The 57671-nt window shown below is 65.2% G+C and carries 50 protein-coding genes and 1 pseudogene (1 of these 51 running past the window's edge); 29 read left to right on the top strand and 22 right to left on the bottom strand.

The features are described from left to right. The 3 genes in view from A3K89_RS15570 to A3K89_RS15560 are tightly spaced (each overlapping or abutting the next) and all read right to left on the bottom strand, a layout consistent with a single transcriptional unit that may run on beyond the window. Positions 1-451: the 5' portion of a response regulator gene (locus A3K89_RS15570; RefSeq protein WP_068427587.1), read on the bottom strand. 200 nt of this gene lie to the left of the window's left edge; 451 of the gene's 651 nt are visible here — the first part of the coding sequence; the start codon lies at positions 449-451; its stop codon lies beyond the left edge, outside the window. After that, positions 448-1599, bottom strand: a complete 1152-nt coding sequence (gene macS / locus A3K89_RS15565) for a MacS family sensor histidine kinase (protein ID WP_068427585.1) — start codon at positions 1597-1599, stop codon at positions 448-450. Before macS ends, A3K89_RS15570 begins: the two co-directional genes overlap by 4 nt. Then, positions 1592-2779: an AI-2E family transporter gene (locus A3K89_RS15560; RefSeq protein WP_068427584.1), complete on the bottom strand. Its 1188-nt coding sequence runs from the start codon at positions 2777-2779 to the stop codon at positions 1592-1594. Before A3K89_RS15560 ends, macS begins: the two co-directional genes overlap by 8 nt. Positions 2780-2969: 190 nt before the next feature. On the opposite strand from A3K89_RS15560, the gene A3K89_RS15555 reads away from it, so the two are divergent. The 5 genes from A3K89_RS15555 to A3K89_RS15535 all read left to right on the top strand — a co-directional run bounded on the left by A3K89_RS15555 (position 2970) and on the right by A3K89_RS15535 (position 8391). Further along, positions 2970-4424 carry an adenylate/guanylate cyclase domain-containing protein gene (locus A3K89_RS15555; RefSeq protein WP_068427628.1) on the top strand — a complete coding sequence of 485 codons (1455 nt, stop codon included), beginning with the start codon at positions 2970-2972 and terminating at the stop codon, positions 4422-4424. Positions 4425-4448: 24 nt separating this feature from the next. Further along, entirely contained in the window at positions 4449-5603 is a 1155-nt protein-coding gene (locus tag A3K89_RS15550) for a TIGR00374 family protein (protein ID WP_068427582.1), read from the top strand. 323 nt (positions 5604-5926) lie between these two features. After that, entirely contained in the window at positions 5927-6478 is a 552-nt protein-coding gene (locus A3K89_RS15545) for a YceI family protein (protein ID WP_068427580.1), read from the top strand. Positions 6479-6518: 40 nt separating this feature from the next. After that, positions 6519-6896, top strand: coding sequence for a DUF3054 domain-containing protein (locus A3K89_RS15540; protein WP_068427626.1), 378 nt, complete (start codon positions 6519-6521; stop codon positions 6894-6896). A 46-nt stretch (positions 6897-6942) separates the two neighbouring features. Continuing rightward, complete coding sequence (locus A3K89_RS15535; RefSeq protein ID WP_068427578.1) at positions 6943-8391, top strand: peptide MFS transporter; 1449 nt, start codon at positions 6943-6945, stop codon at positions 8389-8391. A 15-nt stretch (positions 8392-8406) separates the two neighbouring features. On the opposite strand, the gene A3K89_RS15530 is transcribed toward A3K89_RS15535, so the two are convergent. The 3 genes from A3K89_RS15530 to A3K89_RS15520 all read right to left on the bottom strand — a co-directional run bounded on the left by A3K89_RS15530 (position 8407) and on the right by A3K89_RS15520 (position 12911). Then, positions 8407-9222, bottom strand: coding sequence for a sulfite exporter TauE/SafE family protein (locus A3K89_RS15530; RefSeq protein ID WP_068427575.1), 816 nt, complete (start codon positions 9220-9222; stop codon positions 8407-8409). Positions 9223-9258: 36 nt separating this feature from the next. Continuing rightward, positions 9259-10908, bottom strand: coding sequence for an NTF2-like N-terminal transpeptidase domain-containing protein (locus tag A3K89_RS15525; protein WP_174551436.1), 1650 nt, complete (start codon positions 10906-10908; stop codon positions 9259-9261). Positions 10909-11087: 179 nt separating this feature from the next. After that, entirely contained in the window at positions 11088-12911 is a 1824-nt protein-coding gene (locus A3K89_RS15520; RefSeq protein ID WP_068427573.1) for a penicillin-binding transpeptidase domain-containing protein, read from the bottom strand. Between the two features lie 75 nt (positions 12912-12986). Between A3K89_RS15520 and A3K89_RS15515 the strand changes: the two genes are divergently transcribed. The 3 genes from A3K89_RS15515 to A3K89_RS15505 all read left to right on the top strand — a co-directional run bounded on the left by A3K89_RS15515 (position 12987) and on the right by A3K89_RS15505 (position 16079). After that, a complete protein-coding gene (locus A3K89_RS15515; RefSeq protein ID WP_068427571.1) occupies positions 12987-13535 on the top strand; it encodes a hypothetical protein in 549 nt (182 codons plus the stop codon). A gap of 173 nt (positions 13536-13708) precedes the next feature. After that, positions 13709-15268 (top strand): ATP-binding cassette domain-containing protein, encoded by a 1560-nt coding sequence (locus A3K89_RS15510; protein ID WP_068427569.1) that lies wholly within the window; start codon positions 13709-13711, stop codon positions 15266-15268. Positions 15269-15275: 7 nt separating this feature from the next. Continuing rightward, entirely contained in the window at positions 15276-16079 is an 804-nt protein-coding gene (locus A3K89_RS15505) for an alpha/beta fold hydrolase (RefSeq protein WP_068427566.1), read from the top strand. Between the two features lie 181 nt (positions 16080-16260). On the opposite strand, the gene A3K89_RS15500 is transcribed toward A3K89_RS15505, so the two are convergent. Then, on the bottom strand, positions 16261-17574 hold the full coding sequence (locus tag A3K89_RS15500) for an MFS transporter (protein ID WP_068427564.1): 1314 nt from the start codon (positions 17572-17574) through the stop codon (positions 16261-16263). Positions 17575-17675: 101 nt separating this feature from the next. On the opposite strand from A3K89_RS15500, the gene A3K89_RS15495 reads away from it, so the two are divergent. Further along, complete coding sequence (locus A3K89_RS15495; protein ID WP_068427562.1) at positions 17676-18827, top strand: LLM class flavin-dependent oxidoreductase; 1152 nt, start codon at positions 17676-17678, stop codon at positions 18825-18827. A 54-nt stretch (positions 18828-18881) separates the two neighbouring features. On the opposite strand, the gene A3K89_RS15490 is transcribed toward A3K89_RS15495, so the two are convergent. Next, positions 18882-20549, bottom strand: a complete 1668-nt coding sequence (locus tag A3K89_RS15490; protein WP_068427620.1) for an AMP-binding protein — start codon at positions 20547-20549, stop codon at positions 18882-18884. Between the two features lie 139 nt (positions 20550-20688). Between A3K89_RS15490 and A3K89_RS15485 the strand changes: the two genes are divergently transcribed. Both A3K89_RS15485 and A3K89_RS15480 read left to right on the top strand, forming a co-directional pair. After that, positions 20689-21342 carry a hemerythrin domain-containing protein gene (locus A3K89_RS15485; protein WP_068427559.1) on the top strand — a complete coding sequence of 218 codons (654 nt, stop codon included), beginning with the start codon at positions 20689-20691 and terminating at the stop codon, positions 21340-21342. 207 nt (positions 21343-21549) lie between these two features. After that, on the top strand, positions 21550-22752 hold the full coding sequence (locus tag A3K89_RS15480; RefSeq protein WP_157105358.1) for a hypothetical protein: 1203 nt from the start codon (positions 21550-21552) through the stop codon (positions 22750-22752). Here the strand turns inward: A3K89_RS15480 and A3K89_RS15475 are convergent. From A3K89_RS15475 to A3K89_RS15455, 5 genes are read right to left on the bottom strand one after another with little or no spacing between them, the layout of a single operon-like run. Continuing rightward, positions 22688-23788, bottom strand: coding sequence for an ABC transporter ATP-binding protein (locus A3K89_RS15475; RefSeq protein ID WP_068427553.1), 1101 nt, complete (start codon positions 23786-23788; stop codon positions 22688-22690). The genes A3K89_RS15480 and A3K89_RS15475 overlap by 65 nt on opposite strands. 29 nt (positions 23789-23817) lie before the next feature. Beyond that, on the bottom strand, positions 23818-24690 hold the full coding sequence (locus tag A3K89_RS15470) for a carbohydrate ABC transporter permease (RefSeq protein WP_068427551.1): 873 nt from the start codon (positions 24688-24690) through the stop codon (positions 23818-23820). Next, positions 24690-25640: a carbohydrate ABC transporter permease gene (locus A3K89_RS15465; protein WP_068427549.1), complete on the bottom strand. Its 951-nt coding sequence runs from the start codon at positions 25638-25640 to the stop codon at positions 24690-24692. Before A3K89_RS15465 ends, A3K89_RS15470 begins: the two co-directional genes overlap by 1 nt. Next, on the bottom strand, positions 25637-26995 hold the full coding sequence (locus A3K89_RS15460) for an ABC transporter substrate-binding protein (RefSeq protein ID WP_068427545.1): 1359 nt from the start codon (positions 26993-26995) through the stop codon (positions 25637-25639). The genes A3K89_RS15465 and A3K89_RS15460 overlap by 4 nt, the downstream gene beginning before the upstream one ends. After that, on the bottom strand, positions 26992-28023 hold the full coding sequence (locus A3K89_RS15455; protein WP_371828809.1) for a sugar-binding transcriptional regulator: 1032 nt from the start codon (positions 28021-28023) through the stop codon (positions 26992-26994). The genes A3K89_RS15460 and A3K89_RS15455 overlap by 4 nt, the downstream gene beginning before the upstream one ends. Before the next feature lie 125 nt (positions 28024-28148). Between A3K89_RS15455 and A3K89_RS15450 the strand changes: the two genes are divergently transcribed. After that, on the top strand, positions 28149-29171 hold the full coding sequence (locus A3K89_RS15450; protein WP_068427542.1) for an NAD(P)-dependent alcohol dehydrogenase: 1023 nt from the start codon (positions 28149-28151) through the stop codon (positions 29169-29171). Continuing rightward, positions 29168-30640 carry a mannitol dehydrogenase family protein gene (locus tag A3K89_RS15445; RefSeq protein WP_068427540.1) on the top strand — a complete coding sequence of 491 codons (1473 nt, stop codon included), beginning with the start codon at positions 29168-29170 and terminating at the stop codon, positions 30638-30640. Before A3K89_RS15450 ends, A3K89_RS15445 begins: the two co-directional genes overlap by 4 nt. A 65-nt stretch (positions 30641-30705) precedes the next feature. Here the strand turns inward: A3K89_RS15445 and A3K89_RS15440 are convergent, their stop codons facing one another. The 4 genes from A3K89_RS15440 to A3K89_RS15425 all read right to left on the bottom strand — a co-directional run bounded on the left by A3K89_RS15440 (position 30706) and on the right by A3K89_RS15425 (position 35652). After that, positions 30706-31854 carry an L-talarate/galactarate dehydratase gene (locus A3K89_RS15440; protein ID WP_174551437.1) on the bottom strand — a complete coding sequence of 383 codons (1149 nt, stop codon included), beginning with the start codon at positions 31852-31854 and terminating at the stop codon, positions 30706-30708. A 150-nt stretch (positions 31855-32004) separates the two neighbouring features. Further along, complete coding sequence (locus A3K89_RS15435) at positions 32005-32967, bottom strand: 2-hydroxyacid dehydrogenase (protein WP_068427535.1); 963 nt, start codon at positions 32965-32967, stop codon at positions 32005-32007. A 10-nt stretch (positions 32968-32977) separates the two neighbouring features. Further along, positions 32978-34324, bottom strand: coding sequence for an enolase C-terminal domain-like protein (locus tag A3K89_RS15430; protein WP_068427534.1), 1347 nt, complete (start codon positions 34322-34324; stop codon positions 32978-32980). Beyond that, positions 34321-35652, bottom strand: a complete 1332-nt coding sequence (locus tag A3K89_RS15425; RefSeq protein WP_068427617.1) for an MFS transporter — start codon at positions 35650-35652, stop codon at positions 34321-34323. Before A3K89_RS15425 ends, A3K89_RS15430 begins: the two co-directional genes overlap by 4 nt. 374 nt (positions 35653-36026) lie before the next feature. On the opposite strand from A3K89_RS15425, the gene A3K89_RS15420 reads away from it, so the two are divergent. From A3K89_RS15420 to A3K89_RS15405, 4 genes are all read left to right on the top strand, one after another. Then, the gene (locus A3K89_RS15420) at positions 36027-37625 is read left to right on the top strand and encodes an aldehyde dehydrogenase (NADP(+)) (protein WP_068427533.1); all 1599 of its coding nucleotides are present in this window, start codon (positions 36027-36029) and stop codon (positions 37623-37625) included. A gap of 57 nt (positions 37626-37682) precedes the next feature. Further along, positions 37683-38609 carry a 5-dehydro-4-deoxyglucarate dehydratase gene (locus A3K89_RS15415; RefSeq protein WP_068427531.1) on the top strand — a complete coding sequence of 309 codons (927 nt, stop codon included), beginning with the start codon at positions 37683-37685 and terminating at the stop codon, positions 38607-38609. Then, positions 38606-39877: a glucarate dehydratase family protein gene (locus tag A3K89_RS15410; RefSeq protein ID WP_157105357.1), complete on the top strand. Its 1272-nt coding sequence runs from the start codon at positions 38606-38608 to the stop codon at positions 39875-39877. The genes A3K89_RS15415 and A3K89_RS15410 overlap by 4 nt, the downstream gene beginning before the upstream one ends. A gap of 83 nt (positions 39878-39960) precedes the next feature. Beyond that, the gene (locus A3K89_RS15405; RefSeq protein ID WP_068427612.1) at positions 39961-40854 is read left to right on the top strand and encodes a LysR substrate-binding domain-containing protein; all 894 of its coding nucleotides are present in this window, start codon (positions 39961-39963) and stop codon (positions 40852-40854) included. A 219-nt stretch (positions 40855-41073) separates the two neighbouring features. On the opposite strand, the gene A3K89_RS15400 is transcribed toward A3K89_RS15405, so the two are convergent. Beyond that, complete coding sequence (locus tag A3K89_RS15400) at positions 41074-42768, bottom strand: DUF222 domain-containing protein (RefSeq protein WP_084423827.1); 1695 nt, start codon at positions 42766-42768, stop codon at positions 41074-41076. A gap of 118 nt (positions 42769-42886) precedes the next feature. Here A3K89_RS15400 and A3K89_RS25805 point away from each other — a divergent pair, with 118 nt between their 5' ends. After that, complete coding sequence (locus tag A3K89_RS25805) at positions 42887-43024, top strand: hypothetical protein (RefSeq protein WP_157105356.1); 138 nt, start codon at positions 42887-42889, stop codon at positions 43022-43024. A 105-nt stretch (positions 43025-43129) separates the two neighbouring features. On the opposite strand, the gene A3K89_RS15395 is transcribed toward A3K89_RS25805, so the two are convergent. Together A3K89_RS15395 and A3K89_RS15390 are read right to left on the bottom strand one after the other, a co-directional pair. Beyond that, entirely contained in the window at positions 43130-43525 is a 396-nt protein-coding gene (locus A3K89_RS15395) for a universal stress protein (RefSeq protein WP_068427528.1), read from the bottom strand. Next, positions 43522-44517: a 2-hydroxyacid dehydrogenase gene (locus A3K89_RS15390; RefSeq protein WP_174551435.1), complete on the bottom strand. Its 996-nt coding sequence runs from the start codon at positions 44515-44517 to the stop codon at positions 43522-43524. The genes A3K89_RS15395 and A3K89_RS15390 overlap by 4 nt, the downstream gene beginning before the upstream one ends. Before the next feature lie 331 nt (positions 44518-44848). On the opposite strand from A3K89_RS15390, the gene A3K89_RS15385 reads away from it, so the two are divergent. Genes A3K89_RS15385 through A3K89_RS15360 form a run of 6 tightly spaced genes read left to right on the top strand, consistent with a single transcriptional unit; the run spans position 44849 to position 51095 of the window. Continuing rightward, the gene (locus A3K89_RS15385) at positions 44849-46429 is read left to right on the top strand and encodes an ABC transporter substrate-binding protein (protein WP_068427526.1); all 1581 of its coding nucleotides are present in this window, start codon (positions 44849-44851) and stop codon (positions 46427-46429) included. A gap of 8 nt (positions 46430-46437) precedes the next feature. Beyond that, a complete protein-coding gene (locus tag A3K89_RS15380; RefSeq protein ID WP_068427525.1) occupies positions 46438-47367 on the top strand; it encodes an ABC transporter permease in 930 nt (309 codons plus the stop codon). Between the two features lie 9 nt (positions 47368-47376). Further along, complete coding sequence (locus tag A3K89_RS15375; RefSeq protein ID WP_068427520.1) at positions 47377-48360, top strand: ABC transporter permease; 984 nt, start codon at positions 47377-47379, stop codon at positions 48358-48360. Further along, positions 48357-49382: an ABC transporter ATP-binding protein gene (locus tag A3K89_RS15370; RefSeq protein WP_068427518.1), complete on the top strand. Its 1026-nt coding sequence runs from the start codon at positions 48357-48359 to the stop codon at positions 49380-49382. Before A3K89_RS15375 ends, A3K89_RS15370 begins: the two co-directional genes overlap by 4 nt. Beyond that, positions 49375-50367 carry an ABC transporter ATP-binding protein gene (locus A3K89_RS15365; RefSeq protein ID WP_068427517.1) on the top strand — a complete coding sequence of 331 codons (993 nt, stop codon included), beginning with the start codon at positions 49375-49377 and terminating at the stop codon, positions 50365-50367. Before A3K89_RS15370 ends, A3K89_RS15365 begins: the two co-directional genes overlap by 8 nt. After that, a complete protein-coding gene (locus A3K89_RS15360) occupies positions 50364-51095 on the top strand; it encodes a sulfite exporter TauE/SafE family protein (RefSeq protein ID WP_084423826.1) in 732 nt (243 codons plus the stop codon). The genes A3K89_RS15365 and A3K89_RS15360 overlap by 4 nt, the downstream gene beginning before the upstream one ends. A gap of 65 nt (positions 51096-51160) precedes the next feature. Here the strand turns inward: A3K89_RS15360 and xylB are convergent, their stop codons facing one another. Continuing rightward, the gene (gene xylB, locus A3K89_RS15355) at positions 51161-52540 is read right to left on the bottom strand and encodes a xylulokinase (protein WP_068427515.1); all 1380 of its coding nucleotides are present in this window, start codon (positions 52538-52540) and stop codon (positions 51161-51163) included. An 89-nt stretch (positions 52541-52629) separates the two neighbouring features. Here xylB and A3K89_RS15350 point away from each other — a divergent pair, with 89 nt between their 5' ends. From A3K89_RS15350 to A3K89_RS15340, 3 genes are all read left to right on the top strand, one after another. Further along, positions 52630-53283: a TetR family transcriptional regulator gene (locus tag A3K89_RS15350; RefSeq protein WP_068427513.1), complete on the top strand. Its 654-nt coding sequence runs from the start codon at positions 52630-52632 to the stop codon at positions 53281-53283. A 202-nt stretch (positions 53284-53485) separates the two neighbouring features. Next, positions 53486-54643 carry an acyl-CoA dehydrogenase gene (locus A3K89_RS15345; protein ID WP_068427511.1) on the top strand — a complete coding sequence of 386 codons (1158 nt, stop codon included), beginning with the start codon at positions 53486-53488 and terminating at the stop codon, positions 54641-54643. A 2-nt stretch (positions 54644-54645) separates the two neighbouring features. Continuing rightward, a complete protein-coding gene (locus A3K89_RS15340; protein WP_068427605.1) occupies positions 54646-55491 on the top strand; it encodes a 3-hydroxybutyryl-CoA dehydrogenase in 846 nt (281 codons plus the stop codon). A gap of 74 nt (positions 55492-55565) precedes the next feature. Here the strand turns inward: A3K89_RS15340 and hppD are convergent, their stop codons facing one another. Next, on the bottom strand, positions 55566-56762 hold the full coding sequence (hppD, locus tag A3K89_RS15335; RefSeq protein WP_068427509.1) for a 4-hydroxyphenylpyruvate dioxygenase: 1197 nt from the start codon (positions 56760-56762) through the stop codon (positions 55566-55568). A 109-nt stretch (positions 56763-56871) separates the two neighbouring features. On the opposite strand from hppD, the gene A3K89_RS15330 reads away from it, so the two are divergent. Next, on the top strand, positions 56872-57390 hold the full coding sequence (locus A3K89_RS15330) for an Lrp/AsnC family transcriptional regulator (protein WP_068427508.1): 519 nt from the start codon (positions 56872-56874) through the stop codon (positions 57388-57390). A 44-nt stretch (positions 57391-57434) separates the two neighbouring features. After that, positions 57435-57671 (top strand): annotated as a pseudogene (locus tag A3K89_RS25800) (hypothetical protein); the annotation flags it as partial.

Here is a 57671-nt window from a genome sequence, read left to right as displayed (position 1 = left end):
CCTGCGACGCGGGCGCAGTGGACATGCGCCGATACTCACCGAGCACCAGCCCGGCCAGACCCGGGGTGAACACGGCCTGACCTGCGGCGGTCGCGCGCACCGCATCGAACAGCTCGTCGGCCGACGCGCTCTTGACGAGGTAGCCGGTGGCACCTGCCTTGATCGCATCGAGCACGTCGTCGCGCTCGGCCGACGCCGACAGCACCAGAATGCTGCTGCCTGGCGATCCGGCCAGCACCTGCCTCGTCGCGTCGGCGCCGTTGCCGTCGGGCAGATGCATGTCCATCAGCACGACGTCCGGTTGCGTCGCGGTGGCCCGTCGCCCTGCTGCACCGACGCCGTCCGCCGTGGCTACGACGTCGAATCCCGCAGCCTCGAGGTCGCGCGCGACCCCGTCACGCCACATGGGATGGTCGTCGACGACCATGATCGTGATCTGTTCACCGGTCATCTCGTCCCCTTCGGTACACGTATTTCCCATTCGGTTCCCGACTCGTCGGTGTCCAGTTCCGCTGTGCCACCCAGGGTTCGGATGCGTCCGACAATGGACTTCGACACCCCCATGCGCCCTTCTGCTTCCGCTTCGGCGAGTCGGCCGGCCGGGATTCCGCGTCCGTCGTCGCGAATGCTGACGACGACCGTGTCACCCAGATCCTCGACCAGCACGAAGGCTCGGGCACCCTCCCCCGCGTGAAGAGCGACGTTGGACAGCGCCGTCGCGACAGCGCTGGAAAGCTCCTCGGCAACATGCCGATTCAGCACAACGGGATCGGCAGGGGCGGACAAGGAGACCGTGGTACCCGCCTGTTTCCGCAGCAGAGCGCCCAGATCGACGTCGACGCCTGCCTGGCTCGGCACCGCCTGCTCGGAGATCAGCATCCGCAGCGCGACCTCCTGCTCACCCGCGAGTTCGGCGAGTTCGCCTGCATCGCCGCCTATCTCACGACCTCGCCGTCGCACGAGCGCCAGCACCTGCAGCACACCGTCGTGCACCTGGCGTGCGAGACGTTCCCGCTCCTCGGTGATCGCGGCGAGTCGCGCCGCACGCTCGAGCTCCGCGTGCGCCCTCGTCGCGGTATTGCTCGCCAATCCGAGCGCCAGTCCCACCGACACCAGTACCGGCGCCGTCGCGTCGGTCCACAGGTCCAGATTCACTTGATCCCGTACCACCGCACTGACCGCGGCCAGCAGAACACCGGATGCGATGCCTCCTCTGGGCCCGAAGAGAATCGCCGCCGAGATCACCGCGTTGGTGGCCCACAGCGTCGTCGGAAGCGTTTGGTGCGTGCTGTACCAATCATGTGGCGCGACAAGCCGAGTCGACGCCATCAGGCCGATGACGATGAACTGGTCCGCCAGCACGACCCTCCACCGCGCCACCGTCGATCGGGTCGTTCCTGCAGGCTCCACTCCCGCCGCACGGGACAGAAGCATCGCCGACACACCTGTCCACACGGCCATCGTGGCCACGAAGAACCAGCTCAACCGTTGGTTCGAGTAATAGGGCGCCGACGCGAACTGATAACTGACGGCGTACACGAGCGTGATCAGGCGGAACGCTTGCGACGCCCGCCAGAGAGGCCCGAGGGCGTCAGTCATCGTCGGGCTTGTTCAGGGACCCGCGATCGAGCGTGTCGTTGCCCGGATGCGGCGAATCCGGCGCTGCAGGAAACCTCGTCGTCGACGACGGGTCGTTCTCCTCGAGTTCCTCGAACACCTCGTCGGGGTCGTCGGCGAGCAGCGACCTGATCGCGGTGTTCAGGACGGCGACCACCGGGACCGCCAGGAGACCACCGACGATGCCCGCCAACAGAATTCCGACGGTGATGGCGAGCACCACGGCGAGCGGGTGGATCCGAACGGCGCGCCCGAGTAGAAGTGGTTGCAGCACATGCCCTTCCAACTGCATGACCGCCACGACGATGCCGAGTGTGATGAGAGCGGTGAGAAAGCCCTTCGTCACGAGCGCGATGAACACTGCGACGAATCCGGTCAAGAACGCACCGACGATCGGGACGAACGCACCGATGAACACGAGCGACGCCAACGGAAGCGCCAACGGCACACCGAGAACCGCGAGCCCTGCGCCGATACCAATGGCGTCGGCAGCCGCGACGGCCACCGTCGCGCGGACGTAACCGACGAGCGATCCGAACCCCTGGCTACCTGCCAACCGAATACGACGACGCGACGACGTCGGTGCCAGCCGCGTCACGAATTCCCAGATCTGATCGCCGCCGTACAGGAAGAAGATGAGCGTGAACAGCGTCAGCAACGCGCCGGTGAGGATCTCTCCGATCACCGTCGCCGTCGTCAGCGCTCCGCTGGTGACAGCAGCCTGATTGTCCTGGATGACCTTGACGACGCTGTCGCTCGCTTGCCGGATCTGATCCTGGCTGATGTGGAGCGGGCCGTCGGCCAGCCACTTCTGGATGTCGTTGATGGACGTCGTGAACTGATCGCCCAGCGCGGGCAGGCCCTCGACGAACTGCTCGACGACGAACGTCATGATGCCGGCGACGACGCCGATGCTCGCGATGATGACGATGACGACGGCAGCCGCTCGCGGAACTCCGCGGCGCTGCATCCAGTCGACGATCGGCAACAACATGGCCGACGCGAGCAGCGCCAGGGCGACCGGAATGATCACCGTGTCCAGGCGTCCGACCACGTAGCAGAACGTGATGAACCCAGCGAACAGGACGAGCAGCCGCCAGGTCCATGCGGCGCCGACGCGAACGAGCGGGTGGACAGCGTCGGCTGGATCGAAACGCTCCACAGTGGCAGGAGTCGAGCCTGCGGAACGACCAGATGTGTCAGGAGTGGAGCCTGCGGAACGACCGAGTGTGTCCGAAAACACCTTGGATGCTTCTGCCCGCGGCTCGTCTTGGGTCACCCGGTAAATTTAACCCGTGCTGGCATCTTTCCGAGCGGTCTCGCTCACGCTGAAGAGTCGCTGGCCGCTGTACATGTTGTCGATGCTGTTGGCGAACTTGTTCGGCGCAGTGTTGGTGTTCGCGTTCGTTCGATACGGGTTGCCGATCACGGAGTCCCAGTCGATCGTCGCGGACCGGGTTCGCAACGTCTACGTGTTCGGCGCGTACCTTGCTTTCGCCGGCACGATCAGTCTGTATTACGCCGCGCGGATGCTGCGCACGGTCGTCCGCTGGCAGCTACGGGGTGGGCCGCCGACACGTGCCGAACAGATGACGACTCTGCACGCTCCCCTGCGTCAGGCCATCGTGCACCTGATTCTGTGGGTCATCGGCGGCATCCTGTTCGTGCTGTTGACGGTGTCGGAGATGCCGTCGCTGTCGGTCGCGGTGATCGTCACCGTCGCGCTGGCTGCCACGGTGACGTTCGGTTTCACGTACATGCTCGGTGAGCGCATCCTGCGGCCGGTCGCGGCGATGGCACTCAGCGAGGGCCGTTTCGACCGGACCATGGCTCCCGGCGTCGGCACCCGCATGGCGATGACGTGGGGTCTGGGCACGTTGATGCCCGTCATCGGCATCATCCTGCTGTGCGCCACACAGCTGACGACGGATCTCGTGTTCTCCACCGACGCCCTCGCCATCGCGATCATCCTGCTCAGCGTCCTCGCGATCGGACAGGCGTTCATTCTGTCGATGCTGACGGCCAGCCAGATCTCCGATCCGATCCGGCAGCTGCGTCGAGCGATCGAGCGCGTCCAACGCGGTGACAACGACGTCGAGGTCGACGTGTTCGACGGCAGCGAGATCGGCCGGCTGCAGGTCGGCTTCAACCGAATGATGGAGGAAGCCGCGGAACGACGCGTCCTCCGCGAACTGTTCGGCCAGCACGTCGGCGAGGACGTGGCCCGACGCGCGTTGCAATTCGGTACCGAATTGGGCGGCGAGACGCGCTTCGTCGCGGTGCTGTTCGTCGACATGGTCGGGTCCACCGCGACCGCGTCGGAACGACCGCCGGGCGAGGTCGTCGTACTTCTCAACGAGTTCTTCCGTGTCGTCGTCGACGTGATCGACAAGCATCACGGCTTCGTCAACAAATTCATGGGCGACGCCGCACTCGCCATCTTCGGTGCGCCACTCGACCGTCCCGACGCGCCGACCGCCGCTCTCGCCGCAGCCCGTGACCTGCGGTTCGCGCTCAACGACATCGTCGGACTCGACATCGGCATCGGCGTCTCGGCCGGTCTCGCGGTCGCCGGCAACATCGGCGCCAAGGAGCGGTTCGAGTACACGGTCATCGGCGATCCGGTCAACGAAGCGTCCCGTCTGACCGAACTGTCCAAGCTGCGTCCGGGTCGCGTGCTGGCGTCGACGTCGGCGCTGTACTTCGCCAGCGACGAGGAACAAGAACACTGGGAGCTCGGAGATCAAGTTCAACTACGTGGCCGAGGCCGTCCCACTCACCTCGCGTGGCCAGTCGAGCATCCCTGATGACGTCGACCTAGTGGTTACGCTGTGAGGGTGCTCGAACCGACACCAGAGCCCGCGGCGGTGGGTCCGCGACGCCGGAACCGGTTTCGCGTGCTCAAGTGGGTGGCAGCGGTTGCCCTCGTCGGATTGCTGATCGGCGAGGGCATCTATCTCTGGCCACGTCTGCACGAATCGTGGAAGGCACTCACCGAAATACATTGGGGGTGGCTGGCGGCGTGCATCTTCATGCAGGCACTGTCGCTGAGCGCGTTCGGCCGGGTGCAGAAGCAGTTGCTGCAGGCCGGGGGTGTGCGCGTTCGGCAGGCCAAGTCGCTGTCCGTCATCTACGGCAGCACCGCGATGGCGTTAACGCTTCCCGCCGGCCAGGTCTTCTCGACGGCGTTCACCTATCGCGAGACCCGACGCTGGGGCGCGAGTCCGGTCGTGGCGTCGTGGCAGCTGGCGATCTCCGGCGTGATCGCGGCGGCAGGTCTGGCCGTACTCGGTGTCGGTGGCGCGTTGCTCGTCGGCGGTTCGGTCAACACGTTCACGCTCGTGCTGCCGATTGCGGGCGTCGTCGCGATCGTCGTCGGCGTTCGGTACGTCTCGGCGCATCCACAGTCGATCCGAAGTGCTGCGGGCTGGGTTCTCCACAAGGTCAACGACTTTCGCAACCAGCCGCGCGACGCGGGCCAGGAGCGCATCGACGAGATCATCGAGCAGGTCAAGTCGGTCCAGCTCGGCAAACGTGACGGCGCCCTGTCACTGACGTGGTCCGCGGTCCACCGCATCGCCGACGTCGCCTGCCTCGGTTTCGCGTGCTATGCCGTCGGCGCCGATCCTCGTCTGTCCGGCCTGCTGATCGCGTTCGCGGCGGGTAAAGCCGTCGGTTCGGTTCCGCTGGCTCCCGGCGGACTCGTCGTCGTCGACGCCACCCTCATCGCGTTCCTCACCAGCGCCGCCAGCATCAGCGCGTCGCAGTCCGTTGCGGCTGCCTTCGTCTACCGCGGTGTCAGCTTCATCCTCGTCGCCCTCGTCGGCTGGGTCGTGTTCCTCGTGTTGTTCCGCAAACACCAGCACGAAGACCTGCACTACGACCTCGAGATGGAACAGCGCGAGACCAAGCAGCTGCAGAAAGACGCCCGCACCGCCCGCGAGGCGCAGCCCGAACGCCGCGGGCCCGATCCCGAGCCGGCCTGAGCTGCGTCTCTGCCCCCGCCCGTGGACCGAATGTCACCTTCGGTCACTCGGCGCGCAGCGAGGGCGTCCTTCGCTCACCTTGCGCGCAGCGAGGGCGTCCTTCGGTCACTCTGAGTGACCCGATAGCCACATTCGGTCCGCCCGCGCATTCGCCCGCCCGGAGCGAGGGCGCCCCTTGCTCACTCTGAGTGACCCGATAGCCACATTCGGTCGAACCAGGGGCGCCCCCGACCGGCCACGAAAAATTTCCCCCGGAATAGATGCGGACCCCGGTCCGTTTGTGTACTATACAAACTTGAAACTTCAACCTTGAGGAGCTAGTCATGACCGCATCCATCGCACTGCCCGAGTTGGCCCCCGGCACCTGGACCATCGATCCCGCACACTCGACCATCGGCTTCACCGTTCGCCACCTGATGGTCAGCAAGGTTCGCGGCCGTTTCCAGAACTTCAGCGGCGCCGTCACGGTCGCGGAGGACGGCACCCCGTCCGTCAACGCGGAGATCGACGTCGCGTCCATCACCACCGACAACGAGCAGCGTGACGGCCACCTCAAGACCGCCGACTTCTTCGAGGTGGAGAAGTTCCCGACCGCCACGTTCACCTCCACGTCCGTCAAGGCCGACGGAGGCGACTTCGTCGTGACCGGTGACTTCACGCTGCACGGCGTCACCAAGTCCGTCGATCTGAAGCTCGAGTTCAACGGCGTCAACCCGGGCATGGGCGCAGGACCGGTCGCAGGCTTCGAGGCCACCACCATCCTCAACCGCAAGGACTTCGGCATCAGCATCGACATGCCGCTCGAGGGTGGCGGCGCTGTCGTCGGCGACAAGATCACGCTGAACCTCGACATCGAAGCTGGTCTGGCTTCCTGATTCGAGCGGAAGGCGACGGCGGCACCCTAGGGTGTATCGGGTGAACAAGCGCAGCCCGATAATTGCCGCCGTCGTCGACCTCGTTCTGGTCCTTGTCTTCTGCGCGATCGGTCGCCGCAGTCACGACGAGGCGAACGTCATGGCCGGGCTGTTTCACACAGCCTGGCCTTTCGTCGTCGGGGCGGTCATCGGCTGGATCGCGACGGTCACGCTCTACCGCGACAAGTTCGACGCCTTTCTCATCCTCCCGACGGGCATTCTCGTGTGGGTGTCGACGGTTCTCTTCGGCATGATCTTGCGCGTCGTCAGCGGTCAGGGCACGGCATTCAGCTTCATCGTCGTCGCGTCGACAGTTCTGGCCGTGTTCCTGCTGGGTTGGCGCGCCCTCGCCAAATTGGTACCCGTCTCGAAAAACTGATCTGCAGATACTCCCGAACACCGGCCGATCGTGAAACAGTTCACCTATGGCCGAACTACAGGACAAGCAGAGCACCGGGTTCTTCGGACAGCCATTCGCGCTGGCGAATCTCTTCGGTGTCGAGATGTGGGAGCGTTTCTCGTTCTACGGGATGCAAGGCATCCTCATCTACTACTTGTACTACTCGGTGTCCGAGGGTGGCCTCGGAATTCCCGAATCGTCGGCGACGTCGATCGTCGGCGCATACGGCGGAACCGTGTATCTGTCCACTATTCTCGGCGCATGGATAGCCGACCGACTTCTCGGTTCGGAACGCACTCTGTTCTACAGCGCGATCATGATCATGTTCGGACACATCGCGTTGGCTGTTCTGCCCGGATTCCTCGGCGTCGGAGTCGGTTTGATTCTCGTTGCGTTCGGCAGCGGCGGGCTCAAAGCGAATGCGACGTCGTTGGTCGGCGATCTGTACGACGAGCACGACACCCGTCGCGACGCAGGCTTCTCCCTCTTCTACATGGGCATCAACATCGGCGCGTTCATCGGGCCGTTGCTGACCGGCCTCGCTTGGGACAAGCTCGGGTTCCACGCCGGATTCGGTTTGGCCGCAATCGGTATGGCGCTCGGCCTCATTCAATACACGATCGGGCGCAAACACCTGCTCGGAATCGGTGCCACGCCGCCCCATCCGCTCCCTGCGAGCGACCGTATGAAGTGGGGCGCGATCGGCGTCGCCGCGATCGTCGTCGTCGCCTTGCTGTCCGTCTTCGGCGCCATCACAGCGTCGAATTTGTCCGACGTCGTCGTCGGCGTCACCATCGTCGCTGCGGTCGCCTACTTCGCAATCATTCTGTCCAGCAAGCACATCACGCAGATCGAGCGTCGACGCGTCATCTCGTTCATCCCGATGTTCATCGCGAGTGCCGCGTTCTGGTCACTGTTCCAGCAGCAGTTCACGACCGTTCCGCTCATCGCGGACACCGAACTCGACCGCAATCTGTTCGGCTGGGACTTCCCGCCGTCGTGGGTCCAGTCCATCAACCCCGTGTTCATCATCATCTTCGCCGGTGTGTTCGCGGCGATGTGGACGAAGCTCGGCGATCGCCAACCGTCGACGCCCCTGAAATTCGCTGCAGGAGTGGGCATCATGGGCCTGGCGTTCCTCGCCTTCGTGCCGTCGCTGGCCGGTGACAACATGCCGCTCCTGGCTCTCGTGGGAATCCTCCTGCTGTTCACGTTCGCCGAATTGTTCCTGTCCCCGGTCGGCTTGTCGTTGTCGACCAAGCTCGCGCCGAACAACTTCCACACCCAGATGGTGGCGTTGTTCTTCCTGTCCGTGGCATTGGGTTCCGCGATGGCGGGCACTCTGGCCGGCTACTACGACCAGGCCGACCCGAATCCGTTCTTCTACACCGTCGGTGGCGCGTCGATCGCCGTCGGGGTCGTCATCGCGGCGATGTCGCCGTGGATCAAGAAGATGATGAGCGGGGTGCAGTAGCCGAAACCGGCACGGCTACTTCAGAAACAACCAGGCCGCGAGCCCCAGACCACACAGTCCGACGCCGATGCGCAGGACCGTCGGTGGAATCACCTTCACCACCGGCGGTCCCGAGTAGCCCCCGACGAACGCGCCGATGCCCAGCGCCAATGCGGCGAGCCAGTTCACTTCACCGGAGAACGCGAAGATCACGGCAGCAACGAGGTTGGCCACGCCCAGGAAGAAGCTCTTCAGAATGCTGGCGCGCCACATGGAGTTCGACGTGCACACCAGCGCGAGCGCCAGGAATATGACTCCCGCCCCCGCCCCGAAATACCCGCCGTAGATCGCGACGAAGAACAGACCGACGGGATAGAACTTCTGGGCCGTCCCGCCGGCTCCACTCCCGTCCCCCTGGGTCGGCCCGCCGGCTCCACTCCCGTGCCCCTGGGCCGTCCCGCCGGCTCCCCTCCCGCCCGCCAGCAGCCGCAGCCGGGGTTGCACCAGCAACGCCACCGCGGCGAAGGCGACGAGAAAAGGGACGACGATCTCGAAGGATCCCGCGGGCGCCCACAACAGCACCAACGCACCCACCAACCCGCCGATCGCCGAGTAGGCAGCGAAGCGCACCAGCTGCTTGCCGTCCTTCGCCAGTTCCGACGACGCGTTCGCCGTCGCACCGATTCCGGCGGCCACCAACCCGACCGTGTTGGTCACGTTCGCCGCCACCGGCGGAAGCCCGGCAGCAAGAAGCGCGGGGTACGACACCAGCGACGCGAGCCCGGTCACGAATCCGACGAGGCCCGCGAAGAAACCGGCGACGACGAGCAAGCCGAAATCGAGCAGAGTCACGAACAGTAAAGCTACCGTGGCTAAAGACTTGGCCGGCTACTCGGCTTTGCCGGAGTCCATCTCCCGGAGCAGCATGGTGCTCATCTTCACGGCTTGGTCTGTGCCGTCGGCATTCTCGATGTAGACGGCGAACGCCAGGTCGCCGCGGTTCGCGATGAACCACCGATCGTCACCGCTGTTCCCCGAGAAGCCGGTGAGACCCCCGTAGGAATCGAGACCGGCGTCGTGTGCGGAGTTCCGCATCATGTCCCGCAGCGTGGCCAGCGCTTCCGGGGCGATGGACGCCGTCTCCTTGTCGGCCACCGCGGTCTGGCCCGCGACGATCGACGGTAGAGGCGCCGCGCCACGTGCGATCGCAGCGCCGATCTGTGCCAGACCGAACGGCGTGATCGACACTTCCGACGTCTCGTTGCCGACGGTCCGGATGCGGTCGATGGAGTTGTTGCCCGACGGCACCTGGCCGGTGTAGGCGTCGAGACCCGGCATCGAGTAGTTGACGCCGAGACCGAGTTGCGTCGCGTTGGAGTCGTCACCCCTGGTGACGGCGTCGACGAGATGCGACGCCGACCCGAGCGGATACATCCCCGAGAACGCGATCTGCCCCTGCTCGTTGGCGTAACTGTTCTGCGCTGTCGCGACGATGGCGCCTGTCGACGGCTGGATAGCAACGATCGACGCTGCGGTCCCGACGCTGACGACGGCTTCTTCGGCTGCCAGCTGGATGCGGGGATCGAGCGTCGCGTGCAGGTCCGGTCCGGGGGGACCCTGGAATCCGGCCTGCCGCGTGACGACGCCGTCCGGACCGGTGACGTCGACGGCCCATCCGGAGGTGGCGTCTCGATTGTCCTGCCACGCCTTGCGCAACGAATCGAGCAGCGGCGACGTGATTCGGCGATCCCCGGCGATGAGCTTCGGCGTCGGAACGACGACGACACCGTCGATGGCTCGCAGGTCGTCCTCGAGAACACCGAAGTCGTCGTCGCGCAGGTTGACCGCGAGGATCGGGCTTCCCGGCGTCGCAGCGAGGTCGCGTTGCAGGCTTTCGGCGGTGATCAGGGGTGCCACGACGTCGATGACGTCGGCCAGTCGCGTCGTGGATGCCACGGGGTCTGCCATGCGCGACGGGTCGAGCATGATCGCGTTGATCGTCCGCTCGTTCATCAACACGTTCTGCGCGGCGTCGAAGACAAGCGGCGGCGCTGCGTCGGTGCGGACGTAGCGGACGGATCCACCCGCGGGCATGTCGGGCGCGAGCATGTCCTGCTCCCACGTGATTCGCCAGCCGACGCTCAACTTCTTGGCGGTGCCGCGTGTCGAGTACGACCAGTCCTTGCCGTCCCCGAAGTTCCAGTCCGACGCCATCGTGAAGAAGCCGGACGAGTCGTCGAGTCCAATGAACTGCGTCAGCTCGAAGTCGCCTGTCGGCGGTCCGCCTGCGGACAAACCGTCGAACATCTGCGTAATGCTCGCGGCGGCGGCGTTGGGATAGGACGTGAGATTCGCTGCGGCCGAGACGTCACGCGCATTGAGTGCGTCGACGAAATCACCGACCGCCGCCTCGCCGGCGTTCTCGGGCCGATCCAACATCCATACCGCCGCGGTCGAGGACAAGACGAGCGTTGCCCCCACTGCTACTACGTAACGTCCCCGTTTCGCGCTCACGCGCGCCGCCCTCCCTGAACCCATGCTTCATTCTAGTCACTTCAGTCACACGCGTAACAAGCACGGGATTCACACGCTCTGGTCACGAATTCGCTACACGCCTCCCCACGTGCACTTCCCGCCTGCATTCATCGTGGTCAATCGTGACGCCCAACACAAGGCCGAAAACCGTCACAATAAGCAAACGACGGGCAAATGAGCGCCTAGCGCAGGAACCGTCCTGCGGCCTCCAGGGCGGGGGCCGAACTCTGTCCGCCGGCGACGAACACGGCGAACGCCAGATCACCCTGGATCCCGACGAACCAGCCATGTGCGCCTTCGTTGTTCGGCCCGAACTCGGCGGTTCCGGTCTTACCGAGCAGGCCAGGGATGTCCTGCAGTTGCGTCGCGGTTCCGGCGGTGACGGTCTCGCGCATCATCGCCCTGATCTGCTCCGCGACCACCGGGTCGACCGCGACGGGCGTCGTGTCCGCCGTGCCCGGTTGACCGCTCACGAGAGTGGGCGCCTTCAACGCCCCTCCCGCGATCGACGAGGCCACCAGCGCCATCCCGAACGGCGACGCCGTTACCTGTCCTTGACCGATGGCCGACTCGACGCGTGCCGCAGGGGTGTCCGCGACCGGGACGGTGCCGGTGACGGTGGTCAGGCCTGGCGTTACGTAATCGACACCGAGTCCGTATTGCTGCGCGGTCTTCTGCAGACCGTCGGCGGGCAGTAGGACGCCGAGGCGCCCCATCGTCGTGTTGCACGAGCGGGCGAATGCGGTGTGCAGCGGAACGTCCCCGAGGTCGAAGTTGTCGTCGTTCGGAATCTGACGGCCTTCGATGTTCTCGGTGCCGGGGCACGGAAGGATCGTGTCCGGCGTTGCGGTGCCCGCCTCGAGCGCAGCCGACGTCGTCACCGTCTTGAACGTCGATCCGGGCGGATACAGCCCGGTCAACGCGATCGCACCCTCTGCGTCGGCGGCCGCGTTCTGCGCGACGGCGAGCACGTTTCCGGTCGACGGCTGCAGCGCGACGATCGCCGCTTGCTGCGGCAGCGACGTCAGCGCATTCTCGGCCTTCAGCTGCAGACCCGCGTCGAGAGTCGTCGCGATGTCGGGAGCAGGCGTCGCGTCGACACCCGCCAACTGCTGGACTGCCCCGTCGGCGGAAATGGACTGTACGGACCAGCCCTTGTTCTCGTCGAGCTGCTGTTGCCACAGCTCCGAGACACCGGTCAACGCGGGCGACGCCAACGCGCGGTCGGTCGTCAGCAGACGAGTCTGCGGCGCGAGTGTGACGCCAGGAAGCGCCGCGAGCGGGGCTGCGATCGGATCGAGGTCGGACTGACGCAGCGAGACCACGGTGAGCGCGTTGCCCTGTGCTGCGGCTCGATCGGCAGCGATCGATTCGGCCGAGATGGTCGGAACGATCGGCGTGAGGTACGACGCGACCGCGGCGGGGTCGGCGGACGCGTCGATGTTCACGAGCGTGACGACCTGCTGGGACATCAATTCGACGCCTGTTCGGTCGAACACCTTGGGCGTGACGAGCGCATCGGTCGACGTGTAGCGCACCGTGCTGTCGGCCGTCAGGCCCGGTGCGAGGACGGCAGGATCCCACTGGATCTTCCACCCCTGATCGGTCTCGGTCGCGGTCGCCTGCGTGTCGTACTGCCACTGTTTGGGCTCGCCGTCGGGCTCTTCGGTGCCGTCGTTCGTCGTCGAGAAACGCCATGTCGCGTCGAGCGTGACCGCGCCACCGTCTTCCGACGCCGATTCGACGGTGAAGTCCGGCGTCGCCGTGACGGACCCGCCGGCGCCGAGCCCGTCGTACAGGCCCGTCAGCGCAGCCGACGCGGCCACCGGATCGGTCGTCAGCTGCGCGGCGGCCTCGGCGGACCCGCTGTTGATCGCATCGACGAATTGTTGGGCGGTGGTCTGCGGTTCGGGTGGGCCGTCGTCACCGCATCCCGCGAGGACCAAGGCCGTGACAGCGACGAGGGCGGAAACCGTCTTCTTCGAAGTGCGCACGCACTTGATCATGCCCCACCCGTGGCGGATATCGCTGCAACGGAGTAATCATGTAAGTGTGTAATCAAACGCAACCAAGGAGTTGTCATGAGACACCATGGAAGAAAGTTCGGACGACCCGGTGGGTGGCAGCAAGCCGACGCACCGGACACCGGTGACGCCGCAGAATGGTTCAGCGGACGGCTTCCGGAAAGTTGGTTCGCCGGCGACGCGACGATCGAGGTGGACCGGGAGGAGATCGTCGTGATCGGCGAACTTCCCACGCCCGACGACGCATCGGCCGCGTCGACCGAGGGTCGCATCGCGCGGTTCCGCGAGACCACGCGTCAGGACCGGATGCAGATCGCCGACGAGGCGGAGGCACGCTACGGACGCAAGGTGGCGTGGGGCGTGGCCGTCGACGGGGAGGCGGTGCTCTTCACCCACCTCGCCGTTCCGGTGATGACCCGCCTGCGACAGCCGGAGCGCAAGGTATTGGACACGCTCGTCGATGCAGGCGTCGCGCGATCTCGTGCCGATGCGCTGTCCTGGGCCGTCAAACTCGTCGGTGAACACACCGAGGAATGGCTCGGAGAGCTGAGGGAGGCGATGAGCAAGGTCGACGATCTGCGCAAGAAGGGCCCTTCGGGCACGTGAGCGGAAATGCGTGCCAGAGCACGCATTTCCACGCACGACCACAAATGGGGTTGCGTGTGCGACGCACCCGGGTTTAATCTGGCTGTCGCCTTGTCGTCGACGATTTGGAGAGGCCGTTGCTCTTCTAGAGGTTCGTTCGCCTGCTTGTACGCACGCATACCTCTGGAGCAATCATGTCTACCTCTTCATCCCTGCGCATTTCCGATCTCGGGTTCACCTGGCCGGACGGCAGCCGCGTGTTCGACGGCCTCGACGCCGTGTTCCCCACCGGCAGAACAGGTCTCGTCGGGTCCAACGGTGCGGGCAAGTCGACGCTGATGAAACTCGTTGCGGGAGAATTGCACCCCCAACGCGGCTCGATCACCGTTCCCGGCGAGCTCGGCTACCTCCCGCAGGACATCACCCTGCGCGCAGGCAGGCGCGTCGACGACATTCTTCGTATGCGTGAACTTCGACAGGCGCTGCACCGCATCGAGATCGGAGAATTCACCGACGACGACTTCGCTATCGTCGGCTCCCGGTGGGATGCGGAGGAGCGTGCCGTCGCGCTGCTCGACAAGTTGGGATTGGGCCACATCGTCGCACGACCGGAGGATCTCGATCGCGTCGTCGGAACGCTGTCCGGCGGTGAATCGATGCTGCTCGCGCTCACTGCGGAACTACTCGCGGAGCCGGATGTGCTGCTCCTCGACGAGCCGACCAACAACCTCGACCGAGACGCCCGCGCACACCTCTACCAGGCCGTCCAGTCGTTCCAGGGCGTGCTGATCGTGACGAGTCACGACCTCGATCTGCTCGCGATCATGGACACCACTGCCGAGGTTCGAGCCGAGCGAGACGGGGTCAGCCGCCTGCGCGTGTTCGGCGGTAACTACGAGCACTACCGTGACGTCGTCGTCGCGGAACAGGAGGCTGCGCGCGCCGCGGTGCACGACGCCAAGAACGATGTGCGCAAGCAGGAACGCGAATTGATCGAGGCCAGAACCAAACTCGATCGACGCGCCCGGTACGGCAAGAAGATGAACGAGCAGAAGCGTGAACCCAAGATCGTCATGGGCAATCGCAAACGGGCAGCACAGGTCTCGGCGGGCAAGCTACGGGGCAACCACCTCGACAAGGTGAGCGACGCACAAGCGGTTCTCGCCACGGCCGAGGATCGCCTCCGTGACGACCGCGAGGTCCGCGTCGAGCTCCCCGCGACGAAAGTGCATGCGGGACAGAGGATCGTTTCAGTCGCTTCACTGGAGATCGTGGGACCGGAACGCATCGCACTGATCGGACCGAACGGTAGCGGCAAGACAACACTGCTGCGACAGCTCGCGGACGCGGAACCCGCTGTGCCGTGGCGATACCTGCCGCAACGCCTCGACGTGTTCGACGAGTCTCGGTCGGTGGCCGAGAATGTTGCGGCAGTCGCGGCACACGCGTCGAACGAGCAGATTCGAGCCCAGTTGGCGCGCTTTCTTTTTCGCGGGAGCGACGCGGATGCCGTCGTCGACACGTTGTCCGGGGGTGAGCGTCTCCGTGCTGCACTGGCGACCATTCTGCTCGCCGAACCCGCGCCGAGGTTCCTGATGCTCGACGAACCCACCAACAATCTCGACCTCGCCAGCAAGGCCCACCTGACGGAGGCGTTGGCGAGTTACGAGGGTGCGCTCGTCGTCGCGAGTCACGACTTACCGTTCCTGCGGGATCTCGAGCCGACGCGATGGGTCGAACTGGAGCGTGCATGATGGACGAGTGGACTTCGCGACGAACCCCTCGGATGGAACTCGGATCGCCTACACCGTCGTGGGCTCGGGTCCGCCACTGCTCATGGTGCACGGAAGTCTGCTGACACACACGATCTGGCGCACGTTCGGGTACGTCAAAGCCTTGCGTCCGCGTAGGTCGTTGATCCTGCCCGACATGCGCGGGCACGGCCGGAGCGACAAACCGCACGACGTCGACGCGTACCGCATGGACAATATCGTCGGCGATCTCGTGGCCGTCCTCGACGAGGTGGGTGTCGACAAGGCGGACTACTGGGGTTACTCGTACGGTGCGCGCGCCGGCCTGACATTGGCAGCGCGGGCACCCGAGCGCGTCAATTCCCTTGTTGCCGGCGGAGGTTCGCACGGACCGCAGAAGGGGGCGTTCGATCGGCTGTTCTTCCCGGGGTGCGCGGACGTCCTCGCGACCGGAGGCATGGACGGCTTCATCGACGAATGGAACCGCCACCGCCTGTTTCCGGTGGACCCTGCGACCCGAGCCGTGTTCAGCGCCAACGATTCCGACGCGATGGCCGCCTACTTCCGCGCGTCCGACGCCGAGCCCGGGTTGTCCGACGACACGCTGCGCGGACTCGGTATTCCTTCGCTGTTCTACGTCGGCTCCGAGGACACGACGCGTCGGGACGACTCGCGCGCGGCTGCCGCGCTCGTTCCTGAGTCGGAGTTCCACCTGATCGACGGCTTCGACCACTCGACGACGCCCGCCGCGGGCGACGAGGTGCGGCGCGTCGTCGAGCCGTTTCTGGACCGAATGTCACCTTCGGTCACCTGAGGCTGAGGCGCGGCCCGAATCCGGACCGAGGGCGCCCCTTGCTCACTCAGAGTGAGCGAGGGCGTCCTTCGGTCACCTGGGGCGCGGCCCGAGTCCGGACCGAGGGCGCCCCTTGCTCACTCAGAGTGACCACCGGTGACATTCGGTCACCTGGGGCGCGGCTGCCCCGACGCGCCGCCGGTCAGAGATGCAGGTCCCGCTTCCGGATGAGCCCGGTGGCGATGACGCTGACGACCGAGGTTCCGACGAGGAAGCCGCAGGCCAGCCAGGGCGACCCGCTGCCCGCGGCGATGAGGGCCGTCAGGATGAGCGGGGTGACGCCGGAGGCGTAGATGCCGGAGAACTGGTAGACGATCGACAGCCCCGTGTACCGGATCTCGGTCGGGTACAGGCTGGCGTACAGGGTGCCTTGCGCGCCGTAGAAGAGTGCGTGGACGAATCCGAACACGAGAACGAGGCCGAGCCCGAAGAACCAAAGGTTGCCCGTCCCGAACAGCGCGAACACCGGGAACACGGCGACGCCGTAGAGCGCGATGCCGATGATGTAGATCTGCTTGGCGCCGTAGCGGTCGACCAACAGCCCGGAGACAGGCAGCAGAACGGCCATGGTCACCGCGGCGACGGTGACGACGAGCAGCACGGGCACTTTCTCGAAGTCGAGTTCGGTTGTCGCATAGGTGATCGCGAAGACACCCCACGTGTTGAACGCAGCGCCCTCACCCCAGCGAGACAGCAGTCCGAGGACGGTTGCTCGAATCGATCTGCGCGCGAACACGTCTCGAACGGGTGCCGACGACCGCTGCTTCAGGTCGGTGACTTCCTGGAAGGCCGGGGTCTCCTCGACTTTCAGTCGCACGATGAGCCCTACGGCCACGAGCACGAGGCTCAGCAGAAACGCGATGCGCCAGCCGTACGCCAGGAAGGCGGCGTCGTCGAACACGGTTTGTAGAAGCGCGAACATCGCTGTGCCGAGCGCTAATCCGAGCGCCAGACCGATCTGCGGGATGCTGCCGAACAGGCCACGCTTCTTCTCGGGACTGTGTTCGACGGCCAGCAGAACAGCACCTGCCCATTCACCGCCGAGCGCGAAGCCCTGCAGAATTCTGAGCAGCAGCAACAGAATCGGCGCGAGTACGCCGATCTGCTCGGCCGTCGGCAAGGCACCCATCAGCGCGGTGGCGATGCCCATGATGAACATCGTCAGCGCGAGGGTCTTCTTACGTCCGATGCGATCGCCGAAGTGGCCGAACACCACTCCGCCGACGGGGCGGACGACGAAGCCGACCGCGAATGTCGCGAAGGAGAGCATCGTGCCGACGAACGAACTCTGGTCGGGGAAGAACAGCTGATTGAACACCAGGCTCGCGGCCGTGGCGTACAGGAAGAAGTCGTACCATTCGACGGTCGTTCCGAGAAGGCTTGCGGCGACGACGGTACGGAGGCGCTTCCGTCTGGCCGGGTCCGATTCTGCCGCGGGCTCGGCGATTGCAGTCATGTGTCGCGACAGTAACTAGGCATCGCCTACAGGTCAGCATTTGAAATCATCGTGATTCGAACTCTGGCGAGCACTCGGAAGCACTGCCAGAATCGGCCGATATGTCTCTGCGCTTTCATTGGTTCCTGCCCACCTACGGCGATTCGCGCAACCTGATGGCAGGCGGCCACGGGTCGTCGATGTCCGGTGACCGACCGGCGACGCTGAAGTATCTGAATCAGATCGGTGCCGCGGCCGAGGACAACGGTTTCGAGGCGGTGCTCACGCCGACCGGCGCATGGTGCGAGGACGCGTGGCTGACGACGGCCATGATGATCGATACGACGGAGACCCTGAAGTTCCTCGTCGCGCTGCGGCCGGGACTGATCGCTCCGACGCTCGCAGCCCAGATGGCGGCGACGTTCCAGTGGCAGTCCGGCGGCAGGTTGCTGCTCAACGTCGTCACGGGCGGTGAGGACCACGAGCAGCGACGGTTCGGCGATTTCCTGACCAAGAACGAACGCTACGAACGCTGCGGCGAATACCTCGACGTGACGCGTCGCCTCTGGGCCGACGACGGCCCCGTCACCTTCGACGGCAAGTACATCAAGGTCGAGGAGGCGTCGCTGCAACGGCATCCGGAGCCGACGCCGCCGATCTTCTTCGGAGGTTCGTCCCCTGCCGCCGGGACCGTCGCGTCGCAGTTCGCCGATACCTACCTGACGTGGGGTGAGCCGCCGGCTGCTGTGGCGTCGAAGATCGCGTGGATCCGAGACCTCGCGGACGTGCAGGGACGCACGCTCGACTACGGCATCCGCCTGCACGTCATCTCACGCGACACATCCGAGCAGGCGTGGGCCGAAGCCGACCGCCTGCTGTCGAACCTCGACCCCGCGACGGTCGACGCCGCGCAGGCAAGTCTCGCCCGGTCGGCGTCCGAAGGTCAGCGTCGGATGCGTGAACTGCACGGCGGCGGCGACGCGTACCAGCAGGGCGCGGACGCCCGTTCACTCGAGATCGCACCGAACCTGTGGACGGGGGTCGGCCTGGTGCGCGGCGGCGCGGGAACGGCTCTCGTCGGATCGCACGAGGAAGTGGCCGACCGAATCGCGGAGTACGCGTCGATCGGGCTCGATCACTTCGTGCTGTCCGGCTACCCGCACCTCGAGGAAGCGTTCCACTTCGGCGAGGGCGTGCGGCCGATCCTGGAAAAGCGCGGTCTCGTGCAGCCGCGGTCGCGCGAACACGCCACGACCGGCATTCCGTTCCGGTAATCCCCTCGTGCGTGGGAATGTACAGCGGGCTGTACATTCCCACGCACGGGTCGCCTACTCCCGAAACTCCCCCGTCAACACCTCGCCGGAGTTCTCCCGCGCCCGCAGTTCGACGCGGCGGATCTTGCCCGAGATGGTCTTCGGCAGTTCGAAGAACTCGATCCGTCGGATCCGCAGGTACGGGGCCAGGTTCTCGCGGGCGTACTTCAGGATCTGAGAAGCCGTGTCCTCGTTCGGTTCCCACCCCGCGGCCAGCGAGACGTACGCCTTCGGCACGGCCAGGCGTGTCTCGTCGGGAGCGGGGACGACGGCAGCCTCGGCCACGGCCGGGTGCTCGATCAGCACGCTCTCGAGCTCGAACGGCGACACCTTGTAGTCCGACGCCTTGAACACGTCGTCGGTCCTGCCCACGTACGTGATGTAGCCGTCCGAGTCCCGGGATGCGACGTCGCCGGTGTGATAGTACCCGCCGGACATGACCTGTTCGTTGCGTTCGGCGTCGCCGAGGTATCCCGTCATCAGATTGAACGGTGACGCCGCGAGATCGAGGCAGATCTCGCCCTCGTCGGCCCTCGCACCGGTCACCGGGTCGACGATGACGACGGGAACACCGGGCAACGGCCGTCCCATCGATCCGAACTTCAGCTCCGCGCCCGGCGTATTGCCCACGAGCGCAGTGGTTTCCGTCTGTCCGAAGCCGTCACGGATCGTCAGGCCCCACTGCTTCTGCACGTGCGAGATGACCTCGGGGTTCAACGGCTCGCCCGCACCGATCGCTTCGCGCAGAGCGCCCTTGCCGCCGGAGATGTCGGCCTGAATCAGCATGCGCCACACCGTCGGAGGCGCGCAGAACGTCGTGACCTCCGCTCGACGGATCTGCTGGAGCAGAGCCTTCGCGTCGAACCGGCTGTAGTTGTAGATGAAGATGGTCGCCTCGGCGATCCACGGCGCGAAGAAGCAGCTCCACGCATGCTTCGCCCAGCCCGGTGAACTGATGTTGAGGTGGACGTCGCCCGGCTTCACACCGAGGAAGTACATCGTCGTCAGATGTCCGACAGGGTACGACACCTGCGTGTGTTCGACGAGTTTCGGCTTGCTCGTCGTGCCCGACGTGAAGTACATCAGCAGACGGTCGCTGGGCGCGGTGACGGACTCGAACGGCCGGGGATCCTGGACGTCGTACGCCGCGTGGTAGTTCGTCCATCCGTCCGTGTCACCGACGGAGATACGCAGGTAGTCGCCCGGGACCTCGTCGAACTTCGGAGCATCCGACGGGTTGGCGACGACCGCCCTCGCCTGTCCCCGTTCCACACGATCGACGAGGTCGACGGTTCCGGTGGCCGTCGTCGTCGGCATCAACACCGCGCCGAGCTTCATGACGGCGAGCATCGTCTCCCACAGTTCGACCTGGTTGCCGAGCATCAGGATCACCGAATCGCCGCGTCCGATGCCGAGCGACTCGAGCCACCGCGCGACCTGGTCGGATCTGCGGGCCATGTCGTCGAAGCTGTACTTGGCCTCGGAGCCGTCTTCCTCGACGATCCACAGCGCTGTCGTGTCGTTGCCACGGGCGATGGCGTCGAACCAGTCGATCGCCCAGTTGAACGTGTCGGGGAACGACGGCCACTCGAAGTCGGTCAGGGCCGTGTCGTACTGGCCGTACGCGCCGAGCAGCACGTCGCGCGCCTGCCTGAACGCCTTGGTTGCCGTTCCGTCCGTCATCGAAGCTCCTTGAATGTGGCACACGTCTCAGTCCGCCTCAGGCTAGAACGCCGTCGAAAAGCCGCGCTACCCCCGAACAGGGGTGACGGGACAGTTGGCGTTAAGTGCGCGCCAAGCGGTCGGCGGCAGTCTTCGAGCCATGACAACGACACAGAAAACCCAGAAGATCACCTCCGACGCCGACCTCCTCGGAATTCGGCTCGCCCATCGCGCGATGCGTCGCGACGCCTCCCGCCTCGTTGCGTTGTGTACCGGGCTCGGCCACGGCACCGAGAGTCCCGACGCGAAGCAGGTGGCCGCTATCTCCGAGTACGTTCACCTGTTCGCCGACAGCATCCATCACCACCACACCACCGAGGATGACGTCCTGTGGCCGAAGATCGTCGCGTCGGTCGGTCCGCACATCGACCTGAGCGATCTGACCGAGGATCACGAAGCCCTCGATCCGTTGCTCGACGAGCTGCGTGCAGCAGCCGACGGTCTCCCCGACAGCCTGCCGCGCCTGACCGCCGCGCTGGTGCAGTTGAAGAACGAACTCGACGAGCACATCGAGGACGAGGAACGCACGATCTTTCCCCTCATCACGGAGCACCTCCCGCTGGCCGAGTGGGAAGCCGTCGAGAACGCGGCGCGCACGGGCGGCAAGGTCGACTTCGAACTTCCCCGAGCATTCGACGTGCTGACCCCGGAGGAACTCGTCCGGCTGAAGAAGGAAGGCGGGATGATGCTGCGGGTGATGATCCCGTTCCTCCGTCGCAAGTACCGACGTCGAGAACGAGCCTGTGGCCTGTGACTGTAATGGCATTGCATTGCAACCCTTTTCGCGACGGCTGCATCGCCAGGGCCTGAACACCCGGTACGGTCGGCGCGCCCAAAACCGTCTCACGGTTCATTGACAACGTCGTCGCCGCGGGTGGACAGTGGATTACGGCGAAGGTGACGGGTCGGGGTCGACCGCAGTCACGACAGGAGCGGGGTGGGCTCCGAAGGGGTGGGGCCAATGACACAGCTTCGATCGGCGTTCGCGGCGGATGCCCCGATCGAGCCACGTGGTAGTGACGAATGGTCCTCTACCTCAGCGATATTGGGCCCGGTCGACGCCCGTTCGACAGGAGTGGGTGCAGCCTCGTCTCTGTCGACCGAATGCCTCGTCGAGACTCGACCTGACGCGGCCGTCGACGTCGTTCTGCGGTTCTTGCACTCGCAGGACCGACGAATCGAACGCAGGACCGGTGACTCCTTCGTCGCAGTCGACGACCTGACCGTGGCCGGCACGCACTGGTTGCCGTGGAGGGAGGCAGTCGAAGTCGAGCTCGACCTGGGCCCGGTCCCGTTGTCCGCCTTCGGCACCGGAACAGTGGTACCGGTGACCGTTTCGGGTGGCGTGACGACCGAACCGCTCGGGAACAGGGGACGGATCGTCAGGTCCCGAAAGCCCCTCACGGGCGAGATCGTTCTGTCCGGTGAAGAATTGGGCACGTACACCAAACTGGGCGTCGAAGTGAGCAACACCGGGCCGCCCGAACCAGATCGGGAATCGGCCATTCGCGCGTCGTTCATCGAGACGACTCTGCTTCTCCACGCCGAGCACACGCGGTTCTCGTCACTGCTCGAACCGCCCCGGACTGCCGTCGAGTCGGCACGAAAGTGTCACCAACACAGGTGCTTTCCCGTGTTGACGGGCGAACGCGGAAGTACCGATTCGATTCTCGTGTCGCCGACCGTGCTGTACGACTATCCCGAAGAAGTCCATCACGAAGCCGACGGACGCGAGTCGGTAGCGCCGGACGACGCCGACGGCTGGTGGGAGGCCGATCCCGCGAGTCTCGTCGAACCCGACCCGGACGTCGTCGTCATCGATGGCGTGACGGTCGCGAAGAACAGTGTCGTTCGCGTCCGACGCCGTCGATCCGGCACACCGGACTTGTTCTTCGGCGGACGAACGGCCCGCGTCGAGTCAGTTCACGAGGATGCGCGCGGTGACACGTGGATCGGCGTCGTGATGCTGGACGATCCGGCAGCCGACATACACGGATGGTCGGGACGTCGGCTCCACCTCGCGCCGAACGAGGTGGAACCAGCCCGAGAGCGCAGGAGCGGAGCCCGCGGAGTGACCCGGGAGCTCCGCGTCGCACAGGTCAGATTCGATCCCCTGTCTCCGGGTGGAACAGGTGCACCGGACCGTCGATCTTCGTCAGGCTGACACTGTCGCCGATCCTCGCCGGGGCACGGACCGCGGATCGCGCGACGAGCGACACCGGACCGCCGTCGAGTCCCTTGACCTTGGGATCGTCGAGGTGCGCGTACACGTACGATTCGCTGCCGAGCTCCTCGATCAGATCGACCTTCGCCGCGAAGCCGTCGGAGTGGTCGATGCCCAGCTGTTCGGGACGGAGACCGACCGTGACGGTGTCGAGGTTCGCGCTGGCGAGCTTGGTCAGCTCGTCACGTTCGAGCGGAAGCAGCGAGTTTCCGATCTGCAGCCCGCCGGAACCGATCGGCACCGTCATCAGGTTCATGGCGGGAGACCCGATGAATCCGGCGACGAACGCGTTGACGGGCTTGTCGTACAAGTCCGTCGGCGACGCGAACTGCTGCAGCTTGCCGCCGCGCAGCACGGCGACGCGGTCACCCATCGTCATGGCCTCGACCTGGTCGTGGGTGACGTAGACGGTGGTCGTGCCCAGCCTGCGCTGCAGTGCGGCGATCTGCGTGCGGGTCTGGACGCGCAGCTTGGCGTCGAGGTTCGACAGCGGCTCGTCCATGCAGAACACCTGGGGTTCGCGAACGATGGCGCGGCCCATGGCAACTCGCTGACGCTGACCACCGGACAGCTTGGCCGGCTTGCGGTCGAGGTACTCGGTGAGGTCGAGCAGCTTCGCCGCCTCGGCCACCTTCTTCTTGCGCTCCTCGAGCGAGACACCGCGCATCTTGAGCGCGAATCCCATGTTCTCGCCGACGGTCTTGTTGGGGTACAGCGCGTAGTTCTGGAACACCATGGCGATGTCCCGATCCTTGGACGGCACCCCGACCATGTTCTTGCCGCCGATCTCGATGGCGCCGCCGTCGATGTCCTCCAGTCCTGCGAGCATGCGCAGCGCCGTGGACTTTCCGGAGCCGGAAGGGCCGACGAGGACGACGAATTCGCCGTCGGCGATGTCGAGGTCGAGCGAGTCGACCGCGAGCTTCTCGGCACCGTCGTAGATGCAGGAAGCTTGTCTGTAATTGATTGCAGCCATGAGGAACTCCTGTATTCGAGTAGGCCGAGCTACTTGATGGCGCCGAAGGACAGACCGCGCACGAGCTTGTTCTGTGCGATCCAGCCGGCGAGGATGACGGGCAGTGCTGCGAGCGTCGCAGCTGCGGACAGGCGAGCCCAGTACAGGCCTTCACCGGTGATGAAGCCGACGAGTGCGACCGGAACGGTCTGAGCTTGCACGGCAGTGAGGTTGACGGCGAAGAAGAATTCGTTCCACGAGAAGATCACGCAGATGAGTGCGGTTGCCGCGATGCCGGGTGACACGAGAGGCAGGATCACTTCTCGCACCGACGTCCACAGCGACGCGCCGTCCATGCTCGCGGCTTCGAGCAGCTCGCCCGGCACTTCGAGGAAGAACGACCGCATCATCCACACGGCGATCGGAAGGTTCATGGCCGTGTACAGGATGATCAGCGCCCAGATGTTGTCGAGCATGCCGATGTCACCGACGATGACGTAGAGCGGCACGATCGCCGCGACGACGGGAAGCATCTTCGTCGAGATGAAGAAGAACAGCACGTCCTTCGTCTTCTTCACCGGCCGTAGCGACAGCGCGAATGCGGCCGGAATGCCCAGCAGCAGAACGAGAAGCGTCGAGACGATGGTCGCGAACGCCGAATTCAGCAGTGCGGTACCGATACCACTCGACAGCACCGCGCTGTACTGGTCCAGCGTCGGGGTGAAGAACAGCGTCGGCGGGTTGGTGTACGCGTCGGATTCCTGCTTGAAACTGGTGATGACCATCCACAGGACGGGAAAGAAGAACCCGATTCCGACGATCCACGCGACGACGGTCCAGATGGTGCCGGCGCCGAACTTCTTCTTGTGCTTGACGATCGGCGCGCTGGTGGTCGCCGGCTCGGTGGTAGTTGCCGTGCTCATCAGGCTGCCTCCTCGTTCCCGCTGAAACTCTTGAAGATCAAACGCAGCGCGAGGGTGCTGACGATGATCGTCGCGACGACGGTCACGACACCCATCGCAGCGGCCTGGCCGATGTCGAAGCCGAGGAACGCGCGTTGGTAGATGTAGTACGGAAGGTTCGAGCTCGCGACACCCGGTCCGCCGGACGTCATCATGTAGACGGCGTCGAACGTGTTGACGAGGTAGATGGCACCGAGGACGGCGCCGAGTTCGATGAAACGACGCAGATGCGGCAGCGTCAGTTCGCGGAACAGCGCGAACGCGCTTGCGCCGTCGACGCGTGCTGCCTCGGCGATGTCCTTGGGCATCGACTGCAGGCCCGCCAGGATCAGCAGCATCATGAACGGCGTCCACTGCCAGATCAGGTTGACCATGACCGCGGCGAGCGGGTAGCGCGACACCCAGTCGATCTGCTCGACGCCGAAGGGGCTGAGTGCGAAGTTGATCAGGCCGAAGACCGGATCGAACATCGTCGTCTTCCAGATCAGCGCGCCTGCCACCGGGGTGACGAGGAACGGTGTGATCAGAAGCGTCCGAATGAGGCTGCGGCCGATGAACTTACGGTCGAGCAACAGCGCGAGGAACAGACCGAGGATCACCGAGATGACGACGGTGCCGACGATCATGATGACCGTGTTGAGCGCGACCTCGCGGAACTGGCTGTCACGGAAGACGTCGACGTAGTTGTTGAGCCCGTTGAATTCTCGGGATCCCGGGCGGACCAGGTTCCACGACTGCGTCGAATAGTAGAGCGTGAACAGGAACGGAATCTGCGTGACGACGATCGCGAAGATCAGTGCAGGCAGCAGTGGCCCACGACGGCGCCACCCTTCCGCTTTCGAGATGGTGCGCGGGCGTGGGACGAACTTCTCCGGTTCGGCCTCCGTTGCCCGCTCTTTCGTCGTGGTCATCCCTGGCCCTCCTGGTACGTCTTGCCGACCACTTCGGCGTACTGCTGCGCTTGAGCTAGCGCGTCCTGGACGCTGATTCGTCCTGCCACTGCTGCACTGATCTGCTGACTGACGCGGGTGCCCAGGTCCTGGAACTCGGGAATCGTCAGGAACTGCACTCCGGTGTAGGGAACCGGGTCGACGGTCGGGTTGTTCGGGTCGGCGCTCTCGATGGAGTCGAGCGTCAACGGTCCGAACGCGGCCGCAGCTTCGGCGTATTCGGGGATCTCGTAGGTCGAGATTCGGCTACCGGGCGGCACACGCTCCCAACCCAATTCGTTACCGACCTTGTTCAGGTACTCCTTGCTCGTCATCCACGACACGAACTTCCACGCGTCGTCGGGATGCTCGGACGTCGTCGGAATCCCGAGCGCCCACGAGTAGAGCCATCCGTTGTCGCCCTTCACCTCGCTCGGCGCCTTGGCGTAACCGATCTTGCCGACGACGTTGCTGGCGCTCGGGTCCTCGAGAACCGAGACCGCCGACGTCGCGTCGTACCACATCGCGGTGTTGCCCTGCGAGAGCTGCGTCGCGCACTCGCTGAAGCCGCTGGTGGCCGCACCGGCCTGGCCGTGTTCGCGCACGGTGTCGACGTAGAACTGAACAGCTGCTTCGACTTCGGGACTGTCGAGCTGTGCGTTCCAGTCCTCGTCGTACCAGCGTCCGCCGAAAGCATTGATGACGGTGTCCAGCGGCGCGAGCACCTCGCCCCAACCGGGCTTGCCGCGTAGGCAGATTCCGGAGACGCCGCCTGCGGGGTTGTCGAGCTTGGCGGCCGCGTCGGCAACCTGCTGCCACGTCGGCTCCTCGGGCATCTGGATGCCCGCAGCTTCGACGAGATCCTTGCGGTACATCAGGAACGACGACTCACCGTAGAACGGCACCGCGTACATGCTGCCGTCGTACGACAGCGACTCCTTCAGGGTCGGGATGAAGTCGTCCTCGTCGTAACCCGGTGTCGCGTCGGCGTATTCGGAGAGATTGGTCAGCCAGCCGTTCTCGGCCCACTGCGGGGTCTCGAAGTTGCTGATCATGACGACGTCGAACTCGCCGCCACCCGTCGCGACGGACGCGGTGATCTTGGCGCGCGCCTCGTTCTCCGACAGCGACACGAACTTCAGGTCGATGCCGGGGTTCTCGGCCTCGAAGGACGGGGCGAGCGAGATGGCGTCGGCCATCTGGGAATTCGAGACGATGGCGACGGTGATGGTCGTGCCGCTCCCACCGCCACCGATCGCGCCCGCGCCGGCGCAGCCGGACAGGACCAAGGTCGTCACAAGCGATGCTGCGACGGCCGCCTTCCGTGGAGCTCTCACGTGGAACCTTCTTTCTGTGCAATCAGCCAACGAGCGCTTTCGATATCGGTAACCAACATGGATGCGAAACCGCCACGCAGTGCGCCGAGAATCGCCTCGTGCTTCTTCTTTCCACCGGAGATCAGAACCGCACGTGTACATTTCGCGATCGCATCGAGCGAGACCGACACTGTCCTCGCCGGAAGCGAACCGCCCGTTTCACGCCCGTCGGCGTCGAAGAACCGTCCACCGATCTCGCCGACGGCACCGAGTCCCTGCAGCTCGTCGAGGACGGTGGCGTCGATGAAGCTGCCCTCGAACAGCGTCGTCGACGTGGAAACGGGACCGAGACCGTACATCATCGCATCGGCCTCGGTCCCGGTCTGGAGGGCACGCGAGATCACCGAATCCTGCTGCAGTGCAGTGACTGTCGCATGATCCGCGTACAGGGGAGCGTTCAGCCGCACAGGCTTGGCCTGCAGGTACTGCGCGCATCGACCCAGGGTGAACTCGACGCCGGTCTGGTAGTCGGCGGACGTCATCGAACCGTCGAGCTGCACGACCTGCGCGCACTTGGCGCTGCGCGTCTTCAACGACTGCGCGACAGCGACGGTTTCGGGGCCCCACGTGAAACCGAGAGTGTCCGACGGCTGGAGGCGTCGGCTGAGTAATGCGGCCGCCGCCCGTCCGAGCGAGCCGTATCCGATGTCGGTTCCGTCGACGACGTCGGGCACGACGAGTGCTTCGGTGAGCCCGAAGGCCTGCTCGAGGTCACGCTCGATCTCGGCATGGACGGTGCCCTGAAGTTCGTCCGGCACATGAACCTCGATCGTGACCAGGCCGAGCGTGCGCGCTTTCGCGACGAGCCTGCCCGCCGTCGGACGCGAGACGCCGAGCTTGGCGGCGATCTCGGCCTGCGTCGCCCCTTCGAGGTGGTACATCGTGGCCGCCCGTACCGCGAGACGCAGATCGTCGCTCGTCTTCGACGAACGCTGTGCGGGAGCGGAGCCTGCGGAGTGACCCGGAGGCGCCTGCTCGGGTGCGGTCACGACCTCTCCTTCGATGCCATAAGAAGTGAGCAAATGCTCAGCGTGTGTTCTTATGCTCATTAAGCTAACATTCAGGTGTGATCTACACAACACCCGACTCGTCCGAGTTGTCGGTCCCACGGTCGATGCAGGTCAGCGTGCTGAGCGGTCCGCAGGAGATCCGTCTCGAAGAGAGACCGGTGCCCACGCCGGCTGCCGACGAGGTGCTGGTCCGCGTGACCGCCGTCGGAGTGTGCGGTTCCGATGCGCACTACTACCGCGAGGGACGCATCGGTGACCACGTCTTGAACGGGCCTCTCGTCCTCGGACACGAAGCTGCGGGCGTCATCGTCGCCGTCGGATCTGCAGTCGCGGACACCCGCATCGGCCGGCGAGTGTCGATCGAGCCGCAACGTCCCGATCCGACGAGCTCCCAATCACGCGCGGGTCGCTACAACCTGTGCCCGTCCATGGAGTTCTTCGCGACGCCTCCCATCGACGGCGCGCTCGCCGAGTACGTACTGATCCAGTCCGTGTTCGCGCACGAGGTACCCGACGAGGTCTCCGACGAGGCCGCCGCGCTCTTCGAGCCACTGTCGGTCGGCATCGCGTCGGCGCAGAAGGCGCGCATCACCGCCGGATCGAGCGTTCTGATCGCGGGCGCAGGTCCCGTCGGACTCGTCACCGCTCAGGTCGCACGAGCGTTCGGCGCAACGGAGATCATCGTCAGCGACATCGACGAGAGCCGGCGCGTCCACGCATCGACGTTCGGCGCGACGCGTGTGCTCGACCCCGCCGTCGACGACATCCGGGGCCTCGAGGTCGACGCGTTCATCGACGCGTCCGGGGCGCCGCGGGCCGTCGTCGACGGCATCCATGCCGTTCGTCCCGCCGGTACCGTGGTGCTCGTCGGCATGGGCGGAGACGACTACGCTCTGCCGATCTCGCTGATCCAGAATCGAGAACTGGTTCTGACAGGCGTGTTTCGGTACGCGAACACGTGGCCTGTCGCTCGTCGACTCGTCCTCGCCGGGCAGGTCGACCTGGACTCGATGGTCACCGCTCGTTTCGATCTCGCGCACGTCGAGGACGCTCTGAACGCCGACAAACTTGCCGGGAGCATCAAAGCCGTAGTGGTCCCCGGGCTTTCGAAGGAGAAGAACGCATGAAGCTGAACAAGCACACGTTGGGTGACTTCATCGAGGACGTCGCGATACCCACCTACGATCGATCCGACGTGCAGGTCGGGATCGTGCACTTCGGCGTCGGCGGCTTCCACCGGGCGCACCAGGCGATGTACGTCGACCGTCTGATGCAGCAGGGCGAAGGTTCGGACTGGGGCATCTGCGGTGTCGGCGTTCTTCCCGGTGACCGGAAGATGAAGGACGTCATGGAGGCGCAGGACTGCCTGTACACGTTGGCGCTCAAGCATTCCGACGGAACGTGGGACACCCGGATCATCGGCTCGATCGTCGAGTACCTCTTCGCTCCCGACGATGCGGAGGCGGTCGTCGAGAAGATGGCTGCGGAGACGACGAAGATCGTCTCGCTCACCATCACCGAGGGTGGCTACAACTTTTCGGCGACGACGGGCGAGTTCGACGAGGAGAACCCGGCCATCAAGGCGGATCTCGCCGACGGAGCCGTTCCGTCGACCACGTTCGGTCTCGTCGTCGAGGCTCTTGCGCGACGCAAGGATCGGGGCCTGAAGCCTTTCACGATCATGTCGTGCGACAACATCGAGGGCAACGGTCACATCGCGCAGTCGACCTTCACGACGTTCGCTCGGCTGAAGGACCCGGCGCTCGCAGACTGGATCTCGGCCGAGGGTGCGTTCCCCAACTCGATGGTCGACCGCATCACGCCGGTCACCACGCCCGAAGTGATGGAGGGACTTTCGGAGCGCTACGCCATCGACGACAAGTGGCCCGTCGCAGGCGAGCCGTTCACGCAGTGGGTGCTCGAGGACAAGTTCACCGACGGACGACCGCCGTTCGAGGACGTCGGCGTCCAGGTCGTCGACGATGTCACGCCGTACGAACTGATGAAGTTGCGCTTGCTCAATGCAAGTCATCAGGCGCTCGCGTACTTCGGCTACCTCAGCGGGTACCGACTCGTGCACGAGGTGGCTCAGGATTCGCTGTTCTCCGAGTTCCTGTTGTCCTACATGGACAACGAGGCGACGCCGACGCTCCAGCCGGTCCCCGGCATCGACCTCGACGAGTACAAGAAGACATTGATCGAGCGGTTCTCGAACCCGGAGATTCGCGACACCGTCGCACGTCTGTGCGCCGAGTCGTCCGATCGAATTCCCAAGTGGCTATTGCCTGTCATTCGCAAGAATCTCGAGACCGGCGGCGATATCGTCCGGTCGACCGCGGTCGTCGCGAGCTGGGCGCGGTACGCCGAGGGCGTCGACGAACTCGGTCAGCCCATCGAGATCGTCGACCAGCTGAAGGACTCGCTGATCCCGATCGCCCAGTCGCAGCGGGAGAACCCGACGGCGTTCATCGCGAACCGGGCGGTGTTCGGCGACCTCGTGGACGACGATCGATTCGTCGAGGAGTACACGCGGCAACTCGCGTCGCTGCACGAGAACGGTGCTCGCGCAACGCTGGAGGCGCTCCGCCGCCCGTGAGTGCGAATACATAGCCCTCTATACATTCCCACTCACGTGGTGGTAACCGCCGCCCGTGAGTGGCGTCAGCGGCGGAACTCCGCAGTCCCGACGGTCCACGCCTTGGCCTGCTCGCTCAGCGTAAAGCCCAGACCCGGCCTCTCCGAGAGATGCATTCTGCCGTCACGGGTTTCGAGGTGCTCCTCGAACAGTGGATCCAGCCAGTCGAAGTGCTCGACCCACGTCTGCAGCGGGTACACGGCCGCGAGGTGCAGATGAACTTCCATCGCGAAGTGCGGCGCGAGTTGCAGGTTGTGATGCTCGGCCAGGCCGGCCAGTTTCAGGAACTGCGTGATGCCGCCGATGCGCGGGGCGTCGGGCTGGATGATGTCGACGGAACCTGCCTCGATGAGGCGGACGTGCTCGCCGACGCTGGCGAGCATCTCACCGGTGGCGATGGACGTGTCGAAGTTCCGCGCGAGCTGCGCATGGCCCTCGGCGTCGTACGCGTCGAGGGGCTCCTCGATCCAGACCAGGTCGAACTGTTCGAGGATGCGGCACATACGGTTTGCCGTCGGGCGGTCCCACTGCTGGTTGGCGTCGACCATCAGCGGGACGTCGTCGCCGAGATGCTCGCGCACCGCCGTGACACGCGCGATGTCCGTACGCCAATCGGGCTGTCCGACCTTGAGTTTGATGCCACCGATACCCGCCGCCAACGATGCGGTGGCGTTGTCGAGCACCTCTTCGATCGGCGTGTGCAGAAACCCGCCGGACGTGTTGTAGGTCTGCACCGAGTCGCGCGTCGCACCGATGAGCTTCGCCAGCGGCAACTGTGCACGCTTGGCCTTCAGATCCCACAATGCGATGTCGATCGCCGCAATGGCCTGCGTCGCAACGCCACTACGGCCGACGGACGCACCCGCCCACTGCAGCTTGGTCCAGATCTTGCCGATGTCGCTGGGATCCTCACCGATCAGAACGGGAGCGATCTCCTGCGCATGGGCGAATTGGGCTGGGCCGCCTGCCCTCTTGGAATAACTGAAACCGATACCCTCGTGTCCCTGTTCGGTCGTGATCTCGGCGAACAGGAACGCTACCTCGGTCATGGGCTTCTGACGGCCGGTGAGCACCTTGGCGTCGCTGATCGCATTCTCGAGCGGCAGCGTGATGGACGACAGCTTCACGTGGGCGATGCGGTCGATCGTCGCATCGCCTGCCGCGAGGGCCTTGATCGCGGCATCGGGAGCGGTGAGTCCGCTCGTCGGCTTCGTCGTGAAAGATGTGGACACTGCGGCGAACTCCCTTGAACGGTGGTCGTGGTCTGCCTCACACGCTATGACCCAGATCGATTCCGGTCCAACACTATTTGTGCATGCATTCATTCAATACCTGCACTGCATCTCCCGTTGGTGAAGCCTGGTGATGTTCGCGGCGATGTCCGCAACCCGCCCGACGAAGGTGTGATGGGTGACGCCGGACGAGTGCGGGGTCATCAAGATGTTCGGCAGCTCTTCGAACGGCAGTGCGCTCGGCTTTCCGACACCGTCGGGCCCTGGGTACCGGTACCAGACGTCGATGGCAGCGGCCGCAATCACCCTGTCCGACAACGCGTCGAACAGCGCCTGCTCCTGCACCAGCGGGCCGCGCCCGACGTTCACCAATACGCCGTCGGCCCCCAGGGACGCCAACTCGGAAGCCCCGATCATGCCGCGCGTGTCGTCGGTCAACGGTGCGGACACGACGACGACGTCGGACCACTGCATCAAGTTCACGAGATCATTTGTGTCCGAATGCCATTCCAACGACGCGCCGGTGTCTCGTCCGCTTCCGGTGACCGCGGCGCCGACGCAGCCGTAGGCCTCGAACAGCCTCCACGTCCGTTGACCGATGTGCCCGAATCCGACGAATCCGATTCGGGCTCCGCTCAACGACATCGGCTGCGGAATCGACGGATCGTAGACCGATGTTCGGAAACGCCCGTCGCGCAATGCACGATCCTGTACCAGGAAGTCACGACGCATCATGACGGTCGCGGCGACGACGTACTCGGCGATCGACTGCTCGTGGTGAAAGGTGTTGCAGACGAGAACATCCGGACCGAGACCGGAACGGTCGACATTGTCGGTGCCCGCGCCGGCAACATGAATCATGCGAAGGCGCGGTGCCGCAGCGCCCATCGCCGCACTGAACCGACCGCCCACGTACACGTCCGCGTCACCGAGCTCTTCGATGGCGGTGGCCTCGTCGAACGGGACGACCCAGACGACCTCGACGTCGTCCGGGAGCCCCATCGACAACTGCTCCCTGTGCGGCAGAACGTTTCGATCTCCGACGACGATCTTCATCGGTCCACCGTCACCGAACGAGGGCGGGCCGCTTGCTGTCGAATGCCCACCCGTCGATCAGGTACTGCATGCCGATCGAGTCGTCGCGAGCGCCGAGGCCTTCGCGCTGATACAGCTCGTGTGCCGCGTCGACTCTGTCCCAATCGAGTTCGACGCCGAGGCCCGGCTTGTCGGGCACCGTCAGGTAGCCGCCCTCGATGCGGTACGGATCCTTGGTGACGCGCTGTCCGTCCTGCCAGATCCAGTGCGTGTCGATGGCCGTGATGTCGCCGGGTGCGGCAGCGGCCACATGCGTGAACATCGCGAGGGACACGTCGAAGTGGTTGTTGGAGTGCGATCCCCACGTCAGTCCCCATGCGTCGCACAGTTGCGCGACGCGCACCGAACCGTTCATCGTCCAGAAGTGCGGGTCGGCGAGCGGGATGTCGACGGCACCCGATCGGATGGTGTGGCCCATCTCGCGCCAATCGGTGGCGATCATGTTGGTCGCGGTCGGGAGGCCGGTCGCGCGCTTGAACTCGGCCATGACTTCGCGACCGGAGAAGCCGCCTTCGGGCCCGACGGGATCCTCGGCGTACGCGAGTACGTCGCGCAGTCCGCGGCAGGTCTCGATCGCTTCCTTCAGTAGCCAGCCCCCGTTGGGGTCCAACGTGATTCGTGCGTCGGGGAATCGCCGCGCGAGTGCGGTGACGGCTGCGGCCTCCTCGGCGGCAGGCAATACGCCGCCCTTGAGCTTGAAATCCTGGAAGCCGTACCGCTCTTGTGCCGCTTCGGCCAGCCGCACGACGGCGTCGGGAGTCAGCGCTTCCTCGTGCCGGATGCGTTCCCAGTCGTCGGCGCCTGCGCCCTCGTCCGCGGCGGTGCGGTACGCGAGGTCGGTTTTGGCGGCGTCGCCCACGAAGAACAGGTAGCCGAGCGCCTGCACCTTCTCACGCTGCTGGCCCTCGCCGAGCAGGGCGGCGACACTGACGCCCAGGTGCTGGCCGAGCAGGTCCAACAAGGCCGACTCGACGGCGGTCTCCGCGTGCACGGCGATGCGTAGATCGAATGTCTGCGCTCCACGACCACCGGAATCTCTGTCCGAGAACGCCGTGCGCATCGATCGGAGCACCGCGTTGTACGTGCCGATCGACGCACCCTCGACGAGGGATCGCGCGTCTTCGAGGCATCGCCTGATCGGCTCGCCACCGGGAACTTCCCCGACGCCGACGCGGCCGTCGGAATCGGTGAGAATCACCAGGTTTCGCGTGAAGTACGGCGCGTGCGCGCCACTGAGGTTGAGCAGCATGTCGTCGTGTCCTGCGATCGGCACGACGCGCATCTCGGCGACGACGGGAGTGGTGGTACGTGCGTTCATGATCGAACCTTCTCGGTAGCGTTCGGAACAGTATCCTTGCTGGACTTCTTGATGAACAGCACCGACAGTGCTGCGAGCGCCGAGCACGCCGCCAGGGCGTACAGGCCCCAGGTCACGGACCCGGTGGCGTCCTGGATGAGGCCGAAGCTGAACGGTGCGACGAATCCACCGAGGTTGCCGACGGAGTTGATGACGGCGATGGCCGCGGCCAGCACCATCGGGTGCAGTGTCGACTGCGGGATCGACCAGAACAACGGGCTTGCGCTCTTGAAGCCCATCGCGGCGATGCACAGGAAGATCAGTGCGATCCACGGTGTCGCGACGGCGGCGAGCAGCGTTCCGACGGCCGCAGTGAGCAGCGCGACGATCAGCAGCGGGCGACGGTTGCCGGTCCGGTCACCGATCTTGGACATGTAGTACATCGCGAACACTGCGCAGATCCACGGCAGGGACGACAGCAGTCCGACGGTGATGTCGTTCGTTCCGTCGATGCGCCTGATGATCGACGGGAGCCAGAACGTGTTGGCGTAGATCGACAGCTGGATCGCGAAGTAGATCCAGATGAAGAGCATGAGCTTCGGGTCGAGCAGCATCTTCCAGCGTGAACGACCGTCTCCCATACCGGAGGTCTCGGACTTCGCGGCCTCCTCGGCGGCGATCGTCGCGTTCAGGTCGCGCTTTTCCTCGTCGGTCAGCCAGGTGGCGTCCTTGACGTGGGAGTCGATGAGGAAGTACGCGATGATTCCGACGACGACGGACAGCAGACCTTCGATGCCGAACAGGTACTGCCAACCGCGGTGGCCGAACAGGCCGTCGAGCGACAGAAGCGGGCCGGACAACGGGCCCGAGATCGCCGCGGCGATCGACGAGCCGGCGACGAACAACGCGGTCGCACGTCCGCGGTGGGTGTTCGGCAGCCATTTCGCGAAGTAGAAGATGATCGCCGGGAAGAAGCCCGCTTCGGCAGCTCCGAGGAGGAATCGGAGGATGTAGAACATCGTCGGGCCGTTGACGAAGGCCATCAGGAACGAGATGGTTCCCCAGCTGACCATGATGCGCGTCAACCAGATCTTGGCGCCGAACTTCTCCATCATCACGTTGCTGGGCAGTTCGAAGAGCGCGTAGGCGATGAAGAAGACGCCTGCACCGAATCCGTATGCGGCAGCGCTGATTCCGACGTCGGCCTCGAGATGCTCGCGTGCGTAGCCGATGTTGGACCTGTTGAGCTGGTTGCAGATCAACATGATGATGAACAGCGGAACCACGCGGCGGAAGATCTTCGCCACTGCGGAGTCCACGGCAGGAGTCGGCGGAAGAGTGATCGACAACGGCCACTCCTTTCTGTAGATCGGGTCCGGTCTGTGTTCGCGCACAGACCTGTAGGACCACGTGTGATGCGGGCGCAGCACCGTGTGACCGGTGACTCGGCTCACATGACCTTAAGCACCGCCGACGATTCATGTCCAAGACCAACTAGGCATGAACTGATTCACGATCTGCATCGATACAACCCGGGGCGCGGGACGTGGATCGATACCAGACGAGCATCGACAGCACCATCTTTTGACTTGGACACGTATCGATCACAGGCATAACGTCGTCATCTATGAGGCAGGTCACGCGCCACGGCCGGACCGATCCGCTGCCTCACACACGCTTGGCGATCTACACAGCTCGGCCATGTACACGAAAAGGAGTCCGCATGACAGCATCGCTCACGCAGTCCACCGAATTGGTCGGCGCGTCGATCATCGCCGGCGAGTCCGTGCAGGGCACCGGCACCGCAGTCCACGGGATCGACCCGAGCACCGGCGAGAATCTCGAACCCTCCTACAAGCACGGTGACCTCGGCCAGGTCGAGCAGGCGACGTCCGCGGCAGCAGCAGCGTTCGACGCCTACCGCTCCACGTCGTCGCAGTCGCGTGCACAGTTCCTCGACACCATCGCCGACAACATCGCCGCGCTGGGCGAGACGCTGATCGACCGCGCGGTCGCCGAGTCCGGACTGCCCAAAGCCCGTATCACCGGTGAAGTCGCACGGACGACGGGCCAGCTTCGGCTCTTCGCATCGGTCCTGCGTGAGGGCAGCTGGAACGGTGCGCGCATCGACCCGGCCATCCCGGACCGCACCCCGCTCCCCCGCGCCGACATTCGTCAGCGGAAGGTTCCGCTCGGCCCCGTCGTCGTCTTCGGTGCCAGCAACTTCCCCCTCGCGTTCTCGGTCGCGGGCGGCGACACGGCGTCGGCTCTCGCCGCCGGATGCCCTGTCATCGTCAAGGCTCACGACGCCCACCCCGGAACTTCCGAGCTCGTCGGTCGTGCAGTCTCCGACGCCGTCGCGTCGACCGGAATGCCCGCAGGCACCTTCTCGCTGCTGTACGGATCGGGCCGCACGCTCGGGACCGCGCTCGTGACCGATCCGCGAGTCAAGGCCGTCGGATTCACCGGATCACGTTCGGGTGGAACGGCTCTCGTGGCTGCCGCCGCAGGCCGTCGTGAACCGATTCCGGTGTACGCCGAGATGAGCTCGATCAATCCCGTCTTCGTTCTGAGTGCAGCGCTCGACTCCCGTGGCGCCGACCTGGGACGCGCGTTCGTCGGGTCTCTCACGATGGGGTCGGGCCAGTTCTGCACGAACCCCGGACTCGTCATCGCCGTCGACGGCCCCGGTTTGGACACGTTCGTCGAGGCCGCTCGGGCTGCCGTGTCCGAGGCTGCTCCGACGACGATGCTGACCCCCAACATCGCTGCCTCGTACGCGAGCGGCGTCGAAGAACTCGGGAAGTCCGCGACGGAGCTGGCTCGCGGCACCGAAACCGACGCGCCGAACGCCTGCCGCGCAGCGCTGTTCACCACCGACGCAGACACGTTCGTCACGTCCGAAGTCGAGCAGCAGGAAGTCTTCGGCGCCTCCAGCTTGATCGTGCGCTGCCGCGACGCCCAGCAGGTTCGTGACGTGGCCGTCCGCCTCGAGGGTCAGCTCACCGCCACGATCCACGGCGACGACGCGGATCACGCGGAGGCAGGCAAGCTGCTGTCGACTCTCGAGCTGAAGGCCGGACGGATCCTGTTCGACGGCTGGCCCACCGGCGTCGAGGTCGGTCACGCGATGGTTCACGGCGGGCCCTTCCCCGCCACCTCCGATTCGCGCACCACGTCGGTCGGTTCTCTCGCCATCGAACGCTTCCTGCGTCCGGTCGCCTACCAGGACGTCCCGAAGTCGTTGCTTCCCAGTGCAATTGCCGACGGCAACCCCGACGGGATCTGGCGACGCGTCGACGGCGCCCTCACCCAAGACTGATCCCCCCTCCACACACGACTGCCCATACGACTGCCCACGATCACAGGAGACAAGACCATGCTCGACGGAGTCCTCTTCTTCCCCGTCACCCCGTTCACCGCAGCCGGCGAGGTCGATTACGACCTGCTGGCGGCCCACGTCGCCAAGGGCGTCGACGCCGGCCCCGGTGGCGTGTTCATCGCGTGCGGTACCGGAGAATTCCATGCGCTCGGACTCGAAGAGTTCGGCAAGATCGTGCGCACCGCGGTCGACGTCGTCGCCGGCCGTGTTCCGGTCTACGCCGGCGCGGGCGGATCCGTCGTGCAGGCCCAGGCGTTCGCACGCAGCGCGAAGGAGAACGGTGCGGACGGCATCCTTCTCCTTCCGCCGTACCTCGTGACGATGCCTCAGGCCGGTCTCGTCGGCTACACCAAGGCTGTCGCGGACACGACCGATCTGCCGCTCATCGTGTACAACCGCAGCAACGCACGCTTCACTGAATCGTCGGCAGTCGCGGTGGCACAGCTGCCGACGGTCGTCGGATTCAAGGACGGCACAGGCGATCTCGATCAGGTCGGCCGCATCGTCCGCGCGGTGCTCGACGCGCTGGAACCGTCGGGCAAGCAGTTCCAGTTCTTCAACGGCCTGCCGACGGCAGAGGTCTCGCAGCAGGCGTACCGCGCGATCGGTGTCACGCTGTACTCCTCGGCCACGTTCGCGTTCGCGCCGGAGCTGGCACTCGCCTTCTACCGCTCGCTCGAAAGCGGCAACGAGAAGCTGACTGCGACGCTGCTGCGCGAGTTCTTCCACCCCCTCGTGCGTCTGCGCGACCAGGTTCCCGGCTATGCGGTCTCGCTCATCAAGGCGGGCGTCACGATGGAAGGCATCGAGGCCGGCCCGGTCCGTCCGCCGCTCGTCGACATCAGCAGTGCACACCTGAGCGAACTCACCGAGATCGTCGCGAACGGCCGCGCGGTTCTCGGACACGAGCTCGCGGTGCACTGATGGCCGCGCCGATCAGGATCACGGGCGCGCGCATCACGCCCGTTGCCTTCGCTGATCCGCCGCTGCTCAACACCGTCGGTGTCCATCAGCCGTACGCCCTGCGTGCGATCATCCAGTTGGACACGGACGCAGGCATCGTCGGTCTCGGCGAGACGTACGCGGACACGGCGCACGTCGCGCGGATGGAGGCGGCAGCCGAGGCAATCACCGGCCTGGACGTGTTCGCGCTCAACGAGATTCGATCTGCCATCGATACCCAACTGGCGTCGTCGATCGTCACCGGCGGCGACGGCGTCGCCGGGATGATCACGACCGCGAGCACGACGGATCGCGTCTTCTCGCCGTTCGAGGTCGCCTGCCTCGACGTGCAGGGCAAGATCCTCGGGCGTCCGGTGTCGGATCTGTTGGGCGGCAGGGTCAGAGACGCGGTTCCGTTCAGCGCCTATCTGTTCTACAAGTGGGCGGCACATCCCGGTGCCGAGCCCGACGAGTGGGGTGAGGCGCTCGATCCCGGCGGGCTGGTTCGGCAGGCCCGAAAGATGATCGGCGAGTACGGCTTCGGAGCGATCAAGGTGAAGGGTGGAGTGTTTCCGCCCGACGAGGAGATCGCGGGAATCAAAGCATTGCGGGAAGCCTTCCCGGAACTGCCGCTGCGGCTCGATCCGAATGCCGCATGGACCGTCGACACGTCCATCAGGGTGGCCGGCGAACTCGACGGCATCGTCGAATACCTGGAAGACCCGACGCCCGGGCTCGACGGCATGGCCGAGGTGGCACGAGAGGCGAAAATGCCTCTCGCCACCAACATGTGTGTCGTCGCATTCGATCAGCTCAAGCCTGCTGTACTGCGAGATTCGGTGCAGGTCGTACTGTCCGACCATCACTACTGGGGCGGTCTGCAGCGTTCTCGTCTGCTCGCGGGCGTGTGCGACAACTTCGACATGGGCTTGTCGATGCACTCCAACAGCCACCTGGGGATCAGCCTCGCCGCGATGGTGCATCTGGCGGCGGCGACGCCGAATCTGACGTACGCATGCGACACGCACTGGCCGTGGAAGACCGAGGACGTCGTCAAGCCCGGGGTTCTCGGGATCGTCGACGGCGCCGTCGCCGTTCCCACCGGGCCGGGACTCGGCATCGAGATCGACGACGACGCACTCGCCGCGTTGCATCGGCAGTATCTCGACTGCGGTCTGCGGGACCGCGACGACACCGGGTACATGAAGAGCATCGACCCGAGTTTCGAGAACACCAGTCCCCGCTGGTAACTGATCGGCGGAGGCCGCTCGTAGGTTAAGTTGATACCCGACCTGACCACGAGCGGCTTTCTTCGATATCAGGAGTGAATGAATTGTTTTCGCTCAACAGGCTCACGTGCTTCATCGCGGTCGCCGAGGAACTTCACTTCGGCCGCGCCGCCGAGAGACTGCACATGACCCAGCCGCCGCTCAGTCGGCAGATACAGCAGCTCGAGAACGAGGTCGGCGTCCAGCTCATCGACCGCACCAGCCGTTCCGTGACGCTGACGGCGGCAGGCGTCGCGTTCCTTCCCGACGCCCGCCGGATCGTGCACCTGGCCGAAGGCGCAGTACTGACCGTGCGACGCGTCCCCACCGGCGATCTCGGTACCGTCACAGTCGGATTCACGGGCGCCTCCGCGCATGCGGTCTTGCCGCAGCTGCTCGAGAAAGCGAGAGAGCAGCTTCCCGACGTCAAAGTGGTTCTGCGCGAGATGGTCTCGGCGGTACAGATGGAGTCGCTGGCGATCGGCGACATCGACCTCGGTCTTGCCAGGCCTCCGTTGAACAGGCCGGGCATCTCGTCCCGACCGGTGCTGCACGAGTCGTTCGTCGCCGCCCTGCCGGAATCGCATCCGCTCGCGCAGCACGACAAGCTGACGATCGAGGAATTCGACGACCAGCCGATCGTCATGTACTCGCCCGTCGATGCCCGGTACTTTCACGAGTTGCTGATCAGCACGTTCACCGTCGTCGGCGTCACGCCGCGGTACGTGCAATACGTGACGCAGGTGCACACGATGCTGGTACTGGTGCGCTCGGGAATCGGAATGGCCCTGGTTCCCTCCTCGTCGAGGACCATGCAGCCGGAAGGCGTCGTGTTCCGGCCTATCGACACGACGCCCAAACGACCGGTCGAACTACACGCCGCCTGGCGGCCGGACAACGAGAACCCAGCGTTGCACAGATTTATGTCGGACGTCCTGCCTGCACGGGAGTGGAGCTGACGGGGTGGGCTGGGGTGGGACTGACTCGGGCCCGGCTGGCGGGTGGGACTGACACTGGCCCGGCTGGCGGGTTGGACGGGCACGGCTGGCGGGTTGGACTGGCTCGGGCTGACTCGGGCCCGGCTGGCGGTATCTGCGTTCAGGCATGACTGTGAGCGGTGCAGATTTCGCTCTGCACCGCTCGTGGAATCGTTTCGCGCAGGACAACGCGCACCGAAGCTACGGCTCCGGGTCCTCCGGCTCGGAGTACAGATACTCCTGCGGATGGTGGTAGTGATTCACCATGCCGCGGCGATCCGGGTCGACGGATTCGGGTGGGTGCCACTGAGTTCGGCCCGGCTGGGGATGATCGGGGCCTGTCGTCGTCGTGGCCCAGTCGTTCGGACCGTCGCCGACGAGCGGATGGTGCAGGTCGCAACCGAAGGTGAGGGAGTCGATGTCGGTCTCGCCTCCGGTGGCCCACTCGTTCAGGTGGTGGACTTGGCACCAGGTCGCAGGACGGGTGCACATCGGGAACGTGCATCCCCGGTCTCGGGCCATCAGAACGATCCGCTGGTCTGCCGACGCGAGGCGCTTCGAGCGGCCGAGGTAGAGGGCCTGTCCGTCGTCGTCGAAAATCGCCAGGTACTGGTGGGCGTGCGACGCCATCCGTATCGCATCGCGGACGGTCACCAGCGAACCGGTGCCCGTGACAGCATGCCCCGACGCGGTTTCCAGGTCCTTCGCCGTCATCGTGATCACTGCCGTCACCGGGAGGCCTCGGTGCTGGCCCAGATTCCCCGACGCCAGCATCTGACGCAGTACCGCCTTCATCGCATCGTGGTTTCGCTGGCCCTGGTTGCGCATATCCCGTCCGGCTCGGCGCTTCTCGTCCTCGGAGTTCACCGAGTCGCGGGTAGAGGCAGAGTGATCCGCGGAACCGGAGTCGCTACTGGGGCTGTCGGAGTCCGGGGAACCGGACTCACCACCGGGGCTGTCGGAGTCCGCGGAACCGGAGTCGCAACCAGGGCTAGCGGAGTCTTTGGGGCCGGACTCGCCACCGGGGCTGTCGGAGTCCTCATCACGGTCGAACAACGTCGGTTCGTCGTTCGACGTGTCGCTCGGGTCGTCCTCTGCGACTGGCTTCGGCTCGTCCGGGTTGCAGTTCCCCGCCTTCGCGTACTTGGCCAGGATCGGTTCGAGGTATGCACGGAACTCTGCGTCGATGACGAAGCTACCCTTGCTGAGTCCGTCCTTGCCTTGCCGCCCGAGCCGGAAGAAGCACTTCGCTATCGAATCCTTCTCGTCTTTCAGCGATCCGTCCGGATCCAGAAGCGCGTGCAGCCGGGCTGCGGCCACTCGAAGTTGTTCGGGCGTAACCTGTTTCGCCAGATCGGACAACAGGATCTCGGACTGAACCTTCGAATCGTGATCCACTGCTCCCGGCAGATCTTTGAAGAACTCGTCGATGACGGTGACGTGGGCAGCGTCGATGTGCCCGTCGCGGTGAGCCTCGGCAGTCGTCGGGTACTGCGGCTCCAGCTTCTCTCCCGTCAGCGCACGACCGTCGGCGATCTTGGCCGCGATCTTGATGCGCTTGCCTGCGACACTCGGGTCGACGAGCAGCAAACTCGCCAACCGCGACGCATTCGTCCTGTCCGGAAGCACTGCCAGACCGTCGTTCTCGATCAGTTCGGTCAGCCAGGTGTGCGAGGTGCCGTACATCGCCCGAGAGAGCTTCTCCATCCGCACCAGAAGGGCACGGCGGTCGGCGTCGTCGAGCATGCTCGTATCCACATCGGCGACCGAATCCCACGCACTTTCCATGGATTCCACAGCAGCCAGGAGGGAGGCGTCGGAAATCGGCAGCACTGCCCGCGCGCTTGCAACCCCCACGTCGTCGGCAAGGCCGGCAACACTCTCCCCCGAAAGCATGAACCCACTCTAGCCCAACTTTCGCACTTTGTCGAACAAATGTTCGAAGACCGGCTCAGTTGAGGCCCGCTAACGAAATGGGTCTACAGGACGACATAGAGTTGACACCCGGGGCGACATGACCTCGCTACGGGGAGTTGCGGCACCACGACAGCACTACGAAAGGAACACCCCTCACATGCTCGGCATCCTGTTCTCCCTCATCAACGACGCCATCGCCATCTTCACCAACGGCTCGAACCTCGGCTGGTGGTGACGTCCGTCCGCTGAGACGCACCGAGCCCCCGACCTCGTATCGAGGCGGGGGCTCAGTCGTGGATGGACCCGAGACCTGGTCAGTCCGAGCAGAATGCGTCTCCTGTCAGCGCGGCAACCCCACCGGCGGCTTGACGGCCGTCACCGGACATTGCGCTTCGAGGATGACACGCTGAGAGATGCTGCCCATCAACAACTTTCCGACGGGTGAGCGACGACGGATCCCGATGACGAGAAGTTGCGTCCCTTCGACGTACGACAGGTCGATCAGGTTGTCTGCGTGCGATCGTCCCGGCTCGTTGTCGTGGATCTTCACCGCGACGCCCAGCCCGCCCGCTTCGTCGCGAGCGGATTCGACGGCGGCACCGAACGCGGCGTCGGCAGCGCTGTCCTCCTCGGCCACGATGACCAGATCTGTTCCACGCTGCACCGCCTCGGCGAACGCGAACGGTAACGCGCCCTTGCCTTCTGCTGTCGGCGAATAGCCGACGACGACGGTCATCGCGTCACCGGCGTCGTCAGCGTGCCGTCGGCCAGGAACTGATCGAGATTCTGCAATGTCAACGCCTCCATGGCGGCTCGGGTTTCCACTGTTCCGCTACCGACGTGCGGCAGCAGTACGACGTTGTCCAACGTCAGCAAGGCCTCAGGGACAGCGGGCTCGTTCGCGAACACGTCCAGCCCCGCCCCCGCGAGTCGGCCGTCGGTGAGACGTTCGACAAGAGCGTCCTCGTCGACGACGCTTCCCCGCGCGATGTTGATCAGGTAACCCTGCGGACCCAGGGCATCGAGGACGTCGGCGTCGACGAGATGCCGCGTTCCCTTTCCGCCCGACGCTGCGACGATCAGAACGTCGACAGCGCCCGCGAGAGCTGCCGGCGTCGAGAAGTACGTGTGCGGCGAACCGTCGACCTCGTTCCGGTTGTGATAGCTGATGGCACAACGGAAACCGACGAGGCGATCTGCGATGGCAGTACCGATCCGGCCGAGTCCGATGATGCCCACTCTCTTACCGGTGACCTGACGCGTCAGAGGTGTGTTGCCGTCGGAGATCCAGCGGCCTGCGCGGACGTAGCGGTCGGAGAACGACACCTGCCGCAATGCGTCGATCACCAACCCGACGGCGAGATCTGCGACGCAATCGTTCAGCACGTCGGGAGTGTTGCTGACGCCGATGCCGCGCTGCGCGGCTGCGTCGACGTCGGTGGTGTCGTACCCGACGCCGAAGTGCACGATCGCGCCGAGGTTGGGCAGATGCGACATCAACTCCGCGTCGACGCCCGTGCGCCCCGAAGTGACCGCCGCAGTGATCGACTCACCGTGCTGAGAGAAGAAAGCCGCACGCTCGGAAGGCTCGGGCAGCACGAGGGCGTCGTAGTCACCGGTAAGTGTGTCCATGAGTGACGGCTTCAGAGGCCCGACTCGGAGCACCCTCCCGCTGCTGCGCGAATCACTCTGCACAACAGCGTCTTTCGCCTTCTCGACTGTCGTCATTCGAAACTCCTCGCCGGGCCGGGGACGTGCGCGTTTTCTGGTACGTTATGTCGCCCGTCGGATACCTGTCCAACACGTAAATAACATGGATTGATACTCAAACGGCATGATAGAGCCTGGGCCGCAAGCATGGGTGACCTAACCACACCTCGTTCTACCAGGTCAGATGCCCTGCGCTGTGAGCTGGGCGGCTTACGCAGCACCGATGTGACCCACGAAACTCCCTGCATACGGCGCCAGCGCCGGTTGACGGCTCTACACCCCCCTCATAACGTGTGGCTACCGTCACACGCGGCGACAGCCCGTCACATTCTCCCCTTTGGAGGCCCCCATGAGCCCTGCACTCGAAGTGCAGCAGGGACGGACCACGCGCACCGCGATCACCATCGCTGGCGCACTTACGTTTTCGATGATCGCCACCGGATGCACGGTCGCGAACTCCGGCGCCGGCACGGCCGCGAGCGCGGATACTTTACGGATCGTCCTGCAGGAAGAACCTCCGACGCTGGAAGCCTGCGACGTGTCCATGACCTCCATCGGGGTGGTCACTCGGTCCAACATCACCGAACCGTTGATGGAGCGGAACCCGAGCGAAGGCACACTCGAACCGAAGCTCGCCGACTCCTGGACCCAGGTCTCGGACCGCGAGTGGACGTTCGCGCTGCACCCCGGAGTGACGTTCAGCGACGGTAGCCCGTTCGAGGCGGAGGACGCGGCACACTCGATCGAGAGAGCCGTCAACTCGGACCTCGGATGCAACGTCGAAGGCTACGTCTTCGGCGACGCCGACCTCGACGTCCGCATCGTCGATCCGCTGACGATCAGCGTCGCCGCGCCTGCTGCCGACCCCATTCTCCCGCTCAAACTGTCGTTCATCGAGATGGTGCCGCGGACGTACAGCATGACCGAACGCGTCCGCGAGCCGATCGGTACGGGCCCGTACGCCATCGACAACTGGGAGTACGGACAGCGCCTGTCGCTGGTCCGCAACGAGACGTACTGGGGCGACAAGCCGGACTACGCTCGCGCTACCTACCAGTGGCGTAGCGAGGGCAGCGTCCGCGCCTCGATGGTCTCCAACGGCGAGGCCGAGATCGCGACGTCACTCGGACCGGAGGACGGCGCAGGCGACCTCGGAGTCTCGTACCCCAACAACGAGACGACGGCTGTTCGCATCCAGCTCGAAGAGCCCCCTCTCGACGACATGCGCGTGCGTCAGGCGATCAATTACGCGGTCAACCGCGACGGCATCGTCGACGCGTTGTTCCAGGGCCTCGGAAAGCCTGCAGCGCAGCTGATCTCGGACGGCGTCATCGGATACAACGACGAGTTGACCCCGTGGCCGTACGACCCCGAGAAGGCACAGCAACTCATCGACGAAGCCCGCGCCGACGGCGTTCCCGTCGACGCCCCCATCCGGCTGATCGGACGGACCGGGCAGTTCCCCAAGGTCAACGAGACACTCGAAGTCGTCCAGCATGCACTGTCGAAGATCGGCATGAACGTCTCCATCGAGATGACGGACTCCGCCGGCACCGCCGAGTACCAGGAACGTCCGTTCCCGAACGTCGGGCCGTATCTACTCGTCATCCAGCACGGCAATCAGGCAGGCGACGCGGCGTTCACCGCCGATCAGTACCTGAAGAGCGACGGCTTCCAGAGCGCCGGTGGCACAGCGGAATTCGACGAGCGCGTCGACGAGGCCGCGGCCCTCACCGGAGATGCGCGTCAGGAAGCGTACGAACAGCTCTTCGCCGACGAGCCCGCGGACATCATGCAGATGGCGTTCATCGCCCATATGGAAGGTGTTCTCGCCAAGGCGGACTCGGTCGACTACACACCCAACTCCGCAACCGTCGACGAGATGCATCTCGCAGCGATGACGCGCGTCGACTCCACCGAAACGGACTGAGGCCGAACATGTTCAGATTCCTCCGTCGCCGGATCTACACCAGCCTCGTGCCGCTGATCGTCGTCCTGTTGGGCGTGTTCCTACTGGCGCGACTCACCGGTGACCCGACGAGCCTCTACCTCCCCGAATCCGCGACTCAGGCTCAGCGCGAGGCGTTCCGGGCGTCGAACGGGCTCGATCAGCCTCTGCTGACGCAACTCTGGGACTACCTCCAGGGCGTCGTGCATCTCGATTTCGGCGACTCCCTGCGCACCGGTGAGGCCGCGTCGACGATGGCGTTGCGCGCATTCCCCGCGACGCTGCAGCTCGCGTTCATGACGATGTTCCTCGCCGTTCTCGGCGCGATCGTCATCGGATGCTGGGCCGCCTACCGCCCCAACTCGCTCGCCGACCGCGTCTCGAGCCTGCTGTCCATGACCGCGGCCAGCATCCCGGACTTCTGGTTCGCGATCATGGGTGTGTGGCTGTTCGCCGTCACGTTCGGGGTGCTGCCGACGTCGGGCACCGGTGCGGGAATGCTGTCCTGGATCCTCCCGATCGCCACGCTGCTGATCCGTCCGCTCGGCGTCCTCACCCAGGTCGTCCGCGGAGCGATGGTCGCTGCGTTGTCCGCGCCCTACGTTCGACTCGCGAGAAGCAAAGGCGCAAGCGATGTTCGCGTCGTCACGCACCACGCACTGCGCAACGCCGCAGCCCCGGCACTGACCGTCGCGGGCGACCTGATGGTCGGTCTCGTCAACGGAGCCGTCGTCGTCGAAGCGATCTTCGGGTGGCCCGGCATCGGCAAGCTCATGATCGACGCGATCCTGCAGCGCGACTTCGCGGTTCTCCAAGCGGCCGTTCTGCTGACGGCCGTCAGCATCTTCCTTCTCAACATCGTCATCGACGCCTGCTACGCACTGCTCGACGCCCGTGTTCGCGACAAGGCGAAGGTCTAGGAGGCCACCATGTCACTCGATTTCGACGCACCGAAAACGTCGGAGCCCGAGGAGGTTCCGGCCGGAAAGCCTACTTCCCGTACGAGCTCCGCTCCGCTGTGGCGGCTGCTGCTGCGTGACCGAGTCGCCACCGTCGCCGCCGGGATTCTCGTCCTGGTGTTCCTGACGGCGATCTTCGGGCCGATGCTCGTCGGCGACGCAGCCACCGACCAGGATCTGAGTCGGTCGAACCTCCCGCCGTTCACCCTCGATACCGGGTGGATGAACGTCCTCGGGACCGATCCTCTCGGACGCAGCATGCTCGCACGATTGATCGTCGCGTGCCAGACCACGCTGTCGGTGGCGATCCCCGCAGTCATCCTGTCGGCGATCGTAGGCTCGATCATCGGAATGTGGGCCGGCTACCACCGGGGATGGCGCGAGACCACGGCGATGCGCGTCGCCGACGTCATCATGAGCTTTCCGTCGTTGCTCATGGCCGTCGTCGTGTTGTACGTCTTCTCGCCCAGCGCCGCGAACATCGTTCTGATCCTTGCGATCACGCGTATTCCGATCTACCTCCGCACTGCGCGTGCGGAGTCCGCGGAACTGCAGAGTCGGCTGTTCGTCGACGCCGCCCGCACGTTCGGCGCGTCGAGCGGCGCGGTGATCCGACGTCACGTCGCGCCCATCCTGCTCCCCACGTTGCTGACCGTCGCCACGCTTGATTTCTGCTTCGTCATGCTGGCCGAATCGTCGCTCAGCTTCCTGGGCATCGGTATACAGCCGCCCGACGTCAGTTGGGGTCTCATGGTCGCGCAGGGCCGCACCTATCTGCAGACCGCATGGTGGCTGTCGTTCTTCCCCGGCCTCGCCATCGTCATCACCACCGTGTCGGCCACCGTGCTCGCCGCCTGGGCACGCATCGCGACCGACCCGGCGCAGCGGTGGCGCCTGACCGTCCCCCGTTCCGCCAAGTCCCGCCTCGTTCCCGTCCGAAAGGTCGTCTCATGAGTGCACCTGCCGTCGTCCGCCCCGACACCGACCGGGTCGCCATGGACGTCCGCGATCTGACGGTCGACCTACGCACGCCGTCGGGGGTGATCCGAGCCGTCGATCACGTCACGTTCAGCGCGCGGCGCGGCGAAACCCTCGCTCTCCTCGGCGAGTCCGGCTGCGGTAAGTCCATGACCGCGCAAGCCGTCGTCGGACTGCTCGAACCGATCGCCGATATCACCGATGGTTCCGTGGAACTCGGCAGTGACACGAAGGGCTGGGTCGATCTGGTGACCGCCAAGACCAAGGTTCGACGCCACATCGCGGCCACCGAATTGGCGATCGTCTTCCAGGACGCGCTGACGGCACTGAACCCCGTGTACACCGTCGGCACCCAGTTGGCCGAGCCATTCCGGATTCACCGCGGTATGTCGGCGAAAGCTGCACGCGAGGAGGCCATTTCGCTGATGCGACGCGTCGGCATCCCGCAGCCGGAGTCCCGCGCCGATTCGTATCCTCACCAGTTCTCCGGAGGTATGCGTCAGCGCTTGCTCATCGCGATGGCCGTCGCGCTCAGCCCGTCGGTGCTGCTCGCCGACGAACCGACCACCGCGCTCGACGTGACCGTGCAGGCTCAGATCATGACGCTGCTGCGCGAACTGCGCACCGAACACGACATGGCGGTCATCCTCATCACGCACGACCTCGCGCTCGTCGCGGAGGAGGCCGACCGCGTCGCGATCATGTATGCCGGCAACGTCGTCGAAACCGGGCTCGTGTCGGAGGTTTTCGCGAACCCACGCCATCCGTACACCAAGGGTCTGCTCGACTCGGTACCCGTGCACGCGGCGCGCGGTGAGGATCTGAAATCCATCGGCGGCACTCCGCCCGATCTGCATTCCATCCCCGACGGGTGTGTCTACCAAGCCAGATGTCCTCTCGCACGGGACATCTGTCGCGCGCAGCGACCCACGCTGGAAGCCGTCGGCGACGGTCGTTTCTCTGCCTGCCACTTCTCGAACGAGGTGTCCCATGTCTGATCAGTTGTTGACGGTCCGCGGATTGAACAAGACCTTCAAGGTGGGCGGCGGCAACCTCCGCGCACTCGATTCGATCGACCTCGACCTGCGCCGCGGTGAAACACTCGGCCTCGTCGGCGAATCCGGTTGTGGTAAATCCACTCTCGCACGAACGCTGATGATGCTGGAACGCCCGGATGGCGGAACGGTGAACTTCGACGGCGTCGACCCGTTCGGTCTGCGCGGCAAGGAACTGCTGGGCTTTCGCCGACGCGTACAGATGGTGTTCCAGGACCCGTACGGGTCACTGAACGCCCGCATGAACGCAGCCGACATCATCAGTGAACCGTGGCGAACACACAAGGGGCTGTACAAGACTCGCCGCGACCGCTCCGCTCGGGTGCGCGAACTTCTGCACCTCGTGGGGCTTCGCCCCAGCGACGAGTACCGATTCCCGCAGGAGTTCTCCGGCGGCCAGCGTCAGCGTCTCGGAATCGCGCGTGCGTTGGCATTGAACCCCGACGTGATCATCTGCGACGAGCCGGTGTCCGCGTTGGATCTCTCCGTGCAGGCGCAGGTCCTCAATCTGCTGAACGACCTGCAGAAGCAGCTCGGGATCTCGTACGTGTTCATCTCGCACGACCTGTCCGTGGTGCGCCACGTCGCCGATCGTGTGGCCGTCATGTACCTCGGTCGGATCGTCGAGTCCGGTGCGACCGAGGCCGTCTTCGACCGCCCGAGCCACCCGTACTCGGCAGCGTTGATGTCGGCAGCACCCAAGCTCGACGCGGAGGCGCGCGGCGAGCGCATCCTGTTGAAGGGCGAGGTGCCGTCGCCGCTGAACCCGCCGTCGGGCTGCCGTTTTCGGACGCGCTGCTGGAAGGCGACCGACAAGTGCAGCTCGGATGCGCCGCCGGTTGCGTTGGACCGCAACGAATCCGACCACATGGCCGAATGCCACTACCCGCTCGTCGACGACGACCTCGGCCTCGTGGCCGCCGGGTGATAGGGGGTCTGACCACGGTCGGGTTCGCAGTCGTCGCCGCCTCGATCTTCTTCGCATCGGCGATGCAGGCGTCGATCGGTTTCGGGATGGGCATGTTGGCGGCACCGATCGTCGCGATCGTCGACCCGGGTCTGGTGCCCGGCACGCTGATCATGTTGGCGATCGTCGTCAGCACGATGGTGCTCATTCGCGACGGGACGGCGCTCGACCTGTCCGGAGCGAGCTGGGCACTCGCGGGTCGGGTGCCGGGCACCATCGCCGGCGCTCTGCTCCTGGTCGCGCTACCCGAGCGCGGACTGGCCTTGATGCTCGCGTTCGTCGTTCTGCTCGGTATCGGCTTGACGTCTCTGGGATGGATTCCATTGCCGCGCAGACGAAATCTCGTGGTCGCAGGCGCGGCATCCGGACTGCTCGCGACGGCGACGTCGATCGGCGGCCCACCGATGGCGCTGGTGTGGCAGCGGAACACCGGAGCGAAGTTGCGCTCGACGATGAGCGCCTTCTTTCTGGTCGGTTCGGTCCTGTCGCTGGTCGCGCTCGCCGCCGCCGGTGCGGTCACGCTGCACACCGCGTGGTTGTTTCTGCTGCTGACGCCGGCGGCGATTCTCGGTTACGTGTTGTCGCGCTTCGTGAATCGCGTCATGGACCGCCGCCGGTTGAGGCTGACGGCCATCGCGGTCTCGACCGTCGGTGCCGTCGTTCTGATCGGCCAGCAGCTCCTCTCGTGAGTGCGAATGTACAGCGCCTTCGGGTCGCTCCGCAGGCTACGCTCCTGCCGGCTGTGCATTCGCGCTCACGGGCGGGAGGCGGCCTCGGCGTATCGCTCCCGAATCGTAGGCGTCGGATCCGCCTCGTACGTCCGAGCGCGCGCCGACGCCCACTGCGGTGGTTCCGCGGTGCCGGCGAGTGTCCAGGCCGCCTGTCGTGCAGCACCGTCGGCGACGTATTCGCCCGGCTCCGGCACGACGACGGGTACACCGAAGATCGCAGGCGCCAGCTCACGAACTGCCGCGGACTTCGCGCCGCCGCCGATGAGCAGCACCCGTCGCGTCTCGATCCCGGCCGCGCGTAGCGCGTCGATACCGTCGGCCAGCCCGCACAGCAGCCCTTCGACCGCGGCACGCGCCAGATGCCCCGGTGTCGAATTGTTCAGTCGCAGACCGTGAATCGAACCGGACGCATCCGGCCGGTTCGGCGTCCGCTCCCCTTCGAAGTACGGCACCAGCACCAGGCCATCGCTCGCGGTGGACAATGCCAGCGAAGACAATTCGTCGTGATCGACGCCGAGAAGCGACGCCGTCGCGTCGAGCACCCGGGCGGCGTTGAGCGTGCAGACCAGCGGCAGCTGCCTGCCGGTGGCGTCGGCGAATCCGGCGATGATGCCCGACGGGTCGGCCGCCCCGACGTCGGTGACCGCGGAGACGACACCCGACGTACCGATCGATACGACGACGTCACCGACACCTGCCGCGAGTCCGAGTGCGGCAGCGGCATTGTCGCCGGTGCCGGGCCCGATGATCGCGCCGCTCGCCGTCTCCCCGATGCGTTCCGACGGTCCCGCGACCCGCGGCAACCGCGGCTTACGGCCTCGCATACCGAGTTCCAGCAAGTCTTCGCGGTACGTGTTCGTGGCCGCGGAGAAGTATCCCGTGCCGCTGGCGTCACCGCGATCGGTGGCCAGGGTGTCGAGGCTGCCTGCGCCACCGAGGTGCCAACTCAACCAGTCGTGCGGAAGGCACACGGCCGCAGTACGATCCGCGTTCGTGGGCTCGTTGTCCGCGAGCCACCGCAGCTTGCTGACGGTGATCGACGCGAGCGGGACGACGCCGACGGCATCGGCCCACTGTTGCGCGCCCACCTCGTCGACGAGGTCGCGCGCCGAAGCCGCCGACCTGATGTCGTTCCAGAGCAAGGCCGGCCGCACGACATCGCCCCCGTCGTCGAGACAGACCATTCCGTGCTGCTGCGCGCCGACGGCCACCGCGTCGACGTCGTCGAGACCGCCCGCGTCGGCGACTGCGGTGTCGAGCGCGTCCTTCCACGCCGCCGGGTCGATCTCGGTGCCGTCGGGATGCTTGGCCCGCCCGCTGCGCACCAGCTCTCCCGAATCGGCATCACGGACAAACACTTTGCACGATTGGGTGGACGAATCGATACCTGCGACGAGAGCCAAGATCTTCTTTCCTTCCCACGTGGCACTGCTTACCGGTGACCCTACCGCCAGTAGCAGGGCGCCGAGGGATTCCGCTACGTTCGTCAGCTATGCGAGACACCGAGGATTCCGACGCCTTTCGCCTTGCCGTGGCGAAAGCTGCCCTCGACCTGTTTTCCGCCAACGGATACGACGCGACGTCGGTCGACGACATCGCCGAGGCCGCCGGCATTTCGCGTCGGACGTTCTTTCGGCAGTTCCGTGGCAAGGACGACGTCATCTTCGCCGATCACGAAATCCTGCTGACCCAGGCCGCGGAGTTCCTCGACCGTGACCACGACGATCCCTGGGTCGCGGTCTGCGACGCCGCCCAGCTCGTGTTCGATCGGTTCTCCGGGTGGAAGGAGTACGCGACACTTCGCTACCAGGTGGTGCACGTCAATCCGGCACTGCGTGACAGGGAGATCGTGACAGTATTCCGCTACGAGCGCCTCTTCGTCGACTATCTGCGTGGGGCCGTCCCCGACCACTCGCACCTCGAGACGATCCAGTTCTGTGCGACGGTCACCGCTACCCACAACTTCGTGCTGCGACGCATGATCCGCGACGGCGTCGCGACCGCGCCTGCGGACCTGCAGGCCGCGTTGTCAAAGGTCAGGGCCAGCTTTCAGCCGTCGTCGGACGAGGTCGTCGTCGCCGTGTTCCCGCGCGGGGCGTCGCGAGATGCCGTCGTCGACGCGATTTCGGAGCAGCTGGGGCGCTGACCGGGCGTTTCGCCCGCATTCCGACCGCATCGATGGCGCTCTCGAGCCGTCTATCGACTGCCGCGGCCCATCGATGCGGATTCGCACGCGACCACCTGGCACCGAGTGCCAACCGGCCCTTGATTCGCGACGCCGACCGCCGTACTCTGGAACCATCCGTGGCACTCAGTGCCGACGATCGATACCAAGGAGACAGCCGCTCATGGCCGGAAACCCGGACTTCGATCTCTTCAAGCTTCCCGAGGAGCACGACGAGTTGCGCGCAGCCATTCGTGCGCTCGCCGAGAAGGAGATCGCGCCGTACGCGAAGGACGTCGACGAGAACTCGCGCTTCCCCGAAGAGGCGCTGACCGCTCTCAACAACTCGGGCTTCAACGCCATTCACGTCCCCGAGGAGTACGACGGCCAGGGTGCAGATTCCGTCGCGACGTGCATCGTCATCGAAGAGGTCGCACGCGTCTGCGGATCGTCGTCGTTGATCCCCGCCGTCAACAAGCTCGGCACGATGGGCCTCATCCTCAACGGCTCCGACGAGCTGAAGAAGCAGGTCCTTCCGTCGCTCGCCGGTGGTGCGATGGCGTCGTACGCACTGTCCGAGCGTGAGGCCGGTTCCGACGCTGCGAGCATGCGTACCCGCGCCGCGGCCGACGGTGACGACTGGGTCCTCAACGGCTCGAAGTGTTGGATCACCAACGGCGGCAAGTCCGACTGGTACACGGTCATGGCCGTCACCGATCCCGACAAGGGCGCCAACGGCATCTCCTCGTTCGTGGTGCACAAGGACGACGAAGGATTCGTCGTCGGCCCCAAGGAGAAGAAGCTCGGCATCAAGGGCTCGCCGACGGCCGAACTCTACTTCGAGAACTGCAAGATCCCCGGCGATCGCATCATCGGCGAACCCGGCACCGGCTTCAAGACGGCGCTGCAGACGCTCGACCACACGCGTCCCACCATCGGCGCTCAGGCCGTCGGCCTCGCGCAGGGTGCACTCGACGCCGCGATCGAATACACGAAGGACCGCAAGCAGTTCGGGCAGTCCATCAGCAACTTCCAGGCGGTGCAGTTCATGCTCGCCGACATGGCGATGAAGGTGGAAGCCGCGCGCCTCATGGTCTACACCTCCGCTGCGCGCGCCGAGCGCGGTGAGAAGAACCTCGGTTTCATCTCCGCCGCATCGAAGTGCTTCGCGTCCGACGTCGCCATGGAGGTCACCACCGACGCCGTCCAGCTGTTCGGTGGTGCCGGCTACACGACCGACTTCCCGGTCGAGCGCATGATGCGCGACGCCAAGATCACGCAGATCTACGAGGGCACCAACCAGATTCAGCGTGTCGTCATGTCGCGGGCGCTGCTGAAATGAGCATCGAACTCGTAGGCGTCATCGGCGGTGGCACGATGGGCGCAGGTATCGCCGAGGTCGCAGCCCGCTCGGGATCCTCGGTCATCGTGCTCGAGACCACCCAGGAAGCAGCCGACGCGGCCGAGGCTCGGCTCGACAAGTCGTTCGCGCGCGCCGTCAAGTCCGGTCGCATCGAGGCCGACGCTGCCGAGAAAGCCCGTACGGCAATCACTCTCACGCTCGATATCGACGATTTCGCGGACCGCGATCTCGTCGTCGAGGCCGCACCCGAGATCGAATCGCTCAAGCTGGAGCTGTTCGGCAAGCTCGACGCGATCGTGAAGCCGGAAGGCATTCTGGCGACCAACACGTCGTCGATCCCGGTCATCAAGATGGCGAACGCGACGAAGCGGCCCGGCAAGGTCGTCGGTGTCCACTTCTTCAACCCGGTGCCGGTGCTGCCGCTCGTGGAGATCGTCGTCAGCCTCGTCACCGAGGAAGACACCGTTGCTGCGGTCACCGACTACGCAGCGAACACGTTGGGCAAGAAGACCATTCGCTCCGGTGATCGCGCGGGCTTCATCGTCAACGCCCTTCTCATCCCCTACATCGTGTCGGCGATTCGCATGCTCGAGTCCGGCTTCGCGAGCGCCGAGGACATCGACGACGGCATGGTCAACGGTTGCGCGCACCCGATGGGTCCGTTGCGTCTGACCGACACCGTCGGACTGGATGTCACCTTGGCCGTCGCCGAATCCCTGTACGCCGAATTCCGTGAGCCGCACTACGCGCCGCCGCCTCTGCTGCAGCGCATGGTCGACGCCGGACAACTCGGCCGCAAGACGGGCAAAGGTTTCTACACCTACTGAGTGCGGCTGCGCCACCCGTGCGCGGAAAGTCGGTCCATAGGCCGACTATCCGCGCACGGGCGCCGAAGGCGCACTCAGAAATTCCCCCGCGCCGCCTGTTCGCGCTCGATCGCCTCGAACAGTGCCTTGAAGTTCCCGATGCCGAAGCCGAGCGAGCCGTGGCGTTCGATCAGCTCGAAGAACACCGTCGGCCTGTCGACGAGCGGCTTGGTGAATATCTGCAGCAGATAGCCGTCCTCGTCACGGTCCACGAGGATGCCGCGCTTCTGAAGTTCCTCCACCGGCACACGGACGTCGCCGATGCGCGCACGCAACTCCGGATCCTGGTAGTAGGACTCCGGTGTCGCCAGGAACTCGATGCCCTCCTCGACCAGCACGTCCACGGATCGCAGAATGTCCTGCGTCGCAAGGGCGATGTGCTGCACACCCGGTCCGCGATAGAAGTCCAGATACTCGTCGATCTGCGAACGCTTCTTCCCGACGGCCGGCTCGTTGAGCGGAAACTTCACTCGGTGGTCTCCGCTGGCCACTACCTTGCTCATCAACGCCGAGTAGTCGGTGGCGATGTCCTCGCCGACGAACTCGGCCATGTCGGTGAACCCCATGACGCGGTGGTAGAAGTCGACCCATCGATTCATGTTGCCGAGCTCGACGTTGCCGACGACATGGTCGAGCGCTTGGAATACTGTGCGGCCGTGTCGATGTCCCGCCGAAGCACGCGCCGTGTACCCCGGTAGGTAAGGGCCCGTGTACCGCGACCGGTCGACGAGGGTGTGCCGCGTGTCCCCGTACGTGCCGATCGATGCGAGCCGTACGACCCCGTGCTCGTCGGAGACGTCGTACGGCTCGACGAGCACGGTCGCGCCCTGCCGTCGCGCATGCTGGATGCACTTGTCGACGTCGGGTACCGCCAACGCGACGTCGACGATGCCGTCACCGTGTCGCCGATGGTGCTCGACGAGTTCGCTCGACGGGTCGACCGCCCCCTCGATCACGAATCGCACTGCGCCACTGGTCAGAACGTAACTGTGCCGATCACGGTGGCCGGTCGTCGGCCCCGAATAGGCCACCAGTTCCATGCCGAATGCGGATCGGAAGAAGTGCGCTGTCTGCGTCGCGTTCCCGACGACCCACACCAGCGCGTCCCAGCCGTTCACCGGAAACGGATCGGCCGAGGCGTCGTACTCCACCAGTCCGACGAGTTGGCGCAGCGCACGGGCGTCGAGAGAAGCGAGTCGTTCGTCGTCGGTGAGTAGCTGATCGATGCTCATGCTGCTACCACAGAGGATCGCGACCAGGTAGTCAATCGGACGAGCAACAGCTAGGCCGATTGCCGAATCCTGCACACGACCACGCACTCTTTCTCTACACTTTGCTCACATGGAGCTGGATGCGCTGGACTTCGCGGTGCTCGAGGCCGTTCACGAACGTCCGAGGGCCGGAGCGCTCGAACTGTCTCGGAGCTTGAAGATCGCACGCGCCACTGTGCAGGCACGGATGAAGAAGCTCGAAGACTGCGGCGTCGTCGCCGGCTACGAACCTCGACTCGACGTCGAAGCGGCAGGTTTCGGGGTCCAGGCGTTCGTCACCCTGGAGATCGCGCAGGGCGCACTGGACAGCGTGACCGACGAACTGTCGTCCATCCCAGGCGTTCTCGAAGCGTTCGCGACGACGGGAGCCGGGGATGTGCTGTGCCGGATCGCGGCCGCGTCGCACATGGGCTTGCAGCACGTACTACTGGAACTCAATCGTTCCGGCGTCGTCGTGCGATCGACGAGCGTGGTGGTTCTGTCGATTCTGATTCCCTACCGCTCGATGCCGCTGCTGCGGACTCTCGATACCGGCAAGGGGGCGAAGTCGCCCGCGTACCGCAGTGCGCACCCACCCGTGCGTGGCTAGTTGGCCCAGAGAGCCTGTTGCTTAATTGAGGGTGTTTCGCTCGAGTGGTGGTGGGCCTGGTTTGGGATGATGGCGGGGTGGCGCGTGACTATCGACCTTCCGGTCTCGATCAGGGGTTTTTGATTCCACCCGATATCCGGGACTGGCTCGATGACGATCATGTGGCGTGGCTGGTGATCGACGCGGTCGCGGCGATGGACACCTCGGTGTTCCATCGCCGCCGGCCGGGCCGGCGGACCGCGACTTCGCAAGCGGGTCGGCGTGGTTACAACCCCGATCGG

It is taken from the genome of Rhodococcoides kyotonense (genome assembly GCF_001645385.1).
Classification (GTDB): Bacteria; Actinomycetota; Actinomycetes; order Mycobacteriales; family Mycobacteriaceae; genus Rhodococcoides; species Rhodococcoides kyotonensis_B.
Note: the sequence above shows the minus strand (reverse complement) of the source record. Positions and strands in the feature narration are given on the sequence as shown.

Bases quoted from the DNA above. Each gene is read 5' to 3' on its own strand.
- A3K89_RS15545 (WP_068427580.1), top strand. From the start codon at position 5,927: ATGACCGCATCCATCGCACTGCCCGAGTTGGCCCCCGGCACCTGGACC.
- A3K89_RS15475 (WP_068427553.1), bottom strand. From the start codon at position 23,788: ATGGCTGCAATCAATTACAGACAAGCTTCCTGCATCTACGACGGTGCC.
- A3K89_RS15350 (WP_068427513.1), top strand. From the start codon at position 52,630: ATGCGAGACACCGAGGATTCCGACGCCTTTCGCCTTGCCGTGGCGAAA.
- A3K89_RS15525 (WP_174551436.1), bottom strand. From the start codon at position 10,908: ATGGGTTCAGGGAGGGCGGCGCGCGTGAGCGCGAAACGGGGACGTTAC.
- hppD (WP_068427509.1), bottom strand. From the start codon at position 56,762: ATGAGCATCGATCAGCTACTCACCGACGACGAACGACTCGCTTCTCTC.
- A3K89_RS15380 (WP_068427525.1), top strand. From the start codon at position 46,438: ATGTTCAGATTCCTCCGTCGCCGGATCTACACCAGCCTCGTGCCGCTG.
- macS (WP_068427585.1), bottom strand. From the start codon at position 1,599: ATGACTGACGCCCTCGGGCCTCTCTGGCGGGCGTCGCAAGCGTTCCGC.
- A3K89_RS15490 (WP_068427620.1), bottom strand. From the start codon at position 20,549: ATGACGGACGGAACGGCAACCAAGGCGTTCAGGCAGGCGCGCGACGTG.
- A3K89_RS15430 (WP_068427534.1), bottom strand. From the start codon at position 34,324: ATGAACGCACGTACCACCACTCCCGTCGTCGCCGAGATGCGCGTCGTG.
- A3K89_RS15470 (WP_068427551.1), bottom strand. From the start codon at position 24,690: ATGAGCACGGCAACTACCACCGAGCCGGCGACCACCAGCGCGCCGATC.
- A3K89_RS15450 (WP_068427542.1), top strand. From the start codon at position 28,149: ATGCAGGTCAGCGTGCTGAGCGGTCCGCAGGAGATCCGTCTCGAAGAG.
- A3K89_RS15485 (WP_068427559.1), top strand. From the start codon at position 20,689: ATGACAACGACACAGAAAACCCAGAAGATCACCTCCGACGCCGACCTC.
- A3K89_RS15375 (WP_068427520.1), top strand. From the start codon at position 47,377: ATGTCACTCGATTTCGACGCACCGAAAACGTCGGAGCCCGAGGAGGTT.
- A3K89_RS15330 (WP_068427508.1), top strand. From the start codon at position 56,872: ATGGAGCTGGATGCGCTGGACTTCGCGGTGCTCGAGGCCGTTCACGAA.
- A3K89_RS15390 (WP_174551435.1), bottom strand. From the start codon at position 44,517: ATGACGACAGTCGAGAAGGCGAAAGACGCTGTTGTGCAGAGTGATTCG.
- A3K89_RS15515 (WP_068427571.1), top strand. From the start codon at position 12,987: ATGAGACACCATGGAAGAAAGTTCGGACGACCCGGTGGGTGGCAGCAA.
- A3K89_RS15420 (WP_068427533.1), top strand. From the start codon at position 36,027: ATGACAGCATCGCTCACGCAGTCCACCGAATTGGTCGGCGCGTCGATC.
- A3K89_RS15365 (WP_068427517.1), top strand. From the start codon at position 49,375: ATGTCTGATCAGTTGTTGACGGTCCGCGGATTGAACAAGACCTTCAAG.
- A3K89_RS15495 (WP_068427562.1), top strand. From the start codon at position 17,676: ATGTCTCTGCGCTTTCATTGGTTCCTGCCCACCTACGGCGATTCGCGC.
- A3K89_RS15465 (WP_068427549.1), bottom strand. From the start codon at position 25,640: ATGACCACGACGAAAGAGCGGGCAACGGAGGCCGAACCGGAGAAGTTC.
- A3K89_RS15400 (WP_084423827.1), bottom strand. From the start codon at position 42,768: ATGCTTTCGGGGGAGAGTGTTGCCGGCCTTGCCGACGACGTGGGGGTT.
- A3K89_RS15435 (WP_068427535.1), bottom strand. From the start codon at position 32,967: ATGAAGATCGTCGTCGGAGATCGAAACGTTCTGCCGCACAGGGAGCAG.
- A3K89_RS15370 (WP_068427518.1), top strand. From the start codon at position 48,357: ATGAGTGCACCTGCCGTCGTCCGCCCCGACACCGACCGGGTCGCCATG.
- A3K89_RS15510 (WP_068427569.1), top strand. From the start codon at position 13,709: ATGTCTACCTCTTCATCCCTGCGCATTTCCGATCTCGGGTTCACCTGG.
- A3K89_RS25805 (WP_157105356.1), top strand. From the start codon at position 42,887: ATGACCTCGCTACGGGGAGTTGCGGCACCACGACAGCACTACGAAAGG.
- A3K89_RS15555 (WP_068427628.1), top strand. From the start codon at position 2,970: ATGTTGTCGATGCTGTTGGCGAACTTGTTCGGCGCAGTGTTGGTGTTC.
- A3K89_RS15535 (WP_068427578.1), top strand. From the start codon at position 6,943: ATGGCCGAACTACAGGACAAGCAGAGCACCGGGTTCTTCGGACAGCCA.
- A3K89_RS15345 (WP_068427511.1), top strand. From the start codon at position 53,486: ATGGCCGGAAACCCGGACTTCGATCTCTTCAAGCTTCCCGAGGAGCAC.
- A3K89_RS15445 (WP_068427540.1), top strand. From the start codon at position 29,168: ATGAAGCTGAACAAGCACACGTTGGGTGACTTCATCGAGGACGTCGCG.
- A3K89_RS15500 (WP_068427564.1), bottom strand. From the start codon at position 17,574: ATGACTGCAATCGCCGAGCCCGCGGCAGAATCGGACCCGGCCAGACGG.
- A3K89_RS15395 (WP_068427528.1), bottom strand. From the start codon at position 43,525: ATGACCGTCGTCGTCGGCTATTCGCCGACAGCAGAAGGCAAGGGCGCG.
- A3K89_RS15385 (WP_068427526.1), top strand. From the start codon at position 44,849: ATGAGCCCTGCACTCGAAGTGCAGCAGGGACGGACCACGCGCACCGCG.
- A3K89_RS15520 (WP_068427573.1), bottom strand. From the start codon at position 12,911: ATGATCAAGTGCGTGCGCACTTCGAAGAAGACGGTTTCCGCCCTCGTC.
- A3K89_RS15415 (WP_068427531.1), top strand. From the start codon at position 37,683: ATGCTCGACGGAGTCCTCTTCTTCCCCGTCACCCCGTTCACCGCAGCC.
- A3K89_RS15480 (WP_157105358.1), top strand. From the start codon at position 21,550: ATGACACAGCTTCGATCGGCGTTCGCGGCGGATGCCCCGATCGAGCCA.